At 67.8% G+C, this 52,488-nt stretch carries 64 protein-coding genes and 1 tRNA gene (2 of these 65 running past the window's edge); 13 read left to right on the top strand and 52 right to left on the bottom strand.

What is annotated here, in order from left to right; all coding sequences use genetic code 11:
* Window positions 1–585: the 5' portion of an ANTAR domain-containing response regulator gene (locus L324_RS40225; protein ID WP_037321496.1), read on the bottom strand. 30 nt of this gene lie to the left of the window's left edge; 585 of the gene's 615 nt are visible here — the first part of the coding sequence; the start codon lies at window positions 583–585; the stop codon falls past the left edge of the window.
* Window positions 586–758: 173 nt separating this feature from the next.
* Here L324_RS40225 and L324_RS40220 point away from each other — a divergent pair.
* Window positions 759–832: transfer RNA gene (locus tag L324_RS40220), tRNA-Leu, on the top strand.
* Window positions 833–987: 155 nt separating this feature from the next.
* On the opposite strand, the gene L324_RS40215 is transcribed toward L324_RS40220, so the two are convergent.
* The 33 genes from L324_RS40215 to L324_RS40065 all read right to left on the bottom strand — a co-directional run bounded on the left by L324_RS40215 (window position 988) and on the right by L324_RS40065 (window position 21,608).
* On the bottom strand, window positions 988–2,394 hold the full coding sequence (locus tag L324_RS40215; protein ID WP_037321493.1) for a tyrosine-type recombinase/integrase: 1,407 nt from the start codon (window positions 2,392–2,394) through the stop codon (window positions 988–990).
* Window positions 2,391–2,552, bottom strand: a complete 162-nt coding sequence (locus L324_RS40210; RefSeq protein WP_499698324.1) for a helix-turn-helix transcriptional regulator — start codon at window positions 2,550–2,552, stop codon at window positions 2,391–2,393. Before L324_RS40210 ends, L324_RS40215 begins: the two co-directional genes overlap by 4 nt.
* Before the next feature lie 330 nt (window positions 2,553–2,882).
* Window positions 2,883–4,514 carry a hypothetical protein gene (locus L324_RS40205; protein WP_081736631.1) on the bottom strand — a complete coding sequence of 544 codons (1,632 nt, stop codon included), beginning with the start codon at window positions 4,512–4,514 and terminating at the stop codon, window positions 2,883–2,885.
* 38 nt (window positions 4,515–4,552) lie between these two features.
* Window positions 4,553–6,142, bottom strand: coding sequence for a DNA cytosine methyltransferase (locus tag L324_RS40200; protein ID WP_037321488.1), 1,590 nt, complete (start codon window positions 6,140–6,142; stop codon window positions 4,553–4,555).
* Window positions 6,142–6,438 (bottom strand): hypothetical protein, encoded by a 297-nt coding sequence (locus L324_RS40195; RefSeq protein WP_037321485.1) that lies wholly within the window; start codon window positions 6,436–6,438, stop codon window positions 6,142–6,144. Before L324_RS40195 ends, L324_RS40200 begins: the two co-directional genes overlap by 1 nt.
* 125 nt (window positions 6,439–6,563) lie before the next feature.
* Window positions 6,564–6,848, bottom strand: coding sequence for a hypothetical protein (locus L324_RS40190; protein WP_051174410.1), 285 nt, complete (start codon window positions 6,846–6,848; stop codon window positions 6,564–6,566).
* A gap of 44 nt (window positions 6,849–6,892) precedes the next feature.
* Window positions 6,893–7,411, bottom strand: coding sequence for an AAA family ATPase (locus L324_RS40185; protein ID WP_037321482.1), 519 nt, complete (start codon window positions 7,409–7,411; stop codon window positions 6,893–6,895).
* Window positions 7,408–8,307, bottom strand: a complete 900-nt coding sequence (locus L324_RS40180) for a bifunctional DNA primase/polymerase (RefSeq protein ID WP_037321480.1) — start codon at window positions 8,305–8,307, stop codon at window positions 7,408–7,410. The genes L324_RS40185 and L324_RS40180 overlap by 4 nt, the downstream gene beginning before the upstream one ends.
* Window positions 8,300–8,611, bottom strand: a complete 312-nt coding sequence (locus L324_RS40175; protein WP_037321802.1) for a hypothetical protein — start codon at window positions 8,609–8,611, stop codon at window positions 8,300–8,302. The genes L324_RS40180 and L324_RS40175 overlap by 8 nt, the downstream gene beginning before the upstream one ends.
* A 9-nt stretch (window positions 8,612–8,620) precedes the next feature.
* Entirely contained in the window at window positions 8,621–8,950 is a 330-nt protein-coding gene (locus L324_RS40170) for a hypothetical protein (protein ID WP_037321478.1), read from the bottom strand.
* Between the two features lie 85 nt (window positions 8,951–9,035).
* Window positions 9,036–9,638, bottom strand: a complete 603-nt coding sequence (locus tag L324_RS40165) for a hypothetical protein (RefSeq protein WP_037321476.1) — start codon at window positions 9,636–9,638, stop codon at window positions 9,036–9,038.
* Between the two features lie 18 nt (window positions 9,639–9,656).
* Complete coding sequence (locus tag L324_RS40160) at window positions 9,657–10,313, bottom strand: HNH endonuclease family protein (protein WP_037321473.1); 657 nt, start codon at window positions 10,311–10,313, stop codon at window positions 9,657–9,659.
* Window positions 10,310–10,696 carry a hypothetical protein gene (locus tag L324_RS40155; RefSeq protein ID WP_037321471.1) on the bottom strand — a complete coding sequence of 129 codons (387 nt, stop codon included), beginning with the start codon at window positions 10,694–10,696 and terminating at the stop codon, window positions 10,310–10,312. Before L324_RS40155 ends, L324_RS40160 begins: the two co-directional genes overlap by 4 nt.
* A gap of 121 nt (window positions 10,697–10,817) precedes the next feature.
* Window positions 10,818–11,258 (bottom strand): hypothetical protein, encoded by a 441-nt coding sequence (locus tag L324_RS40150; RefSeq protein ID WP_037321469.1) that lies wholly within the window; start codon window positions 11,256–11,258, stop codon window positions 10,818–10,820.
* A gap of 265 nt (window positions 11,259–11,523) precedes the next feature.
* Window positions 11,524–13,827, bottom strand: a complete 2,304-nt coding sequence (locus tag L324_RS40145) for an FtsK/SpoIIIE domain-containing protein (RefSeq protein WP_037321467.1) — start codon at window positions 13,825–13,827, stop codon at window positions 11,524–11,526.
* A gap of 105 nt (window positions 13,828–13,932) precedes the next feature.
* Entirely contained in the window at window positions 13,933–15,129 is a 1,197-nt protein-coding gene (locus L324_RS40140) for a hypothetical protein (RefSeq protein ID WP_037321465.1), read from the bottom strand.
* Complete coding sequence (locus L324_RS41130) at window positions 15,126–15,464, bottom strand: conjugal transfer protein TraH (protein ID WP_152547152.1); 339 nt, start codon at window positions 15,462–15,464, stop codon at window positions 15,126–15,128. The genes L324_RS40140 and L324_RS41130 overlap by 4 nt, the downstream gene beginning before the upstream one ends.
* The gene (locus L324_RS40130; RefSeq protein ID WP_037321463.1) at window positions 15,457–15,771 is read right to left on the bottom strand and encodes a hypothetical protein; all 315 of its coding nucleotides are present in this window, start codon (window positions 15,769–15,771) and stop codon (window positions 15,457–15,459) included. Before L324_RS40130 ends, L324_RS41130 begins: the two co-directional genes overlap by 8 nt.
* The gene (locus L324_RS40125; RefSeq protein ID WP_081736629.1) at window positions 15,758–16,078 is read right to left on the bottom strand and encodes a hypothetical protein; all 321 of its coding nucleotides are present in this window, start codon (window positions 16,076–16,078) and stop codon (window positions 15,758–15,760) included. The genes L324_RS40130 and L324_RS40125 overlap by 14 nt, the downstream gene beginning before the upstream one ends.
* A complete protein-coding gene (locus L324_RS40120; protein ID WP_037321461.1) occupies window positions 16,075–16,293 on the bottom strand; it encodes a hypothetical protein in 219 nt (72 codons plus the stop codon). The genes L324_RS40125 and L324_RS40120 overlap by 4 nt, the downstream gene beginning before the upstream one ends.
* A gap of 2 nt (window positions 16,294–16,295) precedes the next feature.
* Window positions 16,296–16,754 carry a hypothetical protein gene (locus tag L324_RS40115; protein ID WP_037321458.1) on the bottom strand — a complete coding sequence of 153 codons (459 nt, stop codon included), beginning with the start codon at window positions 16,752–16,754 and terminating at the stop codon, window positions 16,296–16,298.
* Between the two features lie 58 nt (window positions 16,755–16,812).
* Window positions 16,813–16,989 carry a hypothetical protein gene (locus L324_RS42950; RefSeq protein WP_161780912.1) on the bottom strand — a complete coding sequence of 59 codons (177 nt, stop codon included), beginning with the start codon at window positions 16,987–16,989 and terminating at the stop codon, window positions 16,813–16,815.
* Entirely contained in the window at window positions 16,986–17,309 is a 324-nt protein-coding gene (locus L324_RS40110; protein ID WP_152547151.1) for a hypothetical protein, read from the bottom strand. Before L324_RS40110 ends, L324_RS42950 begins: the two co-directional genes overlap by 4 nt.
* Window positions 17,310–17,486: 177 nt before the next feature.
* Window positions 17,487–17,690, bottom strand: a complete 204-nt coding sequence (locus L324_RS40105; RefSeq protein WP_037321453.1) for a hypothetical protein — start codon at window positions 17,688–17,690, stop codon at window positions 17,487–17,489.
* Window positions 17,687–18,103, bottom strand: coding sequence for an SsgA family sporulation/cell division regulator (locus tag L324_RS40100; protein WP_051174407.1), 417 nt, complete (start codon window positions 18,101–18,103; stop codon window positions 17,687–17,689). Before L324_RS40100 ends, L324_RS40105 begins: the two co-directional genes overlap by 4 nt.
* Before the next feature lie 153 nt (window positions 18,104–18,256).
* Window positions 18,257–18,469, bottom strand: coding sequence for a hypothetical protein (locus tag L324_RS40095; RefSeq protein WP_037321451.1), 213 nt, complete (start codon window positions 18,467–18,469; stop codon window positions 18,257–18,259).
* Window positions 18,470–18,682: 213 nt separating this feature from the next.
* Window positions 18,683–18,901 carry a hypothetical protein gene (locus L324_RS40090; RefSeq protein WP_152547150.1) on the bottom strand — a complete coding sequence of 73 codons (219 nt, stop codon included), beginning with the start codon at window positions 18,899–18,901 and terminating at the stop codon, window positions 18,683–18,685.
* Between the two features lie 38 nt (window positions 18,902–18,939).
* Window positions 18,940–19,446 carry an NUDIX domain-containing protein gene (locus tag L324_RS40085; RefSeq protein ID WP_037321447.1) on the bottom strand — a complete coding sequence of 169 codons (507 nt, stop codon included), beginning with the start codon at window positions 19,444–19,446 and terminating at the stop codon, window positions 18,940–18,942.
* A gap of 80 nt (window positions 19,447–19,526) precedes the next feature.
* On the bottom strand, window positions 19,527–19,757 hold the full coding sequence (locus L324_RS42650; protein WP_152547149.1) for a hypothetical protein: 231 nt from the start codon (window positions 19,755–19,757) through the stop codon (window positions 19,527–19,529).
* Window positions 19,758–19,806: 49 nt separating this feature from the next.
* Entirely contained in the window at window positions 19,807–20,310 is a 504-nt protein-coding gene (locus L324_RS40080) for a hypothetical protein (protein WP_037321445.1), read from the bottom strand.
* The gene (locus L324_RS40075; RefSeq protein WP_037321443.1) at window positions 20,310–21,026 is read right to left on the bottom strand and encodes a hypothetical protein; all 717 of its coding nucleotides are present in this window, start codon (window positions 21,024–21,026) and stop codon (window positions 20,310–20,312) included. Before L324_RS40075 ends, L324_RS40080 begins: the two co-directional genes overlap by 1 nt.
* Window positions 21,027–21,090: 64 nt before the next feature.
* The gene (locus L324_RS40070) at window positions 21,091–21,291 is read right to left on the bottom strand and encodes a hypothetical protein (protein ID WP_051174405.1); all 201 of its coding nucleotides are present in this window, start codon (window positions 21,289–21,291) and stop codon (window positions 21,091–21,093) included.
* A complete protein-coding gene (locus L324_RS40065) occupies window positions 21,291–21,608 on the bottom strand; it encodes a hypothetical protein (RefSeq protein ID WP_037321440.1) in 318 nt (105 codons plus the stop codon). Before L324_RS40065 ends, L324_RS40070 begins: the two co-directional genes overlap by 1 nt.
* A gap of 115 nt (window positions 21,609–21,723) precedes the next feature.
* Here L324_RS40065 and L324_RS40060 point away from each other — a divergent pair, with 115 nt between their 5' ends.
* Window positions 21,724–22,041, top strand: coding sequence for a GntR family transcriptional regulator (locus L324_RS40060; RefSeq protein ID WP_037321791.1), 318 nt, complete (start codon window positions 21,724–21,726; stop codon window positions 22,039–22,041).
* On the opposite strand, the gene L324_RS40055 is transcribed toward L324_RS40060, so the two are convergent.
* Entirely contained in the window at window positions 22,038–22,250 is a 213-nt protein-coding gene (locus L324_RS40055) for a hypothetical protein (protein ID WP_037321438.1), read from the bottom strand. The two genes, L324_RS40060 and L324_RS40055, sit on opposite strands and share 4 nt — an antisense overlap.
* A gap of 174 nt (window positions 22,251–22,424) precedes the next feature.
* Between L324_RS40055 and L324_RS42010 the strand changes: the two genes are divergently transcribed.
* Both L324_RS42010 and L324_RS40050 read left to right on the top strand, forming a co-directional pair.
* Window positions 22,425–23,159, top strand: coding sequence for a helix-turn-helix domain-containing protein (locus tag L324_RS42010; protein WP_081736628.1), 735 nt, complete (start codon window positions 22,425–22,427; stop codon window positions 23,157–23,159).
* Between the two features lie 16 nt (window positions 23,160–23,175).
* The gene (locus tag L324_RS40050) at window positions 23,176–23,652 is read left to right on the top strand and encodes an NUDIX hydrolase (protein WP_037321437.1); all 477 of its coding nucleotides are present in this window, start codon (window positions 23,176–23,178) and stop codon (window positions 23,650–23,652) included.
* On the opposite strand, the gene L324_RS42005 is transcribed toward L324_RS40050, so the two are convergent.
* Both L324_RS42005 and L324_RS40045 read right to left on the bottom strand, forming a co-directional pair.
* On the bottom strand, window positions 23,640–24,191 hold the full coding sequence (locus L324_RS42005; RefSeq protein WP_081736641.1) for an HD domain-containing protein: 552 nt from the start codon (window positions 24,189–24,191) through the stop codon (window positions 23,640–23,642). The two genes, L324_RS40050 and L324_RS42005, sit on opposite strands and share 13 nt — an antisense overlap.
* Before the next feature lie 249 nt (window positions 24,192–24,440).
* Window positions 24,441–24,731, bottom strand: a complete 291-nt coding sequence (locus tag L324_RS40045; protein WP_037321434.1) for a hypothetical protein — start codon at window positions 24,729–24,731, stop codon at window positions 24,441–24,443.
* A 476-nt stretch (window positions 24,732–25,207) separates the two neighbouring features.
* On the opposite strand from L324_RS40045, the gene L324_RS40040 reads away from it, so the two are divergent.
* Window positions 25,208–25,498, top strand: coding sequence for a hypothetical protein (locus tag L324_RS40040; RefSeq protein WP_051174401.1), 291 nt, complete (start codon window positions 25,208–25,210; stop codon window positions 25,496–25,498).
* Window positions 25,499–25,643: 145 nt separating this feature from the next.
* Here the strand turns inward: L324_RS40040 and L324_RS42000 are convergent, their stop codons facing one another.
* Window positions 25,644–25,799 carry a tetratricopeptide repeat protein gene (locus L324_RS42000; RefSeq protein ID WP_081736640.1) on the bottom strand — a complete coding sequence of 52 codons (156 nt, stop codon included), beginning with the start codon at window positions 25,797–25,799 and terminating at the stop codon, window positions 25,644–25,646.
* 228 nt (window positions 25,800–26,027) lie between these two features.
* Between L324_RS42000 and L324_RS41995 the strand changes: the two genes are divergently transcribed.
* Window positions 26,028–28,940: an NACHT domain-containing protein gene (locus L324_RS41995; RefSeq protein ID WP_081736639.1), complete on the top strand. Its 2,913-nt coding sequence runs from the start codon at window positions 26,028–26,030 to the stop codon at window positions 28,938–28,940.
* Window positions 28,941–29,317: 377 nt separating this feature from the next.
* Here L324_RS41995 and L324_RS40035 read toward each other — a convergent pair whose 3' ends face one another.
* On the bottom strand, window positions 29,318–29,725 hold the full coding sequence (locus tag L324_RS40035) for a hypothetical protein (RefSeq protein ID WP_037321432.1): 408 nt from the start codon (window positions 29,723–29,725) through the stop codon (window positions 29,318–29,320).
* Between the two features lie 590 nt (window positions 29,726–30,315).
* Here L324_RS40035 and L324_RS43265 point away from each other — a divergent pair.
* Window positions 30,316–30,516, top strand: a complete 201-nt coding sequence (locus tag L324_RS43265) for a type 2 periplasmic-binding domain-containing protein (protein ID WP_175583838.1) — start codon at window positions 30,316–30,318, stop codon at window positions 30,514–30,516.
* Window positions 30,517–30,549: 33 nt separating this feature from the next.
* Here L324_RS43265 and L324_RS44190 read toward each other — a convergent pair whose 3' ends face one another.
* The 4 genes from L324_RS44190 to L324_RS40015 all read right to left on the bottom strand — a co-directional run bounded on the left by L324_RS44190 (window position 30,550) and on the right by L324_RS40015 (window position 34,900).
* Window positions 30,550–30,870 (bottom strand): hypothetical protein, encoded by a 321-nt coding sequence (locus L324_RS44190; protein ID WP_369094795.1) that lies wholly within the window; start codon window positions 30,868–30,870, stop codon window positions 30,550–30,552.
* Window positions 30,871–31,810: 940 nt separating this feature from the next.
* Window positions 31,811–32,569 (bottom strand): LytR/AlgR family response regulator transcription factor, encoded by a 759-nt coding sequence (locus L324_RS40025; RefSeq protein WP_037321427.1) that lies wholly within the window; start codon window positions 32,567–32,569, stop codon window positions 31,811–31,813.
* 2 nt (window positions 32,570–32,571) lie between these two features.
* Window positions 32,572–33,744 carry a sensor histidine kinase gene (locus tag L324_RS40020; RefSeq protein WP_037321787.1) on the bottom strand — a complete coding sequence of 391 codons (1,173 nt, stop codon included), beginning with the start codon at window positions 33,742–33,744 and terminating at the stop codon, window positions 32,572–32,574.
* 484 nt (window positions 33,745–34,228) lie between these two features.
* On the bottom strand, window positions 34,229–34,900 hold the full coding sequence (locus L324_RS40015) for a TetR/AcrR family transcriptional regulator (protein WP_037321425.1): 672 nt from the start codon (window positions 34,898–34,900) through the stop codon (window positions 34,229–34,231).
* 110 nt (window positions 34,901–35,010) lie between these two features.
* On the opposite strand from L324_RS40015, the gene L324_RS40010 reads away from it, so the two are divergent.
* Entirely contained in the window at window positions 35,011–37,710 is a 2,700-nt protein-coding gene (locus tag L324_RS40010) for an MMPL family transporter (protein ID WP_037321423.1), read from the top strand.
* Window positions 37,710–39,668 (top strand): YhgE/Pip family protein, encoded by a 1,959-nt coding sequence (locus L324_RS40005; protein WP_037321421.1) that lies wholly within the window; start codon window positions 37,710–37,712, stop codon window positions 39,666–39,668. The genes L324_RS40010 and L324_RS40005 overlap by 1 nt, the downstream gene beginning before the upstream one ends.
* A gap of 55 nt (window positions 39,669–39,723) precedes the next feature.
* On the opposite strand, the gene L324_RS40000 is transcribed toward L324_RS40005, so the two are convergent.
* Both L324_RS40000 and L324_RS39995 read right to left on the bottom strand, forming a co-directional pair.
* Window positions 39,724–40,641, bottom strand: coding sequence for a dihydrodipicolinate synthase family protein (locus L324_RS40000; RefSeq protein WP_037321419.1), 918 nt, complete (start codon window positions 40,639–40,641; stop codon window positions 39,724–39,726).
* A gap of 17 nt (window positions 40,642–40,658) precedes the next feature.
* Window positions 40,659–41,444, bottom strand: a complete 786-nt coding sequence (locus tag L324_RS39995; RefSeq protein WP_037321417.1) for an SDR family oxidoreductase — start codon at window positions 41,442–41,444, stop codon at window positions 40,659–40,661.
* Window positions 41,445–41,636: 192 nt separating this feature from the next.
* Between L324_RS39995 and L324_RS39990 the strand changes: the two genes are divergently transcribed.
* Window positions 41,637–42,728: a zinc-dependent alcohol dehydrogenase gene (locus tag L324_RS39990; protein WP_037321415.1), complete on the top strand. Its 1,092-nt coding sequence runs from the start codon at window positions 41,637–41,639 to the stop codon at window positions 42,726–42,728.
* A 2-nt stretch (window positions 42,729–42,730) separates the two neighbouring features.
* Window positions 42,731–43,864, top strand: coding sequence for a DUF3500 domain-containing protein (locus tag L324_RS39985; protein ID WP_051174397.1), 1,134 nt, complete (start codon window positions 42,731–42,733; stop codon window positions 43,862–43,864).
* Window positions 43,865–43,870: 6 nt separating this feature from the next.
* Here L324_RS39985 and L324_RS39980 read toward each other — a convergent pair whose 3' ends face one another.
* Genes L324_RS39980 through L324_RS39955 form a run of 6 tightly spaced genes read right to left on the bottom strand, consistent with a single transcriptional unit; the run spans window position 43,871 to window position 49,815 of the window.
* Window positions 43,871–44,779 (bottom strand): LysR family transcriptional regulator, encoded by a 909-nt coding sequence (locus L324_RS39980; RefSeq protein ID WP_037321413.1) that lies wholly within the window; start codon window positions 44,777–44,779, stop codon window positions 43,871–43,873.
* 9 nt (window positions 44,780–44,788) lie between these two features.
* Window positions 44,789–45,355: a TetR/AcrR family transcriptional regulator gene (locus L324_RS39975; RefSeq protein WP_037321411.1), complete on the bottom strand. Its 567-nt coding sequence runs from the start codon at window positions 45,353–45,355 to the stop codon at window positions 44,789–44,791.
* Window positions 45,355–46,647 carry an amidohydrolase family protein gene (locus L324_RS39970; RefSeq protein WP_037321409.1) on the bottom strand — a complete coding sequence of 431 codons (1,293 nt, stop codon included), beginning with the start codon at window positions 46,645–46,647 and terminating at the stop codon, window positions 45,355–45,357. The genes L324_RS39975 and L324_RS39970 overlap by 1 nt, the downstream gene beginning before the upstream one ends.
* Complete coding sequence (locus tag L324_RS39965) at window positions 46,644–48,131, bottom strand: FAD-dependent oxidoreductase (RefSeq protein ID WP_037321406.1); 1,488 nt, start codon at window positions 48,129–48,131, stop codon at window positions 46,644–46,646. The genes L324_RS39970 and L324_RS39965 overlap by 4 nt, the downstream gene beginning before the upstream one ends.
* A complete protein-coding gene (locus L324_RS39960) occupies window positions 48,128–49,024 on the bottom strand; it encodes an alpha/beta fold hydrolase (RefSeq protein WP_037321403.1) in 897 nt (298 codons plus the stop codon). Before L324_RS39960 ends, L324_RS39965 begins: the two co-directional genes overlap by 4 nt.
* On the bottom strand, window positions 49,024–49,815 hold the full coding sequence (locus tag L324_RS39955; RefSeq protein ID WP_037321402.1) for an alpha/beta fold hydrolase: 792 nt from the start codon (window positions 49,813–49,815) through the stop codon (window positions 49,024–49,026). The genes L324_RS39960 and L324_RS39955 overlap by 1 nt, the downstream gene beginning before the upstream one ends.
* A 59-nt stretch (window positions 49,816–49,874) precedes the next feature.
* Here L324_RS39955 and L324_RS39950 point away from each other — a divergent pair, with 59 nt between their 5' ends.
* Window positions 49,875–50,558 (top strand): TetR/AcrR family transcriptional regulator, encoded by a 684-nt coding sequence (locus L324_RS39950; RefSeq protein WP_201769705.1) that lies wholly within the window; start codon window positions 49,875–49,877, stop codon window positions 50,556–50,558.
* Window positions 50,559–50,619: 61 nt separating this feature from the next.
* On the opposite strand, the gene L324_RS39945 is transcribed toward L324_RS39950, so the two are convergent.
* Window positions 50,620–51,276 carry a TetR/AcrR family transcriptional regulator gene (locus tag L324_RS39945; protein ID WP_037321400.1) on the bottom strand — a complete coding sequence of 219 codons (657 nt, stop codon included), beginning with the start codon at window positions 51,274–51,276 and terminating at the stop codon, window positions 50,620–50,622.
* A gap of 136 nt (window positions 51,277–51,412) precedes the next feature.
* Here L324_RS39945 and L324_RS39940 point away from each other — a divergent pair, with 136 nt between their 5' ends.
* Window positions 51,413–52,488 carry the 5' portion of a VOC family protein gene (locus L324_RS39940; protein ID WP_037321398.1) on the top strand. 49 nt of this gene lie beyond the right edge of the window, so only the first 1,076 of its 1,125 coding nucleotides appear in the window; it begins with the start codon at window positions 51,413–51,415; its stop codon lies off the right edge, out of view.

Below are 52,488 nucleotides of genomic sequence, written 5' to 3'. Positions count from 1 at the left end.
GGCCACCGCCTTCATCGTCGTCCGGCGGTCCATCGCGGTGCGCTGTATCCAGCGGAAGGCGTCCGGCTCGGTGAGTCCCTGGCGGCTCATCAGCAGCCCCTTGGCCCGGTCGATGACCTTGCGGGTCTCCAGCCGGTCGGTCAGGCCCGCGACCTCGGACTCGAGCGCCTGGAGCTCGGCGAACCGGCTCACGGCCAGCTCGATGGCAGGCACCAGGTCGCGCTTCGCGAAGGGCTTGACCAGGTACGCCATCGTCCCGGCGTCCCTGGCCCGCTCCACGAGGTCGCGCTGGCTGAACGCGGTGAGGATGACGACCGGCGCGATCCGGTCGCCGGTGATCTTGGATGCGGCCTCGATACCGTCGAGCTTGGGCATCTTGACGTCGAGGATCACCAGGTCAGGCTTCAGTTCGGTGGCCAGGTTGATGGCCTGTTCGCCATCCCCCGCCTCACCGACGACCTCGTAACCCTCTTCGCGGAGCATCTCGACGAGGTCCAAACGGATGAGGGCCTCGTCTTCGGCCACGAGCACCCGCCGCTGGGGTGCGGCGACGGCACCATTGGCCTCGGCAGCCTGCTCGGTCACCGGGGTCCTCCTGAAGGTCGTCGGGCAGTTCGGCTCGCGGTCTGGCCGCGAACCTGAAGCCTACCGGGAACGATCCAGTCGGCGAGATGGCGTTCACCACGTCAGACGGTCGTCACACTCCCGGGCCCGGCGAACGGGGCGCGTCCGGGATCCCGTAAAGTTCACCGGGCACCGCCCCCGTAGCCCAACTGGCAGAGGCAACGGATTCAAAACCCGTCCAGTGTGAGTTCGAATCTCACCGGGGGCACTCATGACGACCAGCGAAAACCGGGCCCTCACCAGGGAAAACCAGGTGAGGGCCCGGTGCTGTGTTGTCCGGTTGTGTCCGGCTGAAACCGGGGTTCTACGAGTGGTCACCCCCAATACGCCCCCAAATTTCGCGGCACGCGGCATCGGGCGGCGTCATTGGTCCTCGTCCATGCCCTCCGTCCAGCCCAGTGCTTGCTCGATCCGTTGATGCGCGGCTGATTGCAGGCCGTCGATCACCTTGGCGTAGATCTGGTGCAGCACCGCCACCGAGTGTCCGGCCCACTCAGCGCACTGCGTGGACGGAACACCGCCAGCCAGCCACGTGGACACGCAGGCGTGTCGGAGGTCGTATGGCCTCCTGCCCAGCGGTGAGGTGTACTCGGTCTCGGTCAGCACGGCCCGTCGGGCGTTGTCCCAGACCCTCGCGATCGTCGACTCAGCGAGATCACCACCGACAAGGTTCCGGAACAGCCGTCCGTCCGCCGCTACTCCCTGCTCCGCCAAGTGCGTATGGAGGATCGCGGTGAGGGGCGGGGGAGATGGCACGGTGCGGACCTCCCCTTTCGCGCGCTGTTTGAGCTGCCGCCGGTCACGCCGGCCACCGGAGTCCGTCCACGCGGCGCCTGCGATCGGCGCCGTCTCGGACAGCAGCAGTTCACCCCAGCCGCGTTCCGGCAACTGGAGGTCCTGTTTGGACAGCATCGCGGCTTCCTCCGGGCGGAGCGCCGCGTAGTACATCACCGCGAAGAACGCCTTCAGCATCGGGCCGGACGAACGCCGCGGTGCCGTGTCGACCTTCTGTGCCCCGACTGCCGCCAGCAGCTTTCGCCCCTGACTGGGATTGATGACCACGCGCTTGTCGATCGCCCGCACGGTCTTCGGGGCTGTCCATTTCACCTCGGACAGGCGGTTCGCCGTCACCAGCTTCAGCTCATCCGCGTACTCCAGCATGTTGTGGATGACCGCACGTTTCCGGCCAACGGTCTTGGCCGCGGCCTGCTTGCCGTCGAGCTTCAGCGAAATCTGGTCCAGGACCTCGCGCAGCTTCGCGAGATCGCTCAGCCTGGACGTCGGCAATGTGTTCGCGGCCACCCACTTGAGCGCGTTCTCAATCTCCGGAGTCTTGGCGTCATCTCGCCTCTTCAGGTTGAACGCCCAGCCGGTGAGCGCGCGGCGAAGCACCCTGTCATCAGGCTTTCCGCGCGTGGTCCGGAGCATGGCCGGTAATGCCGACGCCAGCGCATCGGCATTACCGGCACGGGACTTCGCCGCCGCACGTGGCCATTTCATATCGACGTACTTGCACGCGAACGCGAAGAACGGCATGTCCGCCTCGTTACGCAGCATCGACACAGGCAGCCCTCGTGTGCAATGGAACGCTTCCCCGCGCCGGGCGGCGGCCACCAGGTCCGAGCGGACGCTTTCAGCGTGCGCGTAGGTGTCCAGCTTCTCGTCGAAACGCTGCCCGGCGACGAACCACACCACGCGATAGGAGGTCTTCGTCTTTCCGCGCCGCGTCTCGATATTCCAGATTTTGACGTCGTAACTGGTTTCGCTCATGCGGCCTCCTCGGTGCGGCTCTCAAGCCAGCTCTCGAAATCGGAACGGCGAATGCGGATCTGGTTGTTGGGGAGCTTGATGCAGCGGGGCGCTACTTTCTTCGCCCGCCAGTCGTTGAAAGTGGAGCGGGCCAGACCGCCGCCAAGCTCATCGAGCACTTCGGCGATGGTGAGCCACTCAGCGCGTTTCGAATTGCGTGTCCGAGACATCGAGTTAGCCCCTTCAATTGGGCACAGCGAACCGGCTGCCGGTGGCAGCCCGGCAGCCGGTTCGTTGTGACGGTGTGTAGCTGATCTGGCCCGTGGTGACACGGGTAGTTCCTGAGGTCTAGGGCGTGGGGGCCGAAACCAAACCCGCAAACCCGGAAACCCGGAAAGTGGTGTTTGACCTGCGTATATGCCTGCGGGTTTACATACGGGAGAGAGAGCTTCAAACCCGCAAACCCGGAAACCCGGTAGGACGTCCGGACATGTCTTGGCAGTTCAGGATCACTTGTCGCGGTTTTCGGACACGTCCTCGTTCTTGGTGGGGTCGAACGGTTCGGTCCAGTAGACGCGGCAGTTCCGCCCCTTGTCGATGACGCTGCGTAGCACGATGTCGGTGTGCCACCGGTCGATGTGACCTGTCAGCCTCTTGCCCAGGGATTTGGTGCTGAGAGGCTTGCCCGTACGGTCTGTGGGGAAGGTCCCGACCCAGGGGTCGGTGCCTGCGGTGGGCTCGCCGGACTGGCGGAGTTCCTGCGCGGACAGGTGCCGGTCGCCGTGCAGTTCGTGCCAGGTGTGCAGGAAGTTCATCCATTCCGCGTTGTCCTCGTCGAGCCCGCGCACCGATTCGGCGTTGGCGAGGAAGTGGCCGATTCCGTGGTGTTCGAGGAATCCGCCCAGGTGTTTGGCCCACGCGGTGAATTGCCGCATCTGCGGAATGGCGCCGGACGCCTCGGGTGCGCCGTGGTTGGTCCAGTCCAGGATGAGCACCAGGAGGTGGCGGAGCACGATCGCCCGGTTTTTCGGTTCCAGGATCCAGGAATCGAGGTTCGGGATGGTGAACCCGCTCCGCGCTTCCGGGCGCGGGCAGTCCGGGTCGAGCCGCACCCACACCGTCCGGCTGGCCATGTCACCGCCGGTGCGGAGATTGTTCCCGGTGGCCAGCCAGAGCCGGTCGTTGGTGTAGGTCGGGGCGGTGTTCGTGCCCAGTTTCCGGTCCGACCACGACCGTTCGGTCATCAACCGGGCGAGTGTGGCGGAGTCGAGCGCGGTTCCCTCCTTGACGTTGTCGAACACGATGACCCCGGACGGTACGGCCAGCACGCTGGTGATGGTCTTGCGCAGTTCGTCCTCCGATTCGGTCCAGTTCTGCACGGTCTGCCCCACCAGCAGCCCGACGCAGCCGGTGAGGATGGTTTTCCCTGACCCGGGCATGGACGCCTCGACCAGACCGAACGGGGACAGTGCCCGGGTGTAGGGCCGGACCAGCGGGGTGGCCAGCAAGGCCATGTAGTTGGCCTTGTCGGCCGGCGTCCGCCACGGGAAGTCGCCGAGGAACTTCTCCAGGAGGAATTCCCGCGCGGCGGACACCTGCTCCGCGGTCGGCTTGTCCGGGACCGGCGCGAGGTGGTTGTTGCTGGCCAAGTAGAACTTGGTATCCGGGTCGTATCCCGGCCGCTGCAGCAACGTCCCGTCGGGGCGGAGTACCGGTGTGGAGATGATCCCGTTGAGCACCGGCAGGCCGGGCCAGGATCGGCGGGCGAGCACTGCGGACAGCACGGGCCCGGCCGGGGTGACCTCCGCCGGTTTCCCGTTCTTCGCCCCCATCACGGTCGCGTGTTCGGCCAGCAGCGCGGCGAACAGCGACGGCTTGAGGGTCGAGGCGGTGATCGGCAGGGCGGCGTCGTCGTCGGCGGCGACGGGCCCGGCCGCACCGGAGATCTCCTCCAGCACGACTGGTGCGCCGTCGGCCACGTAGCTGCCGGGGATGATCCGCCCGTCGAGAGCCCGGGTGAGGACCCGGATCATCTCCGGGTCCTCCTCACCGACTCGCAGGACCGGGCGGCCGTCGTCCCCGATGACCCACAACGGCGTGCCCGCGCTGGACGGCGTGCTGCTGGGTTCGGATGTGGACATGGGGCCTCCTTCGGTCGTGCGGGTGGTGCGTCGTCGGGTCACGCGGCGGGTTCCAGGGGTTCCCCGGAGAAGGTCTCGATCAGCGCCGAGGCGAGGACTTCGGCCATGGCGGGCGGGACGGCGTTGCCGTAGCCCCGCACCTGTGCGCGTTTGACCTTGCTGGACATCTTGTAGCCGGGCGGGAAGCCCATCCCGGCGCCGATCTCGTGCGGTTCGAGCATCCGGAAGGTGCACTTGTCGACCGGCGGACCGTTGCCCCCGAGCAGGGCGTAGCGGTCCTTGGTGGTCAGCGTTCCGATCGGCTGGTCGGTGCGGTGGGTGCCGCCGTTGCCGTAGTAGGACATCAGCAGTGACAGCTCCGGGCCGTCGGTCGGGGGCCCGACCAAGCCGTGGTGGTTGCCACCGGCCGACACGGTCGGGATCGGCCCGTCGACCGGGTAAGCGGTGCGGGCGGAGCCGCCGTTGCGCTGGATGGAGATGAACGGCGGCACCACGACCGCGGTTTCGCGGCGGCAGGTTTGGGCCCGCATCGGCCGGTCGACGGTGATCGCGGTACCGATCCCGGCCCGCGCCGCGCAGGAGACGAGCAGCGGCGGGCACACCAGCCCGTCGGTCTCCCGCGTGGTCCGGGTGGGCAGCGGCTCGTCTACCGACGTGGCGTGCTGGCGCCAGGTGCCCCCGGCCGGGGCCAGCAGCGCGCCCATGTGCCGTTCCAACCCGGCCTCGATCCGCGCCATGGTCTTCGGCGTGAGCGGGTCCGGCCGGCCGCGCTCATCGACGCGTTCCCCGATCCGCTGCCCGGGGTCCAGGGACCAGTCGATGATGGTCGAGGCGGCCAGCACCTCGGGTTCCACGATCTGGTTGCGACACTTGCGGTGCGGACACTTGTAGACGTACTGGCCGTTGCGGATGCCGTAGACGCCCATCACGTCCCCGGGCTTCTTGAACACCTGCAGCGCGTCCACGATCTCGTCGCAGGTGCTGCAATACGCCTTGGGGCGCAGCCACTTGTCCCAGTCCGGGACCCGCCCGAGGCTCTTGTGGCAGTAGCCGAGGAAGAACCGGTTCCGCGACTGCGCGACCTTCCCGTGGACCGGGGCGGTGACGTGCATGGCGTTGAGCGCGATCAGCCAGGTGTGGTAGCCCTCGGCCGCGATCTCGCGGCGCCAGCGCTTGAATTCCGACCACTTCACCACCTGCACGACGTTCTCCACCACGCCGCCCAACACGGGTTTGCCGCGCCGGTTCATCGCGCGCAGGTAGCGCGGGATCTCCTCCATCAGCGCGCGTGCCCGCGCCACCGAGGGGTCGAGCGCCTTCGGGCCGGTCTTGGGGTCGAACAGGACTCCTTGCAGGTTCTGGTCGAAGTCCCGCTTCTGCCCGCGCGCGTCCGTCCACGGCGGACACGCGGGTGAGGCCCAGAAGAAGTCCACGCGCGGGAACCCGCCGATGTCGGCCTTCGCGATGTCCCCGCGGTAGTGGTCCATGCCGGGGTGGTTCAGGCCATGGGTGGCGACCGCGATCTTGTCGTGGTTCGCCGCCAGGACACCCTCCGTGCCGGGCACCGCGAGCACGCCCGTGGTGTCGCCGCCGAACCCCGCGAACTCGTGATACGTCGTGAACGTCATCAAGCCACCCCCGCCGGGGCGGTCTCGGCGCGGTAGAGCGCCTGGCAGTCGTCGCAGTCGCACGCCCGTCCGAAGCCAGCTTCCTTCCCGGGCGGGACGATGTCCGGGTTCGGCAGCGCGGGACCGAACGGATTGGCGCCTGTCGACCAGGTGGGAATGATCTCCGGGGCGCCAGGCTGGGCGTCGCGGCAGCCACATCCGGCCATGAGGCAGCGGCGATTGTCGTCGTCGAGCTTGGTGGCGGCGTGGGCGTTGTCGAGGTGCGTGCAGGTGCAGCGGTGAACGATGACAGCCATGACGGAACTCCTTGTGCGGGCGGGCTTTCCGGGCAGCGCGAAGCGGGCCCGCGCAGCCGATGACTGCGCGGGCCCTCGGGACTGGGTGCGTGCTAGATGCAGGCGGGACGCTCAGGGCTGGCGGGTCAGCGTGGGCCGACCCAGCAGACGACGTGGTTGTCATCGCCACCGACCCGGACGGCGGCGGCGTGATCGGCGGCCCGCAACGCCTTGCGGTTGCTCTCCGGGACGAGATGGATCTTGCGTTCTTGGGACAGGCGCTTGAAGTGCTTGTCCTGCGCGGCCCTGCTCGTCCCGCGCCGGTCGAGCTTCGGGCGCAGGTCGACCAGGGGAACCCAGTCCCCCTTGTGGCGCTCCAGACTGGCGATCGCGTTCCGGATCTCGTTGTCCCAGCGGTCGTTCACAGACATGACGGTTCCCTTCGATCTCGGTGGATGACGCGGTGGTTGTCCGCTCAGCGGAGCGGTGACGGTGCTGACTGGCCGAGGAAACGCAGGTCGTGCCAGCCCTCGGTGTGCAGGTGCGGGAGCGCGGCGGTGATGGCGTCGTGCATGGCCCGCACGGTCTGTTCGGGCACGCGGCGGGCGTACCCGCAGACCCGGCAGCGGGTGTTATCGCGGCGGGCGTTCCGTGCCAGCACGGTCGGCAGTGGTGGCAGGATCACCAGCCCGACCGTGCGGGCGCGGTACTCGCTGGCCAGGCCGATCAGTCGTTCGCGGAACCGGCGGAGGTAGCTGGTCACGTCCCACACGACCGTCCCGCCCGCCGCGAGCACTGACCGGGTGGTGGCGATACCGCGCTCGACGGCGACGGCGTTGACGGCCTGGTTCGCCGAACACCCGCACGGCGACAGCGCGGCGCGGTTCTCGTCCAGCGACACCACCACCGCCCCGGTGGGTGCGTGCCGACGGCGCCAGGTGGTTTTCCCGGCCCCGGCCGGGCCGATCGTGGCGTACAGGGTCGCGCTCGTCACGCGGCCTCCTTTCCCTTGATGCGCCGGGGGTTGTGGCTCCCGGCGCGCAGGCTGGTCTCGATGACGCCGTGGTCCTTCACCCGCGATTCGGGGGTGTTCCAGGCGGCGACCGCGGCCTGGAGTTCGGTGCGGGCGAGGTGTTCGTCGAGCACGTGCGCGCCGACCAGCTGCCCGAGGGCGTAGGCGGCGGTGGACAACGTCTTGTTCCGCTGCCCCAGCGGCTCCCTGCGGACGCGGTCGGTCTCGGCCCGCAACGCCGCCGCCACGTAGGCGTCCGGCGCTTTCACGGGCTTCTCACCGCGCCCTGAGATGGCCGTGGTGGCGTGTTCGACGTTGGCCTGGACCAGCCAGCCCGGGAACTCGGCTTCGTCGGTGTCGTCGAAGAGTTCGTAGGCGCCGCCTTCGAACACCGACCCGGGCGCGAGGGCGTAGGTGCCCCAGCATCGGGTGTCCACATGGGACGCGATGTGCTTGACCGTGCCGCGCAGGCGGCACCCGGGCGGCACCCGGAACCACAGGTGCCTGCCGCCGGACGGGGTGGTGACGGTCCAGGTGTCCGGCAGCGGCCCGCCCCGGTCGGCGGCGAGCGCCCGCAGCTGATCCCATCCGTCGGGGCCGTCGCCGGTCTTGGGCTGGTCGCAGTCGACGACGATCCGGCCGGCGGGGCCCGGGAACACGCCGATGTTCCACGGGCGATCGGACCAGCGCCAGCGGATGCGGTCGGGGTCGAGGGTGGCGAGGTCTTCCGGTGTCGCGTGCCCGTCGGCGCAGGCTCCGGTGCCGGGGCAGCGGTCCGGGCGGTGCCAGGCGGCGATCTTCGTGCCGGGCCAGAGCGGGAAGACCGGTATCCCCCTGCCAGCCATTGCCAGCGCCGCCCGCGTCAGGGCGTCATTCATCCACGATCTCCTTTCGCCAGTGGGGTTTGGGATCCCAGGCGGCGCACTCGTGCAGGTGCACCGAGAACCGCCGCGCCAGGCGGGCCAGCACCGCGTCCAGCGGCCCGGTCATCTCCGGGGATGCGCGCAGGCACCGCGCGATCGGCAGCGCGGTGGCGGAGGCGTAGAACTCGCGATCACTCCACGCCCGCGCGACCACCCGGCCCGCCTGGCGGGCGGCGTCGCGGTCAGCGTGTTCGATGTCGCGCAGCCACTCGGTGATCTCGGTGGCCGCGTGGGTGCTGGTGCCTTTGCCGCCGCCCATGGACATCGGCTACACCGCCAGGGGGCGACTCCAGGCGAAGTCCCACGCGACGACCGTCACCGGGATCGCGTTCACCGCCTCGGCCGCACAGGGCTCCGCCCACCACTCTTTACCGGGCCCGGTGATCTGGACCCAGGCCGCTTCCGACGCGGTGAGTTCGACGGCCTTCTCGTCCCGGGTGAGCCGGGCGTGGCGGGCGGCGGCGGCCAGCGCGCGCCGCCGGTCGTGGGTGAAGACGCAGACGGCGTCACCCTCGTTGATCTCGGCGACCTTCACGCCGAAGTGGACGGCGTCGCCCGTGATGGTGTCGAGGCTCCGCGGTAGCTCGCTTGTGGACATGGTGCTCTCCTCTGGGGGTGCGGGACGGAAACGCCCCGGCCGGGAGCGGCCAGGGCGCGGAAAGGTTCGTGCGGGTGGTGACGGGTCAGCGGCGGCGCAGGGCGTAGGTGCGGTTCTGGTCCCGGTCGGTGACGACGAACCGGTGCTGTGCCAGCCGGGCGGCGACACTGGTGACGGCGGGCAGGATCGGCGCGGCGCCGACGATCAGGACGCCGGGTTCGTCATAGACGTCCACGTCGCCGTCGAGGTGCCGGGCGCACATCAGGTGGACCCTGGTCATGAACACGCCGCCGACACCGTGGAAGCCGAGCAGGGCCAGGACTTCCGCCGCCTCGTGCACCACGGCGTGCTTGCCGTAGCCCTCGCGCAGTCCGAGCATCACCGTGACCGGCATGCTCGGATCACCGGCTTCCAGGACCCGCCAGCCGTGGTCGTGTTTGAGGGACGCGGCGATCGGCGCGTAGTCGGTGATGCCTGGTGCGCCGTCGGTGACGCTCGGATCCCGGATGAGCGTGAACCGCGGTGCCCCGTCGGCGGATTGGTGGATGGCGGCGGTGACCGTCACCCGCGTGGTGCAGGCGGCGGCCAGGAGCCGGACGGCGTCGGCCCGGCTGGTTCCGGCGGGCGGCACCAGCAGCGGCTGATACACCCCGGCCGCCGACGCGACCTCTTCGTACAGCTCGTGCATGGTCGTTTCTCCTTCTGGTCAGCAGCGGCGGAGACCGGAGTCGATCGCGTCGTGCTCGGCCTGGTCGACGGTCATCCGGTAGGCGCGTTTGGTCTCGACCCAGCGGGCCAGGTAGCCGCACTTGTCCCGCCCGGGCAGCCATTTCGCGGGATCGGAGTCCCCTTTGGACCGGTTCGACTTCGCGGTGACCGCGATCAGCACGCGCGGGTCGTTGGCGTAGCGCTGGCGGTCGGTGCGGGACCAGCCGCGGGTGCCGGACCGGGCGGCCTCGGCGAGCGGCACGACGTGGTCGACGTCGAGGTATTTCGCGTCGGTGACGGTGATCCCGTCATACGGCGAGACCCACCGGCCGCCGGTGACCGTGCAGCCGGGGCCGGTGGTGACCGCGGTGCCTTGGGTCTTGAGCGTGTGCTCACGGGCGTCACACGCCCCGGACACGGTCTCCCAGTGCGGCCACTCGGCCCGCCGGTAGACGTTGCCGGTGTCCTCGACGGCGACCTTCAGCCCGGCCAGCGTTGCGCGCACGGCGCCCGGGTCGATCCGGACCGTGCCGCCGTCGCGGGCGGCGGCCGGCGGGGACGTCGTGCCCGCCGGGGTTCTCGGGTGCTGACATCCGGCCGGGGTCGCGGCAACCGTGGCGGCGATTGCGAGCGTGCCGATCGTGCGGGCGATCACGCCGCCACCGCCAGCCCACTGGACAGCGCGGCGATCTCGGCGGCCTGCACGGCGCGGGCGGTGGCGATGTCGACCGCACGCCACACCATCACCGGGAACGCCCCGTCCTCACCGGGTGCGGCGCGCCGCATGATCGGGTCGCCGTGGCGCAGGGCGTGGGTGTAGGCGAACCACGCCAGCCGGAACACCCCGGCGTCGTCCCGCGTCGGCAGCGGCACCCCGATGTCGAGCGCGGCGGCGCCGATCGCGTCGCGGGCGACGTGGGGCCGGGTGAACCCGACCGCGAACACGCTGCCGTCGGCGTGGACCAGCACGCTGGGATGACGGACCCCGAGACAGGCATAGGCGTCGGTGACGGCCAGATCGGGCATGGGAAGGAACATCGGGACACTCCCTTGCTGTGGGTGGGTTCCGCCGGACCGGCAGGGGGTCGTGCGCGAGCCGCCGGTCCGGCGGACGTCGGTGGTGTAGGGCCGGAACCCGCGCGGATCGGGGACAGTCCGGTCAGAGGGATATGCGGCTGTCGCGGACCAGGACCGGGGCCTGGCGCACGATCTGCGACCAGCGGCGGGCGACGCGGTCACGGGCGATCGACCGCGCTTTTCCCTCCGACAGCGCGGGTTCGAGCTTGCGCGTGACGTGCTTGAAGTTCTTGATGTCGTGTGCGGCGTTGCCGCGGTGCGCACGGCCCATCCGGTGTTCACGCAGCCACCGGTCCTCGGCCTCGAACCCGCCCCAGCAGCCGATCGCGTAGTCCCGCGCGGACTTGTGGTCCCAGTCCTTCTCGCGGATCTTGACGCTCACCCAGCCTTCGTCCCCGGTGAAGCGGATCTCGGTGATGGTGAACCCGGCGTCTTTCCACACCCACGCGTGCCCGAGTTCGTGCACAGCGGTCGCGATCTGACGCGGGTCCTCCGGATCGCGGGCAGGACTGAACAACCCCATGACAAAACCTCCTTGAAAATCACTGTTAGTTACCGGATTGGCCAGTCCGGCGGGACATGACCGAGGGGAACAGGGAAGGGAATCGGAGGGGAGTCGGCGGGGGAAGCCCGGCCAAGGAGAAGGATTTGCTTCTCCTACCTCCCCCAATCGCTTCCCCCGACCTGATCAGCGGCGATGATCTAAAAGGGGAAGAAGGGGAGCGGGGGAATCCGTCCCGTGGCGACCCGGAAACCCCCGCTTTTCGCGCTGTCCAGGTGAGTGTGTGCTACTCCCCCTCTTCGGCCCGGTCCGCCAGGGCGTTCGCGACATGACGAGCACGGACAGTGAGCGTTCCTTGCTTTTGTCGGACCGGTACGCCTGCCGCTTCCAGGGCTTCCTTGACCCTTTCTGCGGTCATCCCGGCATAGGGCTCGTGGCCGGGCGCGAGCTTCCGCAGACGGGCGCCGACGTCGGTGGCCTTGACATCCTCACCGGCCAGGACGTCGGCCACGTCGTCGAGCAGATCCCGCTCCGGCGGGGCCTCGACCTGCGGTTTCCCGGCGGTGGCGCCGCCCCGGATGGCGACGGCGCGGTCGATCACGGTGACGGAGTCGTCGCCGTCGATGAAGTGAGTGCGCACGGTCATCGACGGCTGCCCCGGAGGCAGCGGAACCCCTTCCCCGGAGACCACCAACGTGCCTTTGTCCAGGCCAGAGCGCAGTTCGTGGGGTGCGGCGCCGCCGTCGACGGCCTTGTCCCCGAGGGCCATCCGGGATTGGGACTCGGTGCCCAGCGCCAGGGCGGCGCGGATGTGCGCGCCTTCGCGGACCAGTTTGGGCAGGTTGTCGTTGGTGGGGTCCTGGGTTCCCTGCCACAGCACGACGTTCACAGCGCGTCCCTGGTTGTGGATCTTGCGGGCGGCCATGAAGTAGCGGGATTTGCTGGTCTGCCCGCCGTAGGGGTTGTTCTGGTCATCCTTGGCGGGATTCATGAACGCCTGCTGTGCCTCGTCGACCAGCAGCACGATCGGCGCGAACGGTCCGCCGCGTTTGGCCAGCTCACGGGGCACACCGTTGCGGTATTTGTCGCCGTCGAAGGCCATCAGACGACGCTCCATCTCCTTCACGCCCCACTCCAGCATTTCGGTGGCCTGGATGCAGTGCGCGTCGGTGGGGCCTTCGATCAGCTTTTCGGCGACCGGTTTGAACATCCGCCAGTCGCCGATGCCCTTGAGGTCGGCGATGTAGAGCTGCACCGACGGGTCCAAGGCCAGCCACAACGCCAGCGCCCGCAGGGACGCGGTCTTGCCCTGCTTGGACAGGCCGGTGATCAGCAGGTGGCATTGCAGCAGCGCCATGAGTACCGCGTCCCCGCGCAGGTCCATGCCCCACGGAGCGCGTCCGGTGTACAGGTCGGCGGTCTGGGTCGGGTCTGTGACCAGCGGAGACGGCCCGATCGGCTTGTCCAGTTCCCCGGAGTCGGCCGCCCACACCCGCACCGTGCGCGGCGCGGGCGGGGTGGTCAGGAACACCTCGTGCTCGTGGCGGCCCATGTTCTCGGCGAGCTTCCGCCGCTTGCGCTTGACCTCTTCGGTGTCCACCCCGGAGGGCAGGTGGATGTCGAACTCCACGCCGCAGCCGGCCAGCCGGATCGGGGACAGCATCGCCGCCCCGCCGTCCTCCATCGCCTCGATCTTGCGGCGCAGTTCGGAAATCCGCAGGTCACGCAGGGCGGTGACCACGATCGACGGGGTGATCATCACGTCGTCGAGGTTGCGCTGCGACGCCGGGCGGAACAGGTCGGGGATCGCCTGCGACGTGCGTCCCAGGTTCCACAGCCAGGTCACCACCCCGGCGGTGACGCCGGTGACCAGCAGTGCCCCGTAGGTAATGACGAACCAGACCGCGAACGCGATCGCGTCGATCACGGCGGTGATCGGGCCCAGGAACTCGCCTTTGCCGCCGACCCACAGGATCAGCCCCAGCACCAGCAGGAGCACCGCCGCGCACACGGTGACCGCGCCCGCGGCCTTCGCCAGCTGCCACGGGGACCGCACCCAGTCCATCGCCCGGTCGTGACGGCGCGCTTTCTCCGCCACATCACGGGCTTCCCAGTCCGCGAGTTTGTCGTGGTCCCCGGTCAGTTCCGCCGCCCGCATCATCCGCTCGTAGCGGTTCGAGCCGTGCGTGTCGCGCCACCGCCTGAACGCCACGCCGGCCCCGAGCGTCGGATAGACCAGCGCGTTGCGGCCGACGAACTTCAACGTGGAGACCGTGCGGTCGTGCGTTACGGCGGTCCGTGTCGTCCGGACGAGCCACGCGGCCTGTTTGCGGTACTCGGCGTAGCGCCAGTCCCGCTGGGCTTTCTGGTCGGTCAGCAGCCGGTACTCGTGCTCGGTGATGATGCGGCCCTCGACCACCTGCGGAGCGGACTCGCCGCCGGTCGCGTCGGCGGACTCGTGCTGGTCGGAACGGGCGCGCAGCGGGTGCACGGTGGCCAGTTCGGCCGCCGTCGCGGCGGACTCCCGCGCGGTCTCGACGGCGGTCTCGGTGGTGAACTCCGGGGTGTCGTTGTGGTCGGTGGGGTTCATCGCGTGTGGTCCCTTTCGGTGCGGACTCGTGCAGCACCAGGGCAGGGCCGGACCGCACCGGGACAGGTGTGGTCGGCCCTGCCCGGTGACTGTGCGGGAGGGCGGTCAGGCATCACCGCCGGACGGGCGGTTGAGGTACTCGGACTTGAGCTGGGTGGCGTACTTCTTCGCGCACTTGAGCGTGCGCATGATCGACGCGCCGTTGGCCGGGTCGAACCCGTCCGGCCGCGACTGGAGTGCGGCCTCGAACTCGGCGCGCAGTTCGGTGATGCCCCGGCGCTTGGGCTCCGGGATCGTCGCCCGCGCCGACCGCTTCACCGGTGTGGTCCGGCGAGCCGGGGACGGCCGCGTGGTCGCGGATTCCGCCGGTTTCGTCTCCGTGTTGGGCGCGGCGGGCGTAGCGTCCGTGGCGGCGGCCTCGTCCGGGCTCCCTCCCCCCTCAAGTCCGGACGGGGCCACCGCCGGGCTGTCGGGAACGAGGTCGAGGGCGAGTTGCCGGAACGCCGCGACCAGCCGGGGCAGGGCCCGGACCACGGCGGTGGCCACGATCGGCCCGAGCAGGTGCAGGACCAGCCCGGACATGGTGAAAACGTCGGTGACGCCGGGCAGGTGCGGCCAGGCGTTCATGCCGAGCGTGAGCCCGAGGAACACCCATTCCGCCCGGTCCAGGCTCGGGTCCTCCAGCCGGTGGCCGCGCGTGATGAGGTAGGCGCGGGCCCCGACGACCATCAGCAGCGCCAGGCTGCAGAACGGTTCGGCCAGCCACGCGAACACCCACCGCGGGGACCACACCGGGGCGCCTTCGGCGGCGAAGTCCTGAACCCCGGCGGTCGACCACGCCAGCGCCAGCACCAGCGACACCATCGCCATCTGGATGATCAGCCGCAGCATCCGGGCGTCGCGGTAGGCCAGCACCTGAGGGTCACGGTCCAGCTCCGCCAGCGCTGCGGCCTCCTTCACCGCCTTGCGGCGGGTGCGGACCTTGTCGGAGGTGACCTCGAACGGCGCGGAATCGGCCTCCAGTCTCAGCAGCCGGTGCGCCTCGTCGTGTTCGGCGACACGGCGCCGGACGCGCCGGGTCCAGCCCGGCCGCCGACGAAACGGCCCTGCCACCGCGGGGGTGGCGGGGCCGCTGTCCTGCGGTCCATCCGGTGTGGACGGTTCCGGCGGGGTCGGCGGGGGTGTGACGGCGGATCGGGCCGCGATGTCGGCCAGGTGCTTCTCCAGCGCCGTGAGCCCCGTCGAGAACTCCCGGTGCTCCCGGTCTCCGTTGTCGTCGTGATCCAGATTCGTCGTGGTCACCGGTGAGCCTCCTTCCGCTCGGTGGTCCCGGCCCGCTCGCCGGTGCCGACGGCCTGCTCAGCCGCCGGGATGGTGGACGGTTCGCCCGGGTTCGCGCTCGTGATCGCGGTGCGGGCGGTGCGGGTGGTGCGCCGCAACCGCAGCTCACTGACCACCCACGCCGCCGCCCCCGGGACCGAGAGCAGGCACAGCCAGGGCGACCACACCGCCCCGCCGATCAGCGGGACACCCACGCCGGCCAGCTCCCCGGCGTGGGTGGCCGCCCAGGCCACCGCCGCCTCCTGCCGGGTACGGCACTGCTGCTGTCGCTGCTCGCCTGAACCGTGTTCAGCCATGGCGCCACCCCCTGTCCTCGTCCGGGCCGCCGAACTGTGCCCGGGGCTGTTCCGGCGGGAAGATCCGGCCCTGGCGAATTTTGCGGCGGAACGACCACCACCCGGCGCTGTTCCAGCCCAGCCACACCAGGACGGCGCGGACCGGCCACGTCAGCCAGTTGCCGTCCAACACCAGCAGATCCAGCGCCACCAGCGTCGCCGCGACGATCACGTTGCGGCGGATCGCGTAGGCGGCATCGGAGACGGCCGCCGCCCGCCACGCGTCCACATAGGACGTATAGAAACGGTTGTGGTCACGTCCGAACATGCGCCTGCTCCCAGCTCCCCGTCATCGTGGTGACGGGGTCGTAGTAATGGTTGATCGGCCCGCGCGGCGGGGTGGTGATCTGGCGGGTGGTGTAGCCGTCGACCCGGCCGATCACCCCGGCCAGCACCCGCACCAGCAGCACCAGCGGGATCCGCACCAGATGCAGCGCGAGGAACAGCGCGAACGCGCCGAACACCTTGCACAACGCCCACGTGCCGCGCCGCTCCAGCAACGTCAGCAGCAACGCGGCTGTCGGGTTCAGTGCCAGCGCGTCCGGTGTGGACGGTCGCGCGCCACCCGGGGTCATGACCGCTTCACCCCCGCCGCGGTGCTCCAGGCCGTCGCCGTGGCCGCGTCCATGCGGCCGGACAATGCGGTGGCGGCCGCCAGCGCCAGCGTCGCGTGTGCCTGAGCGAGCCCGTTGATCCTGGCGACGTCGGTCGGGTGGAGACGTCGGGTGTCATCGCTCTGCACGACAGTCAGCAGACGTTCGGCTTCGCGATAGTGGGCGGGTCCGTTCATGGTCAGCACTCCTCGGATGTCGGGTCGGTCATCGGGCGGGTGCCGCCGTCGGCCTCGGCGTGCTCGCGCAGCACCGCCAGCCGGTCGGCGACCTCGTCGACGAACGCGAGCAGTTCGGTGGCTTCGGCGGGGCGGAGCGCGCCGACCGTGGCGGCGTTGAACGTGTCGTCCACCGCGGCCAGGACGGCGGCGGCGAGGCGGAGCGCGTCCACTCGGGTCAGCCGCACCGGGTACGGGCCGGGGCGGTCGGGCTTGTAGTGGGTGTCGATCTCCACCAGGTACCGGTGCGCGCCGTGGTCGGCGTACACGGTGTCGGCGGGGGTGATCCCGCTGATGGAGTGGGCCTGGTAGTCCGCGACCGTGTCGATCCGGACGGTGTTCGCCCACCGTGTCGGGTCGCCGGGGTCAGGGCTCCAGCCCTCGATGCTGTCGGAGAACAGACGCTGGTCGTGCTCGGTCATGCTCAGCACTCCTTTCCCGGCCGCGACGTCGTCGCGGCCGGTCGTGGATGAGCAGTGGTCAGTGGTCACGCTCGAACGAGGTGTGAGCACAGCGGGTACAGCCGTAGAGGCCGGTGGACACGGTGAACGTCCTTTCCGGACCACCGCAGGCGGGACAGTCGGCGTCGATCGCCAGCACGAGACCGTCCACAGTGGTCTCGACAACGGCGTCGGTCGTGGTGTCGGCGCGGCTCATCGCGTGTGGTAGGCGACGGCGTTCCCGATCGCCTGCTGGGCGCGGAACGCGGCGTCGCGGGCGTCCCCCAGCCACATTTTCACCGCGCCGTACGCCTCGGCTGCTTGTTCGAGCTTCGCGCTGGCCTCCATCAGCGGACCGGTGATCTCGGCGGAACCGCCGACCTCGCCCATCACCTGCTGCACTTCCCCGGCCAGTGCGTTGAGTTCCTGGTCCGCCTGCCGCGCGCTGTCGGGCATCTCGGCTTGCGCGGCCGCCTCCAGCAGCCCGACCGGGACGCGGTCGGACATCGACGCCAGGTGGCCAATGATCTCGGACAACGAAGACATGGTGGTGTCCTTTCCGCCGGTGACCGGCGTACTAGTCGTGTATGCGGATGGGGCGGTGTTCGCCGTCCGGGCCGGGGTGTTCGAGGGCGGCCGGGAGGTGGTGGTGGCCGTAGCCGTTGCGGCGCAACACCAAGTGAGTTCTTGCGGTGGCGTGAGGGCCACGCGTGGTCAGCGACGACGGGGCGGGCGGTTGATCGTGGCGACCTTCGCGCGTCCGGCGGTGACGTGCTGCTGACCCCGGTAGCGGCCGTTCTTGTCGACCGTCGCCGCGTAGCTGACGCCGGTCGGCATCCCGTCCGGGCCGACCATGACGATGTTGATCGTGTCGCCCGGTTCGACGATGCCGGACATGTCGCCGATGGTGCGGGTCACGCGTCCTCACCGGCCAGCAGCGCCAGTTCCCGGCGCCAGTCGACGGTTTCGCTGCCCTCGGGCACGAGCTGTTCGGCCTCGTCCAGCAGCCGGTCGACGTCGGCGCGCGGCAGGCGCAGGATCGCGCGCCCCGACGGCGAGGTGAGTTCCAGCAGCACGTGCGAACCGCGGACCATGATCCCGACGTCGCCGTCACCGACCCGGCCGTACGCGCCGCCGGCCACCACCGCGTCGGTGAGCAGGGACCGGGCGAACATCCAGTGCACCCGGCCGCGGCTGCCGGTGTGCACGATCAGGGTGACGGCCCAGGGGTCGGAGGCGTCGTAGAGCAGCTCGGCGCCGGTGCTGGCGGTGACCTGCTGCAGGTCGACGGCCATCACCTCGGCCGTGGTCTCAACGATGGTGGGTAGCATGGGAAACCCTTCCTGTTGATGGCCGCCTCATGGGCGGCGTGGGTTGGTGGGAAGGCCCGGCCCGGTGGCGCGTTCTTGGCGGGATGAACCACCGGACCGGGGCCCTCTACGTGCGGGCGCTGCGAGACGTGCGCCAGGCTGACGGGCAGCCGTCTAGCCGTTGAGGATGCGGCTGGTGATGATCTGGCGGCAGATCCCAGCTCCGCAGTGGCCGTATCCGGCGTAGAGCTTCTTCCCCTTGCTGCCACAGCCGCCGTAACACACCTTCGGCGACACGGTGCCCGGATCGACCCTCTTCTTACGGTCCTTCGCCAGGAAATCGGCGGTCTTGTCCAGCGTTTTCGCGCTGCTCTTGAGAAAACCCATGACGTCCTCCTGTGATGTGGGTTGGTGGTGGTGCTCCCCGGATCGCGGCGCGTTCTTGGCGGGATGAACCGCGAACCGGAAGTCGTTGCGGGCAAGGTAGCGGCGCTACCAGCAGGTAACTGGGACTGTCAGTCCCACCTTCTTTAGTGAGGTTGCGGTTACTGTCAGTTTTGATGGGATGCGGGTGGCGAGATGTGCGGTGTGGCCAGACGTTCAGCGGCCGGTGCCGGTCGCTTTCCGGTACCGGCGCAGGGCTTCGTTCTGCTCCTCGGTGGTCGAGTTGTGCAGGGCCCGGGTCAGTACGGAAGACGCCCGTGCCGCGCGGGCCAGACCGTCGGGGCTGTCGATGTAGTCCTTGCCGAAGGCGTGGTCTTCCTCCGTGATCGCCGCCAGCAGCACGGTCACCTGTGATGCGCGAACTCGTTTCCCCACGACGTGTCCTTTCGTTGAGGTGGTGGGTGTTCCGGGTATCAGCGGCCGACGCCGGTCACGACCAGGGCATCGGCGAGGATGTCGGCGTGGTCGAACGCGAAGCCGCCCCGCTTCGCTGTCTCCAGCGCGTGAGCCAGCGGGACCCAGTGCGCGGCGGCCGCGTCGTCGGCCGCGATCGGCGCGGGCATCGTGGGCAGTACCGCGGCGTAGGCGACACCGACGTAGCGGCCACGTGGATCACGGCCCGGGGTGTCGTAGACACCGACCAGCCGCAGCGGCACCCGATCGAGGTCCAGCCCGGTCTCCTCGACCGCTTCCCGCCGCGCCGCCGCCAGCGCGGTCTCCCCGGAATCGACGTGCCCGCCGGGGAACGCGGCCTTGCCCTGGTGCGGGTTCCACCCGCGTTCGATCAGCAGCACGTACGGCACACCGGCGCGGTGGGCGAACAACACCACATCGGCGGCGTAGAACACCGGTGCGCGGCGATCCAGACGGGTCGCGACCCGACCCGCCAGCGCGGCGGCCCAGTACCTCACCCTCGCCATGACCTGACTCCTTTCCATAGTGGACAGTGCGGATTGCTGTGGTGCGGGGCCGGATCAAGCACCGGCCGGGGACAGCGGCGTCAGATACGGCCCGCTTGCCGCAAGACCCAGGACACGAACGCGGGCTGGGCACTGGGGTTTCGTGACCCGAGGAAGCCTTGGCGGCTCTTGGCGATGTCGGCGGGACGGAGTCCGGCGTCGTAGGAGTCCGCGATGCTGTTCATCGCCATCACCACCTGATGCAGCTCCATCCTGGTTTTGGAGATTCCTTCCCGGACAGCCCGGTGGCTGCTGTCGAAAACCGGTCGCACGATGTCCTCCTGAGGTGATTCGAGGGAAAGGAGCTGGCAGGAACGGGGTTCAGCGACTGGTGCGGCGGTAGGCGTCGGCGATCGCGGCGACGGTGCCGATGACGCGGTCGCTGTAGCCGCGGTGGCGGAGGTGTGTGGCCAGCGCGTCGAGGACGGCGGCCCGGCCGGCCAGGGCTCCGGTGGTGGCGTAGGTGCCGAGCAGGGAGACCGTCCAGTTGTCGGCCTCCAGCCCGTACCCGCCGAACCGGTAGCCGAGACGGTGACCGGCGGCATGTTCGGCGGTGGCGATCATCCCGGCCAGGTCAGCGGTCCAGAGATGGTCCTGGATCCGGGCCTGGACCGCGTCGTCGCCGGTGAGGCGGGAGCCGAGCGGCACCAGCTCCGCCAGGTAGTGCTCCTCGCCTGCCAGCCAGTTCAGCGCCGCGATCCGGTCGCACCCGCTACCGGCGGCGGGCAGGTAGTCCCTGATGATCCGCACCGACCGGCGGTCAGCGTCGCGGTAGGCGCGAGTCGCGGTCCGGATCGGTTCGTCGCGGCGGACACGGAGTCGCATCACGCCACCACCCGTCCGGCCGACGCGGGCGTCGTGGCCCCGGCCAGCAGCGCGATCACGTAGGACACGAACGACTTCTGGGCACACGGGTGCACCTGGTCGGTCTGCGGATCCCGCAGCGTGGTGCGCAGCCACAGGGTGAGTCGGGCCACCGACCAGCCCTGACGGCGCCGTTTCGCGATCGCGTCCACCAGCGCTTCGACGAACACCGCTCGCACCCGCGGTGCGCGGGTCGCGGCCTGCCGCGCGATCTGGTTCGGCACCAGCTTGATCGCCGTCATCGCCTGGCGGCGGGCCCGCATCCGGCGTGCCATGGCCTCGTCAGCCTCGTGCCGCGCCAGCATCCGGAGCTGCGTGGCCACGTCCCGGTACACGGTGGCGCGGCGGCGCATCACCGGCTCCGACGTGCCGTTGGTGACGACGCGGGCGTTGGTGGCCAACTGGTCGGCCAGCCGCTCGAACCGACGGGTCACCAGGGCCTCGGCATCCTCGGCGCGCAGCGGGAGCACCAGCGGGTTGCCCGCGGCCTGCTCCACCTCAACTGCGGCGAGCGACGCCAGATTGACGGCCACGTCCCGGTACACCGTCGACCGCGGCGACACGACCTCGTCCGGCAGTCCAGACGTCTCAAGGATCGTGGCGTTACGGGTCAGCAGAGCGGCCAGATCACGGAACCGGGTGGCGATCGCGGCGGCCGGGGTGGCGTATCCAGGCATGGCGGTACCTCCACAACAATGCGAGAAAGCGGGAAATAGAAGGAAAAATGAGCGGAGAGTCAGCTCAGAAACAGGTGTTCCGGACGGTCACCAGCAGCGGGATCAACCGCAGGGCCTGCATACCGTGCGGGCCGGGAATCTCGGAACGGAGCGCGGTCACCGTGGCCTCCAGCCACTCCCGGCACCGCGCGGCCGGCGCCGTCTTCGGCGGCATCGACGCGAACATGTCGGCGAACGCGGCCGGGACGAACAGGCGGGCGCCCATCACGCCACCTCGCCGAAGCCGTGAAGCTGCGCGAGCAAGTGGGCCGACGACTTACCCGAACCCGACACCCCACCGAGCGGCCAAGACGACAGCTCAACCACCGAAGCCATCTGGTCAACCACCGGGACAATCGTCGCCTCGAACTCCGCCAGCGTCCGCGTCTCAAAGTCGAATTCCGGCAGGTCGAACACCTCGTAAGCCGGGTCCGCCAGCAAATCCGCTACCGCGGCTACCTCATCGGCCGCCGCCAGTGCATCAGACCCGAGGTCGCCGAAGTTCGCTTCGATCCGGCGGCGGGTCGGTCGTGCAGTCCTCATTGGAAAGTTCCTCTCGGTCTTTGACTAAACTCAAGCTAGTTCAACCTAGTTCAATGGACCATCGGCCGTTCGAGTGAACTAGGGCAAGATGATTCATCGGGGTATCCTCGAAGCCATGGGCACCAGTGCGGGAAGAGCACCGTTCGAAGCGATCGCGGATGAAATCCGCGACGAGATTCGACGTGGAACTTTGAAGCCGGATGACAAGCTGCCGCCCCATCGCGAGCTTGTCGCCAAACACGGGGTCGCAGTTGGCACCATTCAGCGAGCCCTGCGACTACTGCAGGACGAGGGGCTTCTGGTCTCCCGGCCAACGATCGGGGTCTTCGTCAGCAACACGCCAGCGGCGAGACAGGAGTCGATCACCATCGAGCAGCTTGCCGAGGAACTGGCGGACCTGAAGCGGCGGATCGAGCAGCTTGAACGTCACTAGTTCTCGCCCAGCGCCCGAAAGAAGGCCACTAGGCCGTCAACGACGGTTTCACCGTTGTCGCGAGCATCGCCGACGATCTCAGCCGAGTCATGCGGGAACTTGATGACCATCACGATTACAGCGAGTACGACAAGCCCGAGAAGGATCTTCTTGGCAATGCTGCCACCAGACTTCATGGACATGACCTGGGGAGTGGACTTCCGGGGCATCGGGTGCTCCTCGTTGGCTCATCCGGATCTTGGTGTCGTCCGGCTTGACCTAAGAAAACCGCAGGTAATGGGACGCCAAAACCACGTTTCCAAGGTCACTTCAAGACGTCCCTGGCACGAAGTGTCCCGTCAAAACGTCCCAAACGTCCCGCGAGCAGGTAGAGGTGACCAGCCATGGCGAACGACCGACTAAGGACCGCAATGCTGGCCGCCAACCTCACGCCGGAGACGCTGGCAACCAAGCTGGATACACACCAGAAGACCGTTGAACGCTGGATCAGCGACGAGGAACGTCGGCCACACAGGCGGACCCGCCATCAGCTCGTCAGGCTGCTTGGGGTTCGCGAAGAAGACATCTGGCCTGAACTCGCGAGCGACCCCCGGCCAGCGGAGACAGAAAGCGAACTGTTTCACCTGTATGCATCTCGCTCGGCGATGACTGGAGCGATTTGGGAATCACTTCTAAACGGCGTCGAACGCGAAATGGATGTACTTGTATTCTCGGGCGCTTTTTTGGTTGAGCAGTACAACCTAATACCCCTAGTCCGACGTAAGGCAGCACAAGGAGCACGGTTTCGACTACTTGTCGGCGACGAAAAGTCACCGGCAGTCATCCAGCGCGCAATTGACGAAGGAACCCCCGGGGGACTAGAAGGACGCATTCAGCTAATGCGGCGATACCTATCTGACCTCTCGGACGTTGAAGGTGTTGAAATTCGCACGCATGGAACCATCCTGTACAACTCGATTTACAGATTTGATGACAACTTACTCGTGAACGGTCACGCACATGGAGCGTTGGCCGGACAGAGTCCTGTGATGCACTACAAGCAAACAGAGAACGGTCCGATTTGGCAGCACTACATGCGTTCATTTGAACGGATTTGGTTGATCGGCAAACCCGAATAGGAGCCTAAGAGTCACAATGGCACGAATTGACTACTTTAATGACCCGAAGGCTCCGGCCGCGAACAGCGTAGTCCCTTCGGTCACAGTTGCAATCTTCGACGACCAAGGCAGGATCTTGCTGATCCACAAAGTGGACAACGACCTCTGGGCTCTCCCCGGCGGCGGCCATGATGCCGGGGAGAGCATCACCGACACGGCAGTCCGAGAAGTCCAAGAAGAAACCGGGCTGGAAATCGAGATAGTCCGACTCGTTGGAACTTACACCGACCCTCGACACGTCATGGCTTATGACGACGGAGAGGTGAGGCAGCAGTTTTCGCTTTGCTTTGAAGGACGATGGACCGGTGGACAACCCCGCGAGGACGGCACCGAAACAAAGGACGTCCGTTGGGTATCCTCCAACGCCTTGGATGACTTAAATATTCACCCATCCATGCGACTTCGGATCGAGCACGCACTGGACAGGGAGCGCAAGACTCCCTACCTCGGTTGAGCATCAGCCAATCGGCACTCGGTACGTTCGATCGCCTTCTTGAGTACCGGGCCCGCTTTGATCCAGGTGCGGTGAACTGGATCTTCCGGGGCATACCGACGCAGAATTTCGGCAATCCGTTCATCATAAGTTAGGGACTCGCCAGCCGGACCTGTCGTGAGGTCTGCAGTTACGAGAGCATCGAGGAGCGCACTGTCTTCGAACGGAAATTCGGCAAGCTCTTCCTCCATGCCACGCTCCGCCGCTTCGAACCGCGCGCCGGAATGATGCGCGACAAGGTTGACCACCTCAGCCGGCCACCCTTGCGCCTTCAGGTAGCGAGCACCATCGAGCGGATGGAATTGCGTGTAACCGATCGCAGGGGCGTAGCCGATGTCGTGAAGCCAGGCGGCAGCGACCAACGTGGCCTGGTCCGACTCTTTGACCGCAGGTGCCACGACAGAAGCACGACGAGCGACGGCTTGAACATGAACCCACCGGCGCCCCAGTGGCTGTACGAGTTGTTCAGCGAGACGCCGTGCGTCATCGGGCAATCCCATGCCCGACGACGCTACCGGCCCCCCTGGCTCCGGGATGTACTGCATCAGTGCCGTCTCCCTCCGTGAGCATCAACATCGACCACGTCAGAGTGTCTAGAACCCTTTGACCTGGGGGAATGGCGCGGCGGGCGGCGGCACGCCCATCGGCAGTGGATTCTGTCGGACGCCCTACGCCTGCGATCCTGAACGCGAAACACCCCCGGACCGAGTGGGTCCGGGGTCGTGTGACTGCATCTCCTTGCGCTTGGACTACTTGCCACTTTCCCGGCCGGCCGCCTCAAGGAGGGTGACGATCTGCTGTAGTGAGGTGTTCACTGTGGCGAAACCGCGGCGCATCTCGTCACGGAGGTCGTTCTGGTCCTCACGCAGGGCGTTGAGTGTTCCCGTGTGAGCGCGCAGTTCCGCACGCACTTCGGCAACGTCCCGGTCCGCGCCAGCCGCGAGTACGCGCGATGCCGCCGCGTCGGCGGAGCGTTCGGCCAGGTCGGCCACCTGGCGTTCGAGACGGGCCACGCGCTGCGCCAACTCCTCTTCAGGCATGGTGCGATCGTATCCTTCTGCTCGCGTGAGTCGACGGTCCGCAGGCGATGACCCGTTAACTCCGACGGTGACTTTTCGTAGTGGTCGGCTGAGTAGGCTGACAGGTGGTGGACGGCGCGTTTGAGTGTCCATCGTCCACCACTCGACGCCACGCTCGCAGCGTCAAGAGCGGCCAAGATGTGCCGCTGAGCTGCACAAACACTCTTAATTCTACATTGGTAGATTTTCGGGTTTGCGGGTTTGGAAGTTTTGGATCGTATGTAAACCCGCAGGCATATAAGCAGCTCAAAGGAGGTTTTCCGGGTTTCCGGGTTTGCGGGTTTGTTTTCCCGGGTTTCCTAGGAGCCTCCTCGTATACGTGCCCCCATGAGTCTGCCTGGCGCTCGGATTGATCACTCTCTGTAGAGCGCGCCTCCACCTCCTGCCAGCTCGCCGTAGAGAGACGGCACAGGGGTCACGGATGCATAATCGAACACATGTCCGACTCGGCAAGGTCTCCTAATGTCCCGTATGGGCACGCGGTCGAGCCGCCCAAGCCCGTGTGGGTCGACCTGCGCCTGGTCTTCCCGATCGACGCCCCGCGGGAGTCGGTTCCAGACGGACTCGATCTGACCGAGACCGTGCCCGGGACGCTGAGCACATGGGCAGCCACGGTCACCGGGCACTGGGTTGGATGGGTCACCTTCCCGCTCGGTACGCCCGGCGAGGGGGCCACGTGGCACCGCCAATGGGTCCTCTCGAACGCGCTCAAGCCACGTTCCAGCTGACGCCAAGGTGCCGTCAGTTCCCAATGTGTTCCCAAACCCGCGTTGGTCAGCACTCCATACTCGACATATGCACAGGTCAGGACCCCTGTGCAAGTAGCACGCGGTTCAGCCCTCCGGAGGCAGGCGGCACAGGTGGGCGCCAGAGCTAGCCAGCTTCGCTACTTCGAGCGACAGCAAGATTGTTTCGAACGGTTTCCGTCGTGGGGTGTGTAGGCCCCAGAACCCGCTCGCAGTCGGTGAGAGTCTGCTGGTGCAGCGTGATCGCGTCGTCGAGTCGCCCCGCGAGGTGAGACCACTTAATTTACACCTGAGAGGCATCGCATTTGCATGCAGTGCAGTCTTGAAACTCGGTGAGATCTTCGCCAGGGATGCACTACAGAGGTAAGTGTTCGACACCGCGTTGACATCTGCGTCGTCCTGGTGAAAAATCACGACTTTCGCACTAGGAGGGGTCATATCAGTGCCATTGCTTGAGAGCGTTATTGCCGGTCTGATAACAAGGGCTGTAGGCGACCTTAGCGTTCGCCTCATGGGGGCTGCCAGCAAAACAAAAGGCAAAAGTGCCCGTCAAGACGCAGATCTGGCTTCTCGACTTGCGAGCGAAGATATTGTCGCTACCGTCGATGTGACCAATATAACTCTCGCATTGTCGACGACGATCGCCCCGGAAATCATTGTGCGGGCTATTGACTCAATTGAAGTCAAGTCTCTAATCCATGAACTACTGGCCTTGCGCCTGGTTGGCGATCCGGATCATCACGCAAAGAGGATTGAATCGAGTTTTCGGAGCTATTTATGCGCGAGGATAAGCCTGCCAGGCCAGCGCGAGGTTGACCGAGTCGCCTTGGTCCTATTTCAGTACATCAACGATCGATGCGCTGAAGTTGTGAGCGTGGTTTCAAAGGGCAAGAAAGATATCATTGAAAGAATCAAGTCTAACGCCAACTATTCCCTAATTCGAAATACGCTCAACGCGATTGAGCGCCACTGTGAAGCTTTAGCCGGTGGCGATGAAAAGAAAGCTGTCGAATTCGAAAAGTTTGTTGGCAAATATCGGAAGCAGGTAGTCGTAAAGCACGGAAGTATTGTACTGCCAGACTTTGAGAGGAAGCGGCGCTTTCCAGTCGAAGATCTATACGTTGACGCCCGCTTGATCTTTTCCCATGACGGAGAAGCAAGGTCTTCAACTCTCTCGAACATACAAAGAGGCATCGATAGAACTGTCATTCTGGGAGATCCTGGCGGTGGCAAGTCGACAGCGGCCGCAGTCCTCGCCCACAGGCTAGCTCAATCTAATGACGACTTGGTTCCATTCTTAATAATCCTGCGCGATTTCCCAGTGGGGGAGCCAAATCACCCTTCGATACTAGAGTTCATCGAGATGCGACTGAACTCCTTCTATCAAGTCAAACCGCCGCCTGGCGCCGTAGAGATGTTGCTTCTATCAGGCAAAGCTCAGGTTATCTTCGACGGTCTTGACGAGTTGATTGATACTTCTCGACGTCGAGAAGTAACGGATATAGTTGAGATGTTCTGCTCGCTGTATCCGCTAGCAAGAGTTCTTGTCACGTCCAGAGAGGTTGGATACCAAGAAGCGCCAGTCGATGACTCGACCTTCGACGTAATGCGAATCACTCGATTTTCGGATGACCAGGTTAGAGAGTACGTCAGCAATTGGTTTGAACGAGCCGCATCGGATGATGTTCACACACCCGCCGACCTGGCTCGATCTTTTATGGAGGAAAGCTCGGTTGTCTCCGACTTGCGGGGAAACCCCTTAATGCTATCCCTGATGTGCATCATGTATCGGGGGGAAAAGTATATACCCCGAAATAGGCCAGAGTTGTACGAGAAGTGTGCAACGATGCTCTTTGACAAGTGGGATAGCTCCCGAAGAATCTATGTAGATGTCGAAGTCGCACACCTCGTGGATGTCGCACTAAAGCATTTAGCTTGGTGGATATTCACGAGAGATGATTCCAGTGAGGGAGTACGCGAACACGATCTAGTCAAGGAAACTACGCAGTTTCTTCTTAATTCCGCATTCGAGCATGAGGCGCAAGCAAAGAAGGCGGCCCAACAGTTCATTTCATTCTGCAAAGGGCGGGCATGGGTCTTCTCAGACGCGGGTACTACCGCAGATGGCGAATCGCTCTACAAGTTCACGCACAGAACATTCCTGGAGTACTTCACTGCATATGAATTATCTCGCAGGTCGGAGTCATCTGAGCGGTTAGCACGTCAGCTGCTGCCGCGTATATCAAAGGGCGAATGGGATGTTGTTGCTCAACTGGCGGTGCAAATTGAGAACAAGAACCGAGCCAATGGCGCCAATCGAATTCTAGAGATTCTACTAACTGACAAGATAAAGCGCGCAGTAGAGGGTCGTGCGAACGTTCTAGCGTTTATCTGTCGATGTCTCGATTTCCATGTGCCTGCACCCCAGTTAGTTCGGGATCTCACAGCTCGCGTAGCCGCTCTCGCCTTCGAAAGGCGCGGGCCACGTGAAGGACATACCGCTCGACGTCCACTTAACTACCTACTCCTTATGTCTTCGCAACGATCTTGGGAAATTGTCGAAGATCAGCTGACAACCGAGTTTAAATCTAGAATTGAAAGCTCAAGCCCAGAGGTTCGAACATCAACATGGTTTATGCTCCTTGGTCTAGTCGACGAAACGATCGAGTTGAGGATCTTGCTGAGTAATCCAGGTCCCAATGAGCCGCGCTGGCTAAAATGGCGCTTGAATTTTATTCAAGCTAACTGGGATTCTTTAGAGCGCGAGGCATTCGAAAACGCAGCTCTTCGGGCAGCGTCGGTTTTTGAAGGATGCGAAACTATTGACAACATAACCAAAGTGCGAAACTCGTCCAATAGGGCGATTGATCGGTATCGTTCCATGTTCCACCCAAGCAAAAACGAGTTTTACGGCTGGGCTAGAGTGCCTGGAGCATACTGGATTCCATATGGCGCCCTGACAGCCTCCGGTGATCATGGCAAGCGATGCAGGGCGATGCTGCGCACCATTGGAATGTGGGGAAATAGCCTTCCCGAGCCTCCCTGGCTGACGGTTAAAGATATTGAGGAGAACCAGTTTCTCGTCGACGACGGAGTAGATTACTCGCACACCAGCCCGCTGGCCGATGATGAATTTGTAGGCGCAGCCTTGCTCGTGTTGCCACCGCTGGAACTTCGGATTCCAATTGATGTCAGGCTGCTTGATCCTGAATTTGAGGATGATCCAAGTCGGCCTAAGCGGAATAGGTTGCGCGCATTGCTGCTGGATAATCGCATCATGCAATTGGCAAAAGACAGGCAGCTCGGCACTTTCAATGCCCAAAATGCGGTCGGTATCGACGGCATGGCAGGCGAGCTCTTAAGAGCATGGGCTCGAAATGAAGTAAGTTTTGTCGCCACTCAGGGGCCGCAGATGGGACCGTAAAGCACCCTGACATCGACGCTTCTTGGTGTCGCTGGACCCTCTCTCACCCACGAAGTCGCACAAGGTCCCTGTCCGGCATGTTTCCGAACCTCACCGCCGGGCCAACTAGAACTAGTGGAGGCAGACCATTAACCACATTTCTGCCTGACGATCAACCTAGACATGTCCGCACTTACGCGAACGTCAGGGTCCCAGGTCCGGGTAGCCGGGGCGGTGGAGACCTCGCACCCGGCATTGAGCTTGTTCGGAGCCCAACGCCTCCGGTCGTAGCCGGGGGCGCGTGAGACGAGTCCTAAGCGTCCGTCACCCCCGCCTCACCCCCAAATCCTGACGACGTGCGACGTTCGTGCAGGTCACGGGCTACTTCGTGGTCGGATTCAAAACCCGTCCAGTGTGAGTTCGAATCTCACCGGGGGCACAGACAACATCCCCACAAGCTCAGGCGCGTCCGCGCGCCGGAGTTCGTGGGAGGGCGTCACGTCGGTGATCCTTTCCGCTACGTGAGTGATCTCCGGCAGCTGGTCTGCCGGGAGCTTGATCGTGATTGTCGCATGTTCGCCGTCGTCGTGGACCATGATGGCGAGCTGGACGGCTTCGAACAGCGCCCGTAGATACGGTTCTGGCGCTTTTGCGAGGTTGACGGCGAGATAAGGAAGCGCGTCGATCAGTGGCAGTTCATCGGCTGTCATACCTCGAGGTGTCGCCGAGTCCGCCTCGTCCAGAGCGGTGATCTTCGCCGGGAGTTGCTTCTCGTCCTTGGCTAGTTCGTTGTAGCTGCCCCGCAAAGCGGGCTGTAAGGGAATCGTCCGGGTCCCCTTGCTGTGCTTGCGTCAGGATCGATGCTTGCTTCTTGGCGATCTCTGCGAGCTGTCGCTGGATCCGGGCTCGTTCTTCCTCTCGTTCGGATGTGGCGTGATCATCGGCACCGGCCAGGTCGGCTTCGAGGACCGCGCGACGGTCAGGACCGAACACGCGGTCGGCGAAGAACCTGGCGACGGCGTCGAGCAGGGCGTCTTCTCGAAGGTAGAGAGCGTTCTCGTGGTCGGTGAACCTCGCGGTTGTTGTTGCTGGGCCTGCAGAGGTAGTAAGCCCGTTTGTGCCGCGGTACCCCGACCAAGCGCCTGCCGCATCCATGGAAGAGCCGCCCGCGGAATTATCGCCGACTCGGCAGCATGTAACTCGGCATCCCTTGGCATGCCAGCCGAGTGAAGGATCGACCACTGGATGTGGTCGTGTCAATGGGAAGGGAAGGAGTTGTCAACCGGAGAATAATCTGCGGGGTGAGCTCTCTGTCGTGCGGCACAAGATTTTCTGCTCAGCCCTCGGCGAGGTGGTGAGAGGCAGTGTGTCAGCACCCTGATTCCCCTTCGCCGCGGTGGTGGAACCCGCGGTCTCTCTCGGGCGGGCCGTTGCACTGGTGCCCGCCTCGCTGGCCACCGTGAACGTCCGCCCGGACGTCGTCTACCTGCCGGTCGTCGGCGCGATCCTGTACCGGACCATGGCGCTTTGGCCGTATGGAGAGGCGATCGCCCGGCGAGCACGGGACGGAATCGTGATCGGCTGTGTGTCGCGGTGACGACGGCGATCGCGTGCTACTTACGTCGCCGTGTCAGCAGGCGCGTGTGGCGAGTGATCCACCGCTACGACGCTCTGGTGGTGTACCTGACCGGGCTCTGGCAGAGCGTCGTCCTGGGCAGCGACGTGGCCGACGGTTCTGTGCCGCTGGCGCTGTGGTGGCTGCTTCAGGTGCCGCTCGTGGTCGTGCTGTGCCGGCGTATCCGGGAACGCGGCCTCGCCGCGCCCACCATTGGCGTGGAGCGAGGAGGGGTCCATCGCGTTTGGCGCGGCGCGCTACCGGTGCGGTTTCCACCTGCACCACGCCGCGCAGTGCGCCGATACGCTGGGTGAGGAAGTCATAGAGCGCGTTCATGTCCCGGCAGATGGCCAGTGCCATGATGTTCGTCGGTCCGGTGGTGGCCGGGTGGATGCCTCGCAACTAGAGTTTCTGACACGGAAATGTGCAGGTTTCGCCTCCCCGGAGGTGGCCGGGTGTTCACGAACGATTCGGTGATCGACGTTAGTCGGTATTACTTCGGCCCCTGCCGCTGATCGAGCCGTCCCGACGTCCGCTCATGCCGATGAGCGGCCAGTACCTCTTGGGTGCCGATGTAACACACGGCTGTTCCTGTCCGAGTGCCTCCGAGCCTCGCGCGGCCGATGTCAGGGTCGCGCTGGAACTGGGCCAAATTCGCCGCGGCCGCGGCCTCGGCGGGGCGATGCCGCCGTCAGAGAGGGCAGCTCTTCCGGTGTTGTTTCGGTCCGGCCGGTGTTGGCAACAACCACGGCGAAGTCATGGTGCGGAAGATTCGGCCGCGTCAGGCGGTCTTTTTCCGGCTGCCTTGAGCGGTTGCTCGTTCGGAGGCGGCCCGTCGTCACTCCTTCTCGGGTAAGCACCGTACTCGAACAAGAACGGGCCGAACTTGACCTTGAAGTATCCGTCCGTGGGGCCAGTGGCCAGATGGAGGCTGAGCGCGGTCAGGCAGAACAGGGAAAGGACCGCCACTAAAGTAATCACAGCTGTAGAAATGCTTGACGCTCCTGTCCTGCTTGGTCGTCGAGTTGAAACGCCGACCTGTACTCGTTGGTTTGGGGACGCCGGCGCCAGGTTGGCCAATCGCGGCGCCGCGGCAGCCTGCGTTGCTGTGGGTTCGCTGCCTGACGGTGGAATGCCATGCTAGGCAGTCGCTCGTACCGGTGGTATCGCTTGTGGACGCCCGACCATGGGCCGACAACCAACGGTCGACCAGCGGTACGAGCGGGCTGACGAGCGGTCGCTGCACGGGGTCGTTTCTGACGGGGCCGACAGAAGATCAGTACTCGGGGTCTTCCGTGGTCGCCGCTCGGAACAGACGTTCACGTACCGCTCGAGCATGTCGCCTGCTGATCGGCACATCACCGAGCTCTGTATGCGCCACCAGGCTTCCGGTGGGGTCGCTGCGCAATTCGGTGATCGCGCTGATGGCGGCGAGGAAGCTGCGGTGGGTGCGTACGAAGCCGGCGTCCTCCCACGCCTCGGTCAGCTGAGAGATGGACATCCGCGCCGGATGGACCCCGGAGAAGGTGTGAAGCTTGACGGTATCCCGGCAGGCTTCGACGAAGACGATCTCGCGGCGCTTGATGTATCTCGTGCGGCCTCGTGTCTCCACCGGTATCGCGGTCAAGGAGTCCGGGACGGGTGAGCGTGCCGGTTCGGTGGATGGCAGCGTCCTCATCACGCGCCGCAGTGCGGCGGCGACCCGGTCGGGGCTGGCCGGTTTGCGGAGATAGTCGACTGCCCCGAGGTCGTAGGCGTCGGCGGCGTGTTCGTCGTAGGCGGTCACGAACACGATCGCGGGTGGGTCGGCCAGCTTCGCCAGGAGGCCGCCCATGTCGATGCCGTTCATACCCGGCATCGAGATGTCGATGAAGACCGCGTCGAAGCGTGCGGTCCGGATCATGTTCAACGCGGTGAGAGGGTCGTCCGCGGTGCTGACCTCGGCGACTTCCGGACTCTCGCGAAGAAGCCGGGCGATCCGGTCGAGCGCGGCGGGCATGTCGTCCACTGTCAGCACTCTCAACCCAGGGGCCACTCTCACTCCTTCACCTTCCGCTGTACCCCTGGCATGAACTTCGGCAGCCGCAGGGTTACCTTGGTCCCTGCGCCCTCCGCGGTTTCGACCATCAGGGCGTATCCGCTGCCGAAAGTCTGCTGCATCCGGGCGTTAACGTTGCCGAGGCCGATGTGCTGGCCGGTCTTGTGCTGGCTGCTCACAGACCTGAGCCGTTCGGGATCCATGCCGAGACCGTCGTCGTCCACGCTGATCACCGCTTCGTCGCCCGAGTCGTTCGCAATGATGGTGACGGTGCCACCGCCCGGTTTACCGGCCAGTCCGTGCTTGACGGCGTTCTCCACCAGGGGCTGCAGGACGAGGAAGGGCACCACCACACTCAGCACTTCGGGTGCGATCTTCATCCGGACGCCGAGCCGCCCGGCGTAGAGGGCCTGGTGGATCGTCAGGTAGCGATCGATGTTCCGAAACTCCTCGGCCAGCGTGGTGAACATGCCGGATGTGCGGAAGGAGTACCTGGCGAAGTCGGCGAAATCCTGCATGAGCTCCTGGGCTGTATCGGGGTCCGTCCGGATCAGCCCTGAGATCCCGTTGAGGGCGTTGTAGAGGAAGTGCGGGGAGATCTGCGCTCGGAGCGCTTTGATCTCGGCGATCTGGAGAGCGTGTGCGGACTCGTCGCGGCGGCCGAGGTCGAGCTGGACGCGGACGAACTCTGCCACGACGTCGACCATCAGGCCCAACTCTGGAGTGCGACTCTTGGCGGCCACGATCAGGCTCCCCTGGGGCTCGCCGTCGACGATCAGCGGGACGAGCATCGTGACGCCCATTCCGCACGACCGGCAGGATGAGCTCGAAAGGTCGTCGTGCGCGACAACGGCCGTTCGTCGGTCACTGAAGACGGACTTGATGTGGTCGACAAGGTCGACGTAATGATGGTCGGCCGCGCCCGTCCAACTCAATAAGCCACCCTCAGCGTCAGCGATGCCGACAGCGACACAGTCCAGCAAGACGCGTAGCCGCTCAGTGAGTCGTTCGGCAGCCTCTTCCGAAAAGTGCTCTCGGACCGCGGATACAGCGTGCAGCAACTGGTACACCGCCTCTGGGGGAATTCCACGATCACGGCGTCCGCGGAAAAAGAACCAGATCGCGGCGGCGGCAGACACGACGGTAAGCACGCCAAGTGTGGCGACTGCCATGGCACCTCCCCGCGATAAGGATGTTCCATGCCCGTCACCGACGCAACCAAGCCCAAACGCCGAGCTGAAGCCGCCTCTACTTCCCTGGAGACCGGCAATGTCGACTTGCGATGAACGACCCGTTCGGGGGTGGTCTGACCCGCGGTTGACGGAACCTCACCGTCCCGACGCCGCTGTGTCGATCGAGCCGATCCGGTCGGGTCTGACGTTCCATGGACTCCGGCACAGTCGCAAGACGTGGATGATCGCCGACGGTATCCCCGAGATCGCCCAAGCCCGACGGCTAGGGGCACCGGCTCGACAACCGCATCGTCGAGACTTATAGCCACGTCGCTCCTGAAGTCGGGCGACGCTTGCTCCGCCGTCTCGAGCGCCGCTGGCGCAAAGCACACACGGCTGTCGGCCGACCGAATGCGCCACAGCCGACCGGATCTGCGCGAACGGTCGTTGACCCTCACTGCGCCGGGTTGGTGGGAAAGCAGAGTCAGCCGTCGCTCGGCGCGACCAGGGCGGTCAGCAGGCGGGGCAGTACCTGGGTCACGTAGCGGTTGTCGGCCCGGTCGGGCAGTTCGTCGAGGATCGCTCGTTCGAGCAAGGTCTCGTACAGCCGGACGATGGTGATGACGGCGCTCTCGGGTTCGACGGTCAGGCGCAGGCCCAGCCGGCCGAGCAGGTCGAGCAGGATCCCGGCGAGAGCGTCGTGGAACCGGCGTTCGGCGGCCGCGGTAGGTGCGCGCAGTTCAGGCTGGCGCAAGGCCTGCGCACGGAATTCGGCGTTGAGCAGGTACCAGGTCTCGTCCGCGGTCAGTGACTCCATGAACAGCGCGCCCGCCTTCTGCAGTACGCGCGTGACGGCGTCCGCGGACACCGGATCGACGGCTGTGGTGGCTTCGTCGACCGCCATGCGCAGCCGTTCGGCGCGTTCCTGCATCCGCACCTCGTAGACCGCGAGGAATAACTCCTCCTTGCTGGCGAAGTTGGAGTAGAAGGCGCCGCGGGTGAATCCCGCGCGGTCGCAGATCAGCTCGACCGGCGCATCGCGGATTCCCAGCTCGGTGAAGACGTCGTAGGCCGCCTCGATGACGCGCCGCCGCGTTTCCGCGCGCCGGCGGGTCATGCCCTTTGTGTTCCCGAGGCTCGCCCCGCTGGTCTTCATGCGGTCACCCTACTTTCCGCGGTCCACTCGGAGGAGTGATGCGATGCACTGTGCATCGGATACATCGTGCATTACGATACACGACGTATCCAACGTGGTCAGGAGTCCTCGTGTCGTCCTTCCTCTATCGGCTCGGCCGGGCCGCCGCCCGGGCGCGCGTGCTCGTCCTCGCGTTGTGGGTCGTGGTCCTCGCCCTGGCCGGCGGCGCCGCGCTGCTGGCCAGTCAGGGCACCGACGATGCCTTCGCGATCCCCGGGTCGGAGTCGCAGGACGCGCTGGATCACCTGGGCCGGGTCTTCCCCGAGGTCAGTGGCACGTCGGCTCAGCTGGTCCTCGTCGTTCCCGACGGCGCGAAAGCCGACACGCCGCCGAATCGCGCGGCGGTGGCGCAGGCGGTGACGCGGATCGGGAAGCTCGACCAGGTCGCCACCGTCGTGAACCCGTTCGACGAGAACGTCGACGGCGCGGTGTCCGACGACGACCGGGCCGCTTTGATCGCCGTGCCGTTGAAGGTGCAGCTCGCCCAGGTCGACCCGGCCACGAAGACGCAGCTCTCCGCGATCGCCGCCGACCTCGGGACCGCCACCGGCGCGAAGGTCCGCACCGGCGGCGACGCGTTCTCCGACCGGGTCCCGAAGCTCAGTCCGACGGAGGGCATCGGCCTGCTCATCGCCCTGCTGGTCCTGGTGCTGATGTTCCGGTCCCTGATCGCCGCGATCATGCCGCTGCTCACCGCGATCCTCGGGGTCGGCGTCGCTGTCGGGCTCATCTACCTCGCCACACTGGTCACGCCGATCTCATCGACCGCGCCGATGCTGGCGGTGATGATCGGGCTCGCGGTCGGTATCGACTACGCCTTGTTCCTGCTGTCCCGGCACCGCGATCAGCTGGGCGAGGGCCTCGACGTCGAGGAGTCGATCGCCCGGGCCACCGCCACCGCCGGCTCGGCGGTCATCTTCGCCGGGTTGACCGTCGTCATCGCCCTGCTCGGGCTGGCGGTGGCGGGCATCCCGTTCCTGACCACCATGGGCATCGCCGCCGCGGTCGCCGTGGCCCTGGCGGTCGCGATCGCCGTCACGCTGGTGCCGGCGCTGATGTCCTTCGCGGGCAAGCGATTGCGGCCGCGCACACCGAAACCGAAGCGGCGCCGCCGCAAGCCGCGGATCGCGCGCTGGTGGGTGCGCACCGCGACGAAGGCGCCACTGATCACCGTGCTGGTCGTGGTCGCCGGGCTGGCGATCTGCGCGATTCCCGCGAGTTCGTTGCGGCTGGCGCTGCCGGACAGCGGCACCGAGGAGCATGGCAGCCCGGCCCGCGACACCTACGACGTCGTCAGCGAACACTTCGGCCCCGGCTACAACGGCCCGTTGATCGTCACCGCCGACATCATCACCAGCACCGACCCGATCGGCCTGGTCGACAAGATCGCCGACGAGATCCGGCACGTCCCCGGCGTCGCCTCGGTCCCTCTATCCACCCCGAATCCCAAGGGCGACACCGGCATCATCCAGGTCATCCCCACGACCGCGCCGGACTCCGCGCAGACCGACGACCTGGTGGCCCGGTTACGCGGGCTGGAACCGCACTTCCTCGACACCTACGGCACGCAGACCGCGGTCACCGGCATCACCGCCGTCGGTATCGATGTCTCCGCCCAGCTCGGCAGCGCCCTGTTGCTGTTCGGCATCCTCGTCGTCGGACTCTCGCTGATCCTGCTGGCCATGGTGTTCCGCTCGATCTGGGTGCCGATCAAGGCCACCGCCGGCTACCTGCTCTCGGTCGCCGCGGCCTTCGGCGCGACGTCCTTCGTGTTCGTCCAAGGGCACCTCGCGGACGCCCTCGACGTGACGCACACCGGCAGCGTGATCAGCTTTCTGCCGATCATCCTCATGGGTGTCCTCTTCGGACTCGCGATGGACTACGAGGTCTTCCTCGTCTCGCGAATCCGTGAGGACTACGTCCACAACGGCGATCCACACCACGCGATCGAATCCGGGTTCATCTCGGCCTCACGCGTGGTGGTCGCGGCGGCGGTGATCATGTTCGCGGTGTTCGCCGCGTTCGTCCCCGAAGGCAGTGCCACCATCAAGCCGATCGCGTTCAGCCTCGCCGTCGGTGTCTTCGTCGACGCCTTCATCGTGCGCATGACCTTGGTGCCCGCGGTGCTGGCGCTGCTGGGCCGCCGCGCCTGGGGGCTGCCGCGGAAGCTCGACCGGGTGCTGCCGGTGTTCGACGCCGAAGGCGACGCGCTGGTGCACGAGCTGCGGCTGGCCGACTGGCCCGCGCCAGGCAGCACCGAGGCGATCAGCGCCCGCGCGCTGCGGCTGGAGGACGACCGGGGCCGCCCGGTCTACACCGGCCTCGACCTGCATCTGCCGCGAGGGGGAGTCCTCGTGCTGCACGGCACCGGCGCCTGCGGCAAGACCGCCCTGCTCTACACGCTCGCCGGGCGCGTCACCAAGTTCACCGGCGACCTCAAGGTGCTCGGCCGCGTCCTGCCCCAGCACACCCACGCCCTGCGCCGTGACGTCGCCGTCGTCCCGTGCCGGACCACAGCCGACGCCGCCCGGCAGATCTCCGGCGCCCTGCACGATGACGCCGGACTGATCGTCGTCGACGACGTCGACCTCGTACTGCGCACCGACGTCCGCGACCGGGTCCGCGCCCTGCTCGCCGACCGCTTCACCGACGCCGGTGAAGCCGCCACCTTCGTGCTGACCTGCCAGGACCCCGAGCGCATCCGGGATTTGCTGCCCGCCGCCGCCCAGTTGCGCACCCTCACCGCCGTCCAGCCCGCCGAGGTCTCCTGATGCTCAAGCCCTTCGCCGATTCCGCTCGCGCCCTCGCCACCGGGCCGCTGACCTGGCGCACCTGGACCGGCCTCATCGCCGTGCCGCTCATCATCATGGGCCTGCTCACGTGGGCGTTCTGGACACCGGAGGCCAACCACGGCACCGCGAAGGCCGCTGTGGTCAACAATGACGAACCCGTTCAGGTCAACGGCCAGACCATCCCGCTCGGCCGGCAGCTCGCGGGATACCTGACCCACAGCGAAGATTCGGCCTACGACTGGGTGCTCACCGACGCCGACGATGCCGCCGACGGCTTGGCCGACGGCAGCTACGCGGCCACGGTGACGATCCCAAAGGACTTCTCCGCCCGCGCCACCTCAGCTGCCACCGCCAAGCCCCTCGACGCCCGCCAGGCAGAGATGCTGGTGCGGACGTCCGACGCGGCCGGCGTCGGCGATCCTGGCCTGGCGGACCACATCGCCCAGGCCACGCAACGGACGTTGAACCAGCAGGTCGTGCAGACCTATTTGGACAACGTGTACATCGGCTTCACCACCCTCCACCGGCAAGTCGGCCAAGCCGCCGACGGCGCGGCACAGCTCGCCGACGGAACCCGTCAGCTGGACGCCGCCGCCGGGCAACTGCGCACCGGCGCCGACCAGCTCGCGGACGGGACCGCGCAGCTCGCCGCCGGCTCCGGCAAGCTGGCCTCCGGCCTCACCCAGGCCGAGCGGGACACCGCGCGGCTGCCCGCGTTGACCCGGCAGCTGGCCGACGGTGCCGATCAGGTCGCGGACGGCAACGAACAGCTCGCCGGTGTCGTCGTGCCGCTGGCCAACCGGATCATCGCCGCGATCGACGCCGTCCCGTCGGCGGGCAGCGCCGCGACGCGGTTCCGGCAGCTCGCCGACGCGTGCGCCGGCACCCCGGCGTTCTGCGGCGAGCTCCGGCAGGCCGCGAACCGGTTCACGACCGACGCGGCGAAAATCGACGGTGTCAAGGCGGCCGTCCGCGCCAACGCCGTGAAGGCCCGCGACTCCGTTCAGGCCCTCGCCACCGGGGCCCGCAAAGTCGCCGACGGCAACGCTCAACTCGCGTCGAAGTCCCGGCAGCTGGCCGACGGCATCGCCTCCGCCGCCAGTGGCGCGAGGCAACTCGACAGCGGCGTCCGGCAGGCGAACTCAGGTGCGCAGAAGCTCGCCTCCGGAGCCGGACAGCTGAAGAATGGTGCCGAAAAGGTCGACGACGGCGCCGGGCAACTCGCCGCCCAGCTGGGCAAGGGCCGTGACCAGGTGCCGTCCTACACCGACACCGAACGCGCGCACCTCAAGACCGTCGCCGCGGATCCCAGTATCGCCACGACCGACGGCACTCCGATCGGCACGTTGGCCCTCACGCTGTTCGCCGCGCTCGCGCTCTGGGCGCTGGCCCTGGCCACCTACATCGTCACCCGCGCCGTGCCGGACGGCGTCCTGACCGCGCGCGAACCCACCTGGCGGATCATCCTCCGAGCCGCCATCCCAGGGGCGACCGCGGCGGCCCTGGCGGCGCTCGCCATCACCGCGATCGCCGTCCCCGTCCTGAAACTGGGCGTCGCCGGCACCCTCGGCTTCCTGCTGATCGCGCTGCTGGCCGCCTCGGCGTTCGTCGCGCTCAACCAGGCCGCCACCGCGATCTTCGGCCGCGCCGGTCGGATAGCGTCTCTGGCCGTGCTGGTCCTGGCGGGCGCGACGGGCGTCGTCTCGACGCTCCCCGGACCGCTGTACGCCTTCGCGGACTACCTCCCGACCCACGGCGCCGTCCTCGCACTGCGTGCCGCGGCCACCGACGGCACCGGCCTCACGACCGGGGTCGCCCAGCTCGCCGCGTGGCTCGTGGTCGGCACGCTCGTGTCGATCCTGATCACCGATCGCCGCCGCTACCTGTCCGCCAAGAGCGTCCGGCTTCGCCACGCGCACCCGCTCGCCACCGTCTGACCGAGAGGACAGCTCCGCTGGGCTTCCCGCGCCTCGGGAGCTGTTCCGCCGAACCTCAGATCCGGGCGCGCGGATCGTGCCTGCCGAGCCGCTCGAGCAGCAGATCCACCTCGTCGCGTTCGGTCTTGGTGAGGGCTCGTCCCGGCTTGCGCTGGGCGTCGGCGGCCAGCAAGCCGCGCCGGTGCAGCACGTACTTGCGGACCGCGAGACCGATACCCGGCTGCTGCTCGTAGCGGATCAGGGGAAGGTGGGCGTCGAAGAGGTCGTGCCGTTCCTCGCCGGCCAGGCGGACGACGTCGACCAGCAGTTCGGGGAAGCAGTAACCGGTCATGGCGCCGTCGGCTCCGCGGTCCAGCTCGAAGTCGAGGAACAGGCCGCCGTTGCCGCAGAGGATCGAGAGGCGTGGCATCTCGCCGTCCGCTTCTGCCGTGCGCAGTGCGCTGACCTTCTCCAGGCCCGGCCAGTCCTCGTGCTTGAGCATCACCACCGACGCCACCTCGTTCGTGATCCGCCGCAGCACCGGCACGGACATGACGACGGAGAACGTCAGCGGGTAGTCCTGTACGACGATCGGCACGCCGGTACCGAGCGCGGCGGCGGCTTGGGTGTAGTAGCCGACGATCTGGTCGTCGGTCCGCAGGCCGGCCGGCGGCGCGATCATCACGCCCGCCGCACCCTGGGACATGACCTGGTCGGTGAGGGTGCGCATCGAGCCGAAGCCGGGTGCGGACACGCCGACGACGACCGGCTGCTCGGTCCGGTCGAGGACCACGCGGACGATCTCGATGGCTTCGTCGTGGGTCAGCTTCGGCGCTTCACCCAGCTGCCCCAGCACGGTCAGGCCATCGACGCCGGCGGCGGCGTAGAAGTCGACGAGGCGGCGGAGGGAGTCGAGATCCAGCCGCCCATCGGGGTGAAACGGGGTCGGCACGATCGCGTACACACCCTTGGTGGACCGGTCGATCAAGCTCATGGCGGCGCTCCTCGCGCTCAGATGCTGGGGATGAGGCCGCCGTCGACCCGCACGAGCGAGCCGGTGACGTAGGAGGCCGGGGCACTGGCGAGGAATGCCACGACCGCGGCGAACTCGGCGGGGTCCCCGTAGCGGCCGACCGGGATCGAGGCAATGCTCTCCTCGGCGACCTGGTCCGCCGATCGCCCTTCGCGTTCGGCCCGGCTTTCGTCGAGGGCGCGGACGCGGCCGGTGCCGATCCGGCCGGGGACGACGACGTTGGCGGTGACGCCGGCGCGGCCCACTTCGCGGGCCAGGGTCTTCGACCACCCGAGCAGCGCGGACCGCAGCGAGTTGGACAGGCCGAGGTTCGGGATGGGGACCACGACACCGGAACTGGCGCTCGTCACGACCCGGCCCCAGCCGCGCTCGCGCATGTGCGGGACCACCCGGTCGGCGATCGCGACCACCGAGAGCACCATGGACCGGAAATGATCGGCCCAGACGGTCGACGGGGTGCCGAGCACAGCGGCCGGCGGCGGACCGCCGGTGTTGTTGACCAGGATGTCCACCGGGCCGAGCTCGGCTTCGACCCGCGTGACGTTCGCGTCGATCACCGACAGGTCGCCGAGGTCCCACGCGAGGGACAGCGCGCGGCCACCTCCGTCCCGGATCGCCTCCGCGGTGCGTTCCGCCGCGTCGGCGCGGACATCGGCCACGGCGACGACCGCGCCCTCGGCGGCGAGCCGCCGGGCAGCCGCCCCGCCGAGCCCCCCGCCGGCGCCGTGCACCAGTGCGACCCGATCTGTGATCCCGAGATCCATTGCGCTCCTTCCGGTTCCCGGTCCACCGAACCGGTTCCGGCGCCGGGCGCGCAAAGACCAAAACCACGGCCCTCGCATAGCCGTTCCCTATGGCCATAGGGAACGGCTATCCGCGGCGACGGGCTTTGGTCTTGGACACCCGCGCCCGATCACCCGAAGCTGGGGCGGACCCCGACGAAGGAGGAACAGCTGATGGCCGCGATCCCGGACGTGATGCGGGCGGCCGTGCTCGCCGAGCCAGGACGGATGCGCGTGGCGGAGCTGCCGGTGCCGGAGCCGGGGCCGGAAGACGTGCTGGTGCGGGTGCACCGCGCTTCACTGTGCGGCACCGATCTCAAGATCCGCAGCCGTGCCTTCTTCCCCGACGGCGGCCCGCCGGCCGGCACGTTCGTCCCCGGTCACGAATACGCCGGCCGCGTCGTCGCGGTCGGGTCCACTGTGGACGAGTTCCGCGTCGGGGACCGGGTCGTCACCGAAGCCCACCGGGGTTGCATGCGGTGCGTCAACTGCCTGTCCGGGGCCTACACCGAGTGCCTGAACAGCGGCCGTCACGACAAGGGCCACCGGACCCAGGGCATGACCGTCAACGGCGGGTTCGCCGACTACGTCGTCAACCACGTCTCGACAGCGCACCGCCTCCCCGACGGGATCAGCTTCGACGCGGGCGTCGTGCTCACCACCGTCGGCACCGTCATGCACGCCTTCGACGTGCTGGGCGATCTGCTCGTCGGCGCCCGGGTCGCCATCCTCGGCCCAGGACCGATCGGGCTGCTCGCCGTTCAAGTGGCGAAGGCGCTCGGCGCGGACCTGATCGCGCTGCTCGGCACCCGCGAGTCGCGGTTGGAGCTGGGGCGGGTTTACGGCGCCGATCCGGTCCTGAACGTCCGGGACGGTACCGCCGTCGGGCAGGTCCGGGACAGCACCGGCGGGCAGGGCGTCGACGTCGTCCTGGAGTGCTCCGGGGCACCTGCCGCCGTCGACGACGCGCTGGGGCTCGTCAAACGCGGCGGCAAAATCGTCCTGGTGGGCTTCTTCGACCGGCCCGTGACCGCCGACCTCAACCGGGCCGTCATGAACGGCCTCACGCTGCACACCGTCCGCGGCGAAGGAGCCGGTTCCCTCGCCCGCGCCATCGCCTTGGCCGGCCAAGGGCGGCTCGACACCGAAGCCCTGGTCACGCACCACTTCCCGCTCGAGGAGGTGGCCGAAGCGTTCGACACCTACGCCGAGCGGAGAGGCGACGCGATCAAGGTCATGCTCGACATCGCGGACGAGCCGGTCTGAGCATGGACGAGCACTCGACCGTCGAGCACATGACGCGGGTCGCCGCCGAACTCCTCGATGCGCTGCCACCGGACGTACGTGCCCGCGCTCAACAGCTTCCCGTCGGCGATCCCGCCGTCGAAGCCGAACGGGTCCGGTGGTTCTACACGCCCACCGACCACGGCGGAGTCGCGGTGCGTGAGCTGCCGCCCCGGCAGCAGAGCCTGGTCATGCAGCTGCTGGCCACCGGACTGACCCGGCCGGCATACGTCACCGCCTGCACCGTGATGGGCCTGGAGAACGTCCTCGACGAACTCGAAGGGTGGCAGGTCGACTGGGGGCGCGAGCGCGGCCGGGATCCGGGCCTGTACTGGGTCCGCGTGTTCGGGCGCCCCGGAGACGACACCTGGGGCTGGCGCGTCGGCGGGCATCACCTGTCGGTGAACCTGCTGGTGCGGGCCGGGCGGATCGCCGCGGTGACACCGTCGTTCCTCGGCGCCGACCCCGCCTGCTCGCCGGCCCTCGGCGGGATGTTGCGGCCGCTCGGCGGGACCGAAGATCTCGCCCGGACGCTGATGCGGTCGCTTCCCGCGCCCGAACGGGCCCTGGCTCTCCTTCATCCGCGCGCGGTCTCGGACATCGTCTCGGGCAACCGGGCCCGGGTCCGGCCGGGCGACCGGATGATCCACATGCAGCAGCTGTTCCGTGGCCCGCTGCCCACGCCGCGCCTGGCCGCGCTCGTCGATCGGATCGACGAAACCGCGGAGACCGGTTCCGGCTACACCGAAGCCGACCACGCGTGGCTCGCCCTCGGGCCGCGGCCGCAGGGTGTCGCCGGGCAGGACATGACGGCCGAGCAGCGGCGGCTGTTGCGCGACCTGCTCGCGACGTACACCGACCGCTCGCCGCAGCCGGTCGCCGACGCCCACCGCCGCCACTACCTCGACGACCGCAACCTCGACCTCGTGCACCTGGCCTGGGCCGGGAGCCTCGCCCCGGGCGAACCGCATTACTACCGGCTCACCGGACCGCGGTTGCTCGTCGAGTACGACAACACGCAGCGGCACGCCAACCACGCGCATTCGGTGTGGCGTGATCCGGACGGCGACTTCGGCCTCGATCCACTGGCGGCCCACCGGGCCACGGACCCGCACTGACGCCGGTCAGCAGACGAGGGCGTCCGAAGGCAGCTCTCCGCTGGTGACCAGCGGCAGCTCCACCGCGCTCAGGAGGTCGGCGAACCGCCGGGCGAGCTGCGTCATCGGGCCGCGACCGTAGGCGGTCAGCTCGCGGTAGAGCGGCGGGGCCGGGGAACGGACGTGGTGGCTCCAGCCGTACGGGACGGCGTTCGCGGGGACGATCGTCAGGCCGACACCCTCGACGGCGAGCCGCAGGGCCGCGGCGACCTGGCCCACGCACGCGACGACCCTTGGCGTGAAGCCGAGTGAGCGAGCCGCCCAGTCCAAGACCTCCGACATCCCTTGTTCCGGTTCGAAGTGGACCCACTTGGCCTCGGCGAGCTCGGCGGCCGAGGCGGGCTCCGGGCCGAACGGTCCTGGCCCGGCCAGGACCAGGCTTTCGAAGCCGAGGGTCACGATGTCGCCGCCCCAGTCCCAGTCCCGGGGCCGCGGGCCGATGGCCAGGTCGCCGTGGCCGGAGCGCATCGCGGCTTCGAGGTCACGGCGGTGGGAGTGGTCGTGCAGCCGCAACACGGTGGTGGGGTACCGGTCGTGCCAGCGCACCATGGCCGGCGGCAGCACCCCGGACGCCACCGACCGGATGGTCACGACGTGCAGCTCGCCGACAAGACCGTGCACGAGGTCCATCACCGACCGGCGGCCCGACTCGACCGCCGCGAGCGCCGCGCGAGCCCGGGGCAGGAAGACCCGTCCAGCCGCGGTGAGGGCGCTGCCCTGGCGGCCGCGTTCGAGCAGTGCGGCGCCCAGTTCCTTTTCGAGCGCTTGGATCTGCTGGGACAGAGATGGCTGGGCGACGAGCAGTTCGTGCGCCGCCCCGCTGAACGAACCGGCGTCGCAGATGGCGACGAAGTACTCGAGTTGACGCAGACGCACGGCAGCAACTCACTGTTCAGGGGCGGTCAGGCCGTGGAGGACGAGATTCGTGACGGTGTCGGCAACGCGGCTGTCACCGAGGTCGTCGGCGGGCAGGGCGTGGTTGAGGCCGGCGAGCATGACGCCCACGGCCGCCGCCAACAGTTCGGGGTCGCCGGGGAGCGGCTCACCGCGGCCACGCCGGTCCTCCAGGTGCTTGCGCAGTGGGGCTGTCCAGGTGGTCAGCTCGGCCCACAACCGTCCGGAGGCCGGGGCGGCGGCGGTCGCCTGCTGCAGCAGGCCGATGGCGGTGGGGCGATGGGTGCGCAGTGCCGTCCAGCAGGCCGTGACGTGCGCGCGGATCGGGTCGTCGCCCGCGGGACCGGGGGCCGCTGTCTCGGTGAGTTCGCTGCGCAGCACGGCCAGGAGCTGCTCCTTGTCGTCGAAGTGGGTGTAGAAGGAGCCGACGGCGCGGCCGGCCGCGGCGGCGATGTCGGTGATCTTGGTGTCGAGGTAGCCGCGTTCGCCGAACAACCGCTTCGCCGCGGCCAGCAGGTCGGTCCGTGTCCGGCTCGCGAGTTCGGCCCGCCTGCCCATCAGCCCGTGACGTGGGGGAGGAGGTGGCCGGCGGATTCGTGGAGCTGGGTTCGCACGGTGTCGAGGTCGATGTCGAGGAGGGTGTGGTCGCGTTTGCGCCAGCGCCCGGCGATCATGACGGCTTCGATGTCGCCGGCGGTCGCGTGCAGCGCGGTGGCGACCGGGTTCGGTGCCGGGGCGTCGATGACGATGAGGTCGGCCTGCATACCGGCGTCGAGCCGGCCGACGCGGTCGGCGAGGCCGAGGGCGCGGGCGCCTTCGACGGTGGCCCAGGCCAGTGCCTGCTTGGCGGTGATCGTCGCGGTGAGAGAGAAGGAGCCGGTGGACCGCCGGTGGTGGTCGTGGTCGTGGCCCCGCTGGTGCGCCAAGGCGATCCGGGCGGCGGAGAGTACGTCGGCGGGTGTCACGGCGTCCGTGTCGGTGCCCAGTGATGGCGCGGCGCCGAGCCGGAGCACGTGGCCGGTGATGGGGAAACAGTGGCCTTGGCCGAGTTCGTTTTCGGGGGTGCTGGTGAAGCTTGCGCCCGAGTCGACGAGTGTCTTGAACCAGTCGTCGGTGAGTCCGGCACCATGCACGACGTTGGTGGTGGTGCTCAGCAGCCCGGCGTCCCGGACCGCGTCCCAGCCCGGCCCTGGCTCGCCACCGCTCTGGTGCATCGACACCACCAGCCCGCGTTCGGCGGCGGCGCGGAAGTCGGCGACCGCGGCGTCCGGAGTGGACAGTTGTGGTCCGCGGACGGCCATGCCGAGGGTGAGCAGCGGGTGAGCCGCGATCGGGCCGTCGAGCAGCCGGTCGATCTCGTCGACCGGGTGGCCGGCGTCGGCCGCGGAGTACGGGGTGCCGTGCAGGAAAACCCCGCGGATCCCGGATGCCGCGAGGCCGTCGATCGCGGCGTCTGTGTGGTCCGGGGTGGGCGTGTTGTGGCACCAATCGCCCACGGTCGTGGTGCCACGGTCGAGCTGGCTCAGCGCGCCGGCGAGCGTGCCGACACGCATGTCCTCGGGGCGGTAATGCCGGGCCACGGCGCCGTGCATGCGGCCGAGGTAGTCCGCCAGGGTCCAGTCGGTGCCCACGCCCCGGAGCGCGGTCTGCCAGGTGTGGAGATGGGCGTTGACCAGACCGGGCATGATGACCCGGCCGGTGACGTCGACGATCTCCGCGCCGGTTGCGTCGAGACCTTCGCCGATGCCGGCGATGCTGTCGCCGTCGATGAGGATGTCGGCGTGCTCGGCGTCGGGCCGGTGCGGCACCATGGTGATCACCCGCGCGCCGCGCAGGAGGGTGCGGCTCATTCGGCCACCTCCGGGGTCATGGTGCTGACGGCGGCGCGGGTCGACTCGAGGAAGTCGTGGGTCGCGATGTGCCCGAGGTAGCCGTCGGGCCGGACGAGCAGCAGCGTGTCGCCCTCGACTCCGTAACCGCTGCGGAATCCGGGCCGGTCGTCGGCCGTGATACGTCGGAGCGGCGCTCCCGCGGCAGGCCAGTCGAGCTCGTCGCTCGCCGCCGCGGCCTTGGGACCGTACGCGACCAGGGTGAAGTGCGGTCCCCGGTAGGTGTCGAACAGCCGTGAACCGGGCAGGTCGGCGTCCGGTGCGCGGTCGCCGGCCTGCAGCGTCGTCGTGCGGTCGCCTCCGGCCGGGGCGAGCGGACCGCCATGGTAGGTCAGCGACAGCTGCTGTTCGTCCTTGCCGCGGCGCAGGCTTGCCGGGTCGAGCTTGGCGATGCCTTCGTACTTCTTCGTGGACAGGCCGAGCACACCCGCGGCGATCGGCAGGCGTTCGGCTTCGTAGCTGTCGAGCAGTCGCGGGCTGGCTCCGGCGAGGACCTGGCCGAGTTTCCAGCCGAGGTTGTAGGCGTCCTGGATGCCGGTGTTGAGTCCCTGCGCGCCGGCCGGCGTGTGCACGTGGGCGGCGTCGCCGGCGAGGAAGACCCGCCCACGGCGGTAGGCCTCGGCCAGGCGGATGTTGGGCCGGAACACCGACCGCCACCGGATGTCGCGCACGGCGATGGCCCGGTTCCGCGTGTGGGCCCGGATCCGCCGGGTGATCGCCTCCTCGCCCTCGGGCGGCTCCTCGTCCGGAGACAGGCGGATCATCCACTGGAACAGATCGGTGTGCGGCAGCGGGCACGCGCCGGCGAACCGGCCCTGCACGCCCGGCCAGACGTGCCAGCGGTCACGGGACAAGCCGGTGGTGACGGCGTCGACGATGAGCATCCGATCTCCCTCGCGGGTCTCGCCGAGGAAGCCCACGCCGAGGTGCTTGCGGACGGCGCTCGAACCCCCGTCCGCGCCCACGAGGTAGCGGGCGGTGATCCGTTCGGTGCCGCTGTCGCCGGTCACCGTGGCGGTGACCGACGTGGCGTCCTGGGCGAACTCGAGGAGCTCCCGGCCGTATTCGACCTTGCCGCCCAGCTGTTCGAGCCGGTCGTGCAGCACGGCGTCGGTGCGGTACTGGGGCATCAGCCGGGTGTTCGGGTACGGGACGTCGGCGCTGCGTTCGCGGTTGCGGAACATTCGCCACGGAACGGCGAGGGGGCCCAGGTGGATGCCCAGCCTCGGGTAGTCGCTGCTGCCGGCGAGGACGTCGTCGAGCGCCCCGAGGTCGTCGAAGACTTCCAGGGTGCGCGGCTGGAGCCCTTTGGCGCGGGAGCCTTCGAAGGAGTGCGGGGCCTTGTCGATGATCCGGGCCGCGAGGCCACGGCGGGCCAGGTCGATGGCCAGGGTGGTGCCGGCCGGGCCGGCACCGGCGATCAGGACGTCGAGAGTTTCGTTCATGGTTCGAGCCGATCCGGGTGGGGAACGGCGAACGACGCGAGCAGGTCGCCGACGTCGTCCGGTCGTTCGTAGGGGGCCATGTGGCCGCATTCGGTGATGACGTGGGTCTGCCGGGGGCGCAACAGGTCGTGGACGGTGTCGAGGTGGGTGACCGGGGTGACCTGGTCGTCGTCGCCCCACACCAGCAGGATCGGAAGGCCCAGATCGCCCGTGCTGCGGAACAGGTCCTGCCGTTCGTAGAGCGGAAAGCGTTGCAGGGTCTGGAAGAACGCGTAGAGGGAGCCTTCGTACCGGTAGGCGTCCCGCACCATGGCGACCAGCCGGGCGGAGAGCCCGGGGTCGCGGACGTTGTGCCCGAGGTGGCCTTCCAGGAGCTTGCGGCCGAAGCGGCGGGCGACGAATCCGGCGAGGAAATCGTTGCGCAGCAACCGTTGTGCGCGGGGACGTTCGCCCAGCCCGGCCGGGCCCACGATGGTGAGCGTGGTGACCGATTCGGGGTGCAGGGTCGCGTAGGCCATCGCGATCAGAGCACCCATCGAGGTGCCGACGACGTGCCGCGGCGGCGTGGGGTCCACGGCCGAGGTCAGCTCGTCGAGCTGCCGGACGAACAACGCTTCGTCGTAGCGGCCCCGGATGCGATCGGAGTAGCCGCGGCCGTAGGCGCTGTAGGCGAGAGTGCGCAGGCCGCGGGTGTGCAAGCGGGCCGCGAGACCGTCCCAATAGGACAGCGGGATCGTGAGGCCGCCGACGAGGACGACGAGTTCCCCGTCGTCGGGACCGGTCAGCTCGTAGTGCGTCACCCCGTCGGTCAGGTCGACGAAGCTGCCGCGCAGAGTCCGTCGTGCGGCCGCGTCGAGCCGGTGGTCCTCGTCCGAGGCGACGAAGTACTTCATCACAGGAACTCCTTGATCGCCGCGGCCACCCAGGCCGGGGCCTCTTCCGGAAGCAGGTGGCCACCGTCGGTGTGGACCCGCTCGACGGCGCCCGGGATGTCGCGGGCGAAGTGCTGGCCGTCGACGCCGGCGCTACGCAGGACCAGCGTCGGCACCGAGATCTTGGGGGTTTCGGCGCTGCGGTCGGGCTGGTCGGTGTTGGCGAAGTCGACGAACGCCGACCGATTCCCCGGGCGGCTCGTCAGCGCGTGCACCCGGTCGACCATGGCGTCGTCCACGATCGCCTTGTTCGCGCCGACGGCTTCCCGCAGCCCGCGTTCCGTCGCGCTGCGCGGCAGCCAACGCCGCAGCAGTGGGCGAAGCAGGGGATTCCGGGCCAGCCGCAACCCGGCGGGCAGGGTCTTCTCCGGGTAGCCCGTGGCGTTGATCAGTACCAGCGCGTCCACCCGCTCGGGGGCGTCCAGGGCGAGGTTCCACGCGATGTTGCCGCCGAGCGAGTTCCCGGCCACCGCGAAGTGCGGCAGGCCTAGCGCGGTCATGAAACGGGCGATCGTGTCCGCGTAGGTCCGGACGCGGTAGTCGCGATCGGGCCGCGGCCCCGTCCGACCGAAGCCGGGCAGATCCGGGCGGATCACGTCATGGGACGGCGACAACAGCGCCGCGACCCGCTCGAAGCCCTCCAACGACGACCCGCTGCCGTGCAGAAGTACCACCGCGGGCCCGTGGCCTGCGCGTTCGTAGTGAACGTGCAGGCCGTCGACCGAAACTGACTGGGTGTGGGTGCTCTTCATAATGGCAACAGTGTTGCCATTATTGCGGTGGGTGTCAACGTGAGGCCATACTTCTGGGTGTGCCGAGTTCGTCACTGCCTGCCGAAGCCACCGCGTCCACACGACGATCACGGGGTCGACCCGCCGTCCCGCTGGACCGGATCCTCGCCACGGCCTTACAGCTCGTCGACGAGGAAGGCGCTGAAGCTCTGTCGATGCGCACTCTCGCGCAACGGCTCGAATCGGGTACGGCCACGCTGTACCGCCACTTCGGCAACCGGGCGGCCTTGATCACCCACGTGATCGATCGCGTATTCGGCGAGGCGGACCTCGACCCCCGGGTGCTGGCGGAGCTGAGCTGGGACCAGGCCTGCCGGGCGATCGCCCAGTCGATGTTCGACACGCTGGGCCGGCACCGGAAGATCGCACCCCTGCTGATGGAGCAGACGCCGACCGGGCCGAACGCGATGGTGCTGCGGGAACGCTGCCTGGCCGTCCTGCTCGCCGGTGGCCTCCCGCCGAGCCTCGCGGCGCGCGCCTACGCGACCCTTGCGCGCTACGTCCTCGGCTTCGCGATCCAGCTCGCCGGATCGGGCGACGACGCCGAGCCGGAGCGGGCGTCGGCACATTTCCGCCACGTGTCGCCGGCGGAGTTCCCGGCCACCCTCGCGGTCGTGGACTCCTTGCCGGTGCCGCTGGAAGACGAGTTCGCCTTCGGTCTGGAGCTGATCATCGGCGGCCTACGCCAGCTGGACGCCCGCTGACGGGAACTCGCGGACAGGTGCTCGGCCGGCTGGTTCAGGGTGGAGAGTGGGCCCGTTGTGTTCAGGCGGCGGTGTCCGGACCGGTCGCGGTGGTGTCGAGGTCGGGTAGTGGCCGGCTGCAGACCTCGTGGGCCTCGGCCGCGGTGAGGCCGAGCATGCGCAGCAGGTCCTCGGCCACCTGGTCGGTCGTGGCGGCGTCGTCGCGCTCGGGCTGCCGGTGCAGCAGGTGGCCGAGGCCGAGCGCGGTCCCGGCGACCGTGACCATGGCGAGTTCGGTGTCCTGGACGGTGAAGCGGCCGGCTCGCACGGCGGCCTCGATGTCGCGGTGGGCGCGGGGAGCGAGCCCGCTCTTCGAGGTGGCGAGCTCGAGACCGTGGTGCAGGAGCACCTTGCTGAGTTCGGGATGCCGCCGGTGCAGGCGCCCGGTCAGCCGGAAACTCTGCGCGAAGACCTGCGCCGGGTCGTCCAGGCCGGCGGTCAGCTCGTCCAGCAGGGCGCCGTGCGTGTCGAGGGCGTCCTCGACCGCGGCCTGGAAGAGCTGCTCTTTCGTCTCGAAGTGGTTGTAGAACGACCCCATCCCGACGTCCGCGGCCTGGGTGATCTCCAGGATCGGCGCCGCGGTCTTCCCTTCGGCGATGAGGGCCTGGGCCGCCCGGACCAGGGCTGCGCGGGTGTGAGCCTTGCGCCGTTCCAGCCGGCTCGGAGCGCGCTCCGGCATCCGTACTCCCGTCTTCTCTGGTCGTCGCCGCATCCTAGCCTATCGCGTCACTGATGAGGAAATCGTCAGAAACTCTTGACTGAGGATGTGCTCGTAACTGACGATATCGTCATCAACGTGGACGGAGGGAGCAGCCGTGGGAGATCCGCACAGCGGACTGCACAGCGAGCACGGTGCGCTCGCGGGTGAGCACCCCGGCCGGGCGGCCAACCCGGTGATCAAGGTGCACGACCTGGCCTGGCTGGAGTTCGAAAAGCCGGATCTGAAGCGGGCGGAGATGTTCGCCCGGGCCTTCGGGTTCACCACCGTGCTCAGCACCGGCCGCGAGCTGCACCTGCGAGGCACCGATGCCGGCGCGCCGTGCGTGATCATCCGCAAGGGGGCGCGGTCGAAGTTCCTGGGTCCGGCGTTCCTGGCCGCAGCCCCGGGCGACGTCCTGCGGCTGGCCGAAGCCACCGGGCGGCAGGCGAACAGGCTGCCGGAGACGCTCGGCGGCGTCGTCGTGGACCTGCCCGATCCGAGCGGCCTGCGGGTCCGGGTCGTTTCGGACACGGACGAACTGCCAGCGCTGCCGCCGCAGGACCCGCAGCTGCTCAACTTCGGCCACGAGGTCCGGCGGGTCAACGCCACGCAACGCCCGCCCCGGGCCCCGGCGCTGGCGCAGCGGCTCGGACACGTGGTGCTGCAGACGACCCGCTACCGCGAGGCGCTGGACTGGTACGTGGAACACCTCGGCATGATCGTCAGCGACTTCCTGTACTACCCCGGGCAGCGCGAGCGCGGACCGGTCATGAGCTTCATCCGGTGCGACCGGGGTGCCACTCCGGTCGATCACCACACGCTGGCCATGGTGCTCGGCCCCGCCGACCGCTACGTGCACTCCGCTTACCAGGTCGCCGACCTCGACGCGCTGGCCGCCGGCGGCGAGTACCTGCGCGCGCAGGGCTACCACCATTCGTGGGGCATCGGCCGGCACATCGAGGGCAGCCAGCTGTTCGACTACTGGCGTGACCCGGACGGGTTCCTGGTCGAGCACTTCAGCGACGGTGACCTGTTCGACAACACCCTCGAGCCCGGCTGGGCGCCGATGACCGCCTCCGGCCTGGCCCAGTGGGGGCCGCCGGCGACCGCCGACTTCCTCGGTGTCAAGCCGGGCAAGGGATCCCTGCGCGAGCTGCGTGCGGTGTTCGCCGCGCTGCGTGAAGACAACGA

Source organism: Amycolatopsis orientalis DSM 40040 = KCTC 9412 (assembly GCF_000478275.1).
Taxonomy (GTDB): Bacteria; Actinomycetota; Actinomycetes; order Mycobacteriales; family Pseudonocardiaceae; genus Amycolatopsis; species Amycolatopsis orientalis.
Note: the sequence above shows the minus strand (reverse complement) of the source record. Positions and strands in the feature narration are given on the sequence as shown.

What these genes read in the sequence shown, in the direction of transcription:
- L324_RS40215 (WP_037321493.1), bottom strand. Translation starts at nt 2,394, where the DNA reads ATGAGCGAAACCAGTTACGACGTCAAAATCTGGAATATCGAGACGCGG.
- L324_RS40205 (WP_081736631.1), bottom strand. Translation starts at nt 4,514, where the DNA reads ATGTCCACATCCGAACCCAGCAGCACGCCGTCCAGCGCGGGCACGCCG.
- L324_RS40200 (WP_037321488.1), bottom strand. Translation starts at nt 6,142, where the DNA reads ATGACGTTCACGACGTATCACGAGTTCGCGGGGTTCGGCGGCGACACC.
- L324_RS40195 (WP_037321485.1), bottom strand. Translation starts at nt 6,438, where the DNA reads ATGGCTGTCATCGTTCACCGCTGCACCTGCACGCACCTCGACAACGCC.
- L324_RS40190 (WP_051174410.1), bottom strand. Translation starts at nt 6,848, where the DNA reads ATGTCTGTGAACGACCGCTGGGACAACGAGATCCGGAACGCGATCGCC.
- L324_RS40180 (WP_037321480.1), bottom strand. Translation starts at nt 8,307, where the DNA reads ATGAATGACGCCCTGACGCGGGCGGCGCTGGCAATGGCTGGCAGGGGG.
- L324_RS40175 (WP_037321802.1), bottom strand. Translation starts at nt 8,611, where the DNA reads ATGGGCGGCGGCAAAGGCACCAGCACCCACGCGGCCACCGAGATCACC.
- L324_RS40170 (WP_037321478.1), bottom strand. Translation starts at nt 8,950, where the DNA reads ATGTCCACAAGCGAGCTACCGCGGAGCCTCGACACCATCACGGGCGAC.
- L324_RS40165 (WP_037321476.1), bottom strand. Translation starts at nt 9,638, where the DNA reads ATGCACGAGCTGTACGAAGAGGTCGCGTCGGCGGCCGGGGTGTATCAG.
- L324_RS40155 (WP_037321471.1), bottom strand. Translation starts at nt 10,696, where the DNA reads ATGTTCCTTCCCATGCCCGATCTGGCCGTCACCGACGCCTATGCCTGT.
- L324_RS40150 (WP_037321469.1), bottom strand. Translation starts at nt 11,258, where the DNA reads ATGGGGTTGTTCAGTCCTGCCCGCGATCCGGAGGACCCGCGTCAGATC.
- L324_RS40145 (WP_037321467.1), bottom strand. Translation starts at nt 13,827, where the DNA reads ATGAACCCCACCGACCACAACGACACCCCGGAGTTCACCACCGAGACC.
- L324_RS41130 (WP_152547152.1), bottom strand. Translation starts at nt 15,464, where the DNA reads ATGGCTGAACACGGTTCAGGCGAGCAGCGACAGCAGCAGTGCCGTACC.
- L324_RS40130 (WP_037321463.1), bottom strand. Translation starts at nt 15,771, where the DNA reads ATGTTCGGACGTGACCACAACCGTTTCTATACGTCCTATGTGGACGCG.
- L324_RS40125 (WP_081736629.1), bottom strand. Translation starts at nt 16,078, where the DNA reads ATGACCCCGGGTGGCGCGCGACCGTCCACACCGGACGCGCTGGCACTG.
- L324_RS40120 (WP_037321461.1), bottom strand. Translation starts at nt 16,293, where the DNA reads ATGAACGGACCCGCCCACTATCGCGAAGCCGAACGTCTGCTGACTGTC.
- L324_RS40115 (WP_037321458.1), bottom strand. Translation starts at nt 16,754, where the DNA reads ATGACCGAGCACGACCAGCGTCTGTTCTCCGACAGCATCGAGGGCTGG.
- L324_RS42950 (WP_161780912.1), bottom strand. Translation starts at nt 16,989, where the DNA reads ATGAGCCGCGCCGACACCACGACCGACGCCGTTGTCGAGACCACTGTG.
- L324_RS40100 (WP_051174407.1), bottom strand. Translation starts at nt 18,103, where the DNA reads ATGCTACCCACCATCGTTGAGACCACGGCCGAGGTGATGGCCGTCGAC.
- L324_RS40095 (WP_037321451.1), bottom strand. Translation starts at nt 18,469, where the DNA reads ATGGGTTTTCTCAAGAGCAGCGCGAAAACGCTGGACAAGACCGCCGAT.
- L324_RS40085 (WP_037321447.1), bottom strand. Translation starts at nt 19,446, where the DNA reads ATGGCGAGGGTGAGGTACTGGGCCGCCGCGCTGGCGGGTCGGGTCGCG.
- L324_RS40080 (WP_037321445.1), bottom strand. Translation starts at nt 20,310, where the DNA reads ATGCGACTCCGTGTCCGCCGCGACGAACCGATCCGGACCGCGACTCGC.
- L324_RS40075 (WP_037321443.1), bottom strand. Translation starts at nt 21,026, where the DNA reads ATGCCTGGATACGCCACCCCGGCCGCCGCGATCGCCACCCGGTTCCGT.
- L324_RS40070 (WP_051174405.1), bottom strand. Translation starts at nt 21,291, where the DNA reads ATGGGCGCCCGCCTGTTCGTCCCGGCCGCGTTCGCCGACATGTTCGCG.
- L324_RS40065 (WP_037321440.1), bottom strand. Translation starts at nt 21,608, where the DNA reads ATGAGGACTGCACGACCGACCCGCCGCCGGATCGAAGCGAACTTCGGC.
- L324_RS40060 (WP_037321791.1), top strand. Translation starts at nt 21,724, where the DNA reads ATGGGCACCAGTGCGGGAAGAGCACCGTTCGAAGCGATCGCGGATGAA.
- L324_RS40055 (WP_037321438.1), bottom strand. Translation starts at nt 22,250, where the DNA reads ATGCCCCGGAAGTCCACTCCCCAGGTCATGTCCATGAAGTCTGGTGGC.
- L324_RS42010 (WP_081736628.1), top strand. Translation starts at nt 22,425, where the DNA reads ATGGCGAACGACCGACTAAGGACCGCAATGCTGGCCGCCAACCTCACG.
- L324_RS40050 (WP_037321437.1), top strand. Translation starts at nt 23,176, where the DNA reads ATGGCACGAATTGACTACTTTAATGACCCGAAGGCTCCGGCCGCGAAC.
- L324_RS42005 (WP_081736641.1), bottom strand. Translation starts at nt 24,191, where the DNA reads ATGGGATTGCCCGATGACGCACGGCGTCTCGCTGAACAACTCGTACAG.
- L324_RS40045 (WP_037321434.1), bottom strand. Translation starts at nt 24,731, where the DNA reads ATGCCTGAAGAGGAGTTGGCGCAGCGCGTGGCCCGTCTCGAACGCCAG.
- L324_RS40040 (WP_051174401.1), top strand. Translation starts at nt 25,208, where the DNA reads ATGTCCGACTCGGCAAGGTCTCCTAATGTCCCGTATGGGCACGCGGTC.
- L324_RS41995 (WP_081736639.1), top strand. Translation starts at nt 26,028, where the DNA reads ATGGGGGCTGCCAGCAAAACAAAAGGCAAAAGTGCCCGTCAAGACGCA.
- L324_RS44190 (WP_369094795.1), bottom strand. Translation starts at nt 30,870, where the DNA reads ATGAACGCGCTCTATGACTTCCTCACCCAGCGTATCGGCGCACTGCGC.
- L324_RS40020 (WP_037321787.1), bottom strand. Translation starts at nt 33,744, where the DNA reads ATGGCAGTCGCCACACTTGGCGTGCTTACCGTCGTGTCTGCCGCCGCC.
- L324_RS40015 (WP_037321425.1), bottom strand. Translation starts at nt 34,900, where the DNA reads ATGAAGACCAGCGGGGCGAGCCTCGGGAACACAAAGGGCATGACCCGC.
- L324_RS40005 (WP_037321421.1), top strand. Translation starts at nt 37,710, where the DNA reads ATGCTCAAGCCCTTCGCCGATTCCGCTCGCGCCCTCGCCACCGGGCCG.
- L324_RS40000 (WP_037321419.1), bottom strand. Translation starts at nt 40,641, where the DNA reads ATGAGCTTGATCGACCGGTCCACCAAGGGTGTGTACGCGATCGTGCCG.
- L324_RS39995 (WP_037321417.1), bottom strand. Translation starts at nt 41,444, where the DNA reads ATGGATCTCGGGATCACAGATCGGGTCGCACTGGTGCACGGCGCCGGC.
- L324_RS39990 (WP_037321415.1), top strand. Translation starts at nt 41,637, where the DNA reads ATGGCCGCGATCCCGGACGTGATGCGGGCGGCCGTGCTCGCCGAGCCA.
- L324_RS39985 (WP_051174397.1), top strand. Translation starts at nt 42,731, where the DNA reads ATGGACGAGCACTCGACCGTCGAGCACATGACGCGGGTCGCCGCCGAA.
- L324_RS39975 (WP_037321411.1), bottom strand. Translation starts at nt 45,355, where the DNA reads ATGGGCAGGCGGGCCGAACTCGCGAGCCGGACACGGACCGACCTGCTG.
- L324_RS39970 (WP_037321409.1), bottom strand. Translation starts at nt 46,647, where the DNA reads ATGAGCCGCACCCTCCTGCGCGGCGCGCGGGTGATCACCATGGTGCCG.
- L324_RS39965 (WP_037321406.1), bottom strand. Translation starts at nt 48,131, where the DNA reads ATGAACGAAACTCTCGACGTCCTGATCGCCGGTGCCGGCCCGGCCGGC.
- L324_RS39960 (WP_037321403.1), bottom strand. Translation starts at nt 49,024, where the DNA reads ATGAAGTACTTCGTCGCCTCGGACGAGGACCACCGGCTCGACGCGGCC.
- L324_RS39955 (WP_037321402.1), bottom strand. Translation starts at nt 49,815, where the DNA reads ATGAAGAGCACCCACACCCAGTCAGTTTCGGTCGACGGCCTGCACGTT.
- L324_RS39945 (WP_037321400.1), bottom strand. Translation starts at nt 51,276, where the DNA reads ATGCCGGAGCGCGCTCCGAGCCGGCTGGAACGGCGCAAGGCTCACACC.